Genomic DNA, 57,671 nt, shown 5'->3' on the forward strand with positions numbered 1-57,671 from the left:
TAACTCTTTACTTAGAATCTTTTTTGCTTCTTTGCTTTTAGATTCTAACTTGATATTTAAACTAGATTCTAAAAGTGAATAATTTAATATCGTTAAAACCTTAGAATCTAAAAACACTTGGAGGGTTTGTGTAGAATCTTTAGAATCTAATTTGTCATTGCGAGACTTTTGTAAAAAGTCGTGGCAATCTATGTTGCTAACTTTATTTTCTTTGTTTAGGCCTTTATTGTTAGAATCTCTTCTGGATTGCTTCATTGCATTCGCAATGACAGAATCTTTAGAATCTTGTAAATAATACACTTCACCATATTTACCATAAAAGAAGCATTCTTCATTTTCTTTGCTAGATTCTATACCACCTTTTAGTTCTATGCCTTGGAAGTGCATATTAGTGTAGCCTTGTCTTTCTAGCTCCCTAGCATCAAGCATGACATTATTCTTTCTTTCAATGAATGGTTTAGGCATTTCTTATCTCCTTATTGTGTGCGAGTATATCTCTATAATCTCCATTATTTCCGTTTATCCCCATATATTTGTCTATAAATGATTGTATATATACACCCCTACTTTCTTTAGAAATAGTGCAAACATTGTAATGAGGTATTTTACTAAAGACAATAGTCTGCTGTATATCCATAGCCAAATGATATGACTTAAGCAACAAAATATCATCACTTGCAAAGTCAAAATCACTAAATATAAAGTCGCTTTTAAAATCTGCCTTAAAAAATCTTAACTTACCATTCTCTGTTTTCTTAATACACAGCAATGAAACATCACATTGAAAATCTTTATTATACTGCAATATGTCTTGAAAATAGCATTTTACACACAATCCTACATTTAATCTCATATTTACATCATTTTCTATATGCTCTATATTGCTATCTCTAGGAATAGATGGTATTTTATTTTGTCCTAGACGATTAAGCTTCTCATCATAAATTAGATGGGAATAAAGCATGGAATTATAATATTCACTAAAAGCCCTTAATCCTTTCTCGCTTTCCCAAGTAGAATCTAGTTTGCATAAAGTAGCGTAGTTTTGGTAGAAGAGGTTTAGATCTTGCAAGAGACAAGAGATTTTATTACCTTTAGAGAGAGGGTGTCTGTATATTCCTTTTTGCCTATTGTAAAAATTTGGTTTATTGTCTTTTATATGAGTATGCACTTCGTATGGAGCAAAAGTGGTGGCTTTGTTAAATCTACTCGCCCCTATTTGCTGAAGCTTATTCATTACAAAATCCACACAAGAGTTACCTACAACCTTATAATTTTTAAATTCATTTTTTTATCACCAAAGATTTTTGCATTATTTCTTATGCTATCACTTGATAAAAGGGTTTGGAATAGAATACTTTTACAAATTTTTTGATACTCACTTTTACTTATCTCAATCACTTCGCTTTGATATTCTTGAAATGTTTTTAGCGGTCGCATTGTTGTGAGGGTAAAATCTTTGCTAAATATAAGATATTGTTTGTCAATTGAATTCTGTGGTATTCTGGGAACAAGTAATGATTTATATTGCTCTATTTGAATTTTAGTTAATGTTTTTTTATTTTCTTTAATGATTTCTGTATCATTCCAATGATTATTTTGAAACACCTTGCCTCCTGTCATATATTTATTTTCTTTATAATTATTAACTAAATTTGTTTGATAGGGACCAAAGCCAAAGAATCCCTCGATAAAATCTAAATTGCTATATTTAGATTCTGCAAATTCATCAAAAAATACTTGAAAATCATTAAAATTTTTTATTGAACTCATGTTTACATGTTTTATAATTTCCAACCACTTAAAAAATGGTTCTGTAATATCCGCATAGCATTGTCTAAGAAACGTAAAATTATTATTAAAAGCTTCTCTTAAAGCCTTATCAAAGTTTTTATTTATAGATTCTTTGAGATTTAATGTTGTATCCTGCCACGCTTCAAATTCTTTACTTGAAGTAAGATAGTATTTATATTTTTCACTTAATTCATTCTTAAAATCTTCTAGTGTTTTTTCGTTTATAAAACATTGCATTTGTTCCATATTGATTTTACATTGATTAGCTTGTTCTAGCATATTATGTTTTAGATAATGTTGATATAGATTTTCTTGCGTTTTTATTTGTATATTATTACATTTAACTTTTTCTATCTTTAATCCTAAGAATACATGAGGATTCCCCTCGCTACCCATCATAACCCCCCAATCATTTGCATAGATTCCAAGAGAGTATTTTTTATTATTACTCATTATTTTCTCCAAATAAAATTTTTAACATATACCAATCATACGAGCTAAATCCTTTTTCATCGTCAAAATTTTCACCAATAATCTGTTTTATAGGACTTATATGCGATGCAATATTTTCAATATCACATCCAATATAGTTTTTTTCGGTGTGGGGCATGATAAACCACTCTATATAAAAACTACTCCATGATGTATCATAGTGAAAACCAACAATTTTAATATAAACAACCTTTTTACTTATTAAGTCACTAACGACAAGAACCTGCGGTATAATCCGTTTATTTGGTAAAAACCACATAAAAGTTTGATAATCAACAGATTTAATATCCAAAATAGGTCTTGCATATACCACTTTCCCTATCTTTTCTTTACATAATCTCTCATATTCCTTATACTCACTATCCCATTGCTTTGGTATAAACGCTTTATAGCTTGTAGGATAGTAAATACCATATTTATTAGCTATAACTAAGATTCCAAAAAGCCCTAAGATGTAAATTATTTTCATACTATTTCCCTGATACTAGATTCTATCCTACCCTTTAAGAAAATATTAGAATCTAAATTATAGTTTTTATTTAAAGATTCTATATCATTATTATGGATATGAAATATTAGATTCTACAGAATCTAAGGGAAAAGAAATAAATGATTTATTTGCCATAGAAAAGCAAAAAATGCAATATGCAAAAATATTTTTCGATAGTTTAGAAAAACGCGATATAAACGCGAAATTTGAAGTGCAACTAAGTAAAGATTCTATAATCTCACTTTTGAAAAAACTAGCAAATTAGATTTCTTTTTTGCTTTAAAATAATAAAAATCTACTAAATTATAGAATCTAATTTATAGAATCTAAACGTCCTTTTGTAAGCAAAAATCAATTTAGCCTAAAACTTACCAGATGAAATAAAGGTGTTAGTCCCACGCACAAAACATATCGACTTTGAGGGTTATAACTTTAGATTCTACAAATCATATCGGCATGACTCGAATGTTAGAATCTATTCGTTCTTGTAGCACATTCTCAATCGCAAATAGCGTGCCTGTCGCCGCGGACGCACAGCCATTACACGCACCCATGTAGCGAATATACACATCAGTAAAGCCATCGCTTGTATCCTTAATATCAAGGATTTCCATATCGCCGCCATCCATCATTAGCATCGGGCGAATGTTCTCATCGATTGTCTTATCAATTAGCTTGACTTTTTGCACCGTAGTCATATCTTTAAACGCCAAAATCGCCGCATTATCCGCCTTTTCCTTAAGTGCCGCCGCATCCATTTCAGCACGCACATCCGCCAAAATATCCACCAAGTAATACTCGCGTTTCTCATGCCCACCTGGCCTTACACAGCTTTTGCAAAACGCCCCAGCTTTCGTGTATTGCGTGATTTCTTCCACGCTTTTTAAATCATTTAGCTTGATTACTTCCTTAATCGTGCTTAGGCTCACGCGCGCACACTCACACACGATAATCTCATCCTCAAAATCCTCCGCATTCTTGCCAAGATAAAGCCCAGCCGCCTTTTTAATCACATCGTAAGCCATAACAGAGCAGTGCATTTTCTGCCCAGGCACAGCGGGGGTGTTAGGCTCGTCACGTAGGGCTTTTTCCACATCGATATTTGTGATTTTTACCGCGTCTTGCACCTTTTTATTTAGGCACAGCTCGACCATCATATCACTACTTGCAATCGCCGTCCCACAGCCAAAACTCTTAAACTTCGCATCGATAATCACATCGTTTTCATCCACAAGCCAGTAAAGCCGCACCGCATCGCCACAAGATTCAGCGCCATAGTCTGCCACGATTAGCTTTGCGTTTTTCGCGTCAGCATCCTTTTGTGTCAATACGCCAAGGTGCGTAGGATTGTCCATTCGCTCACTTACTTTTTTTGAGTAGGCGTCCCATAACGCCCCGCCGATTAAGTCATTCTTTGCCATTTTCTCTCCTTTTTGGTTTTGTTTTTAGAATCTTTCTCATTATCATGCTAGATATAAAAGAGTATTTTTTATACTCATTTTCTAACGATGTAATTATAACCATAAAATTATCATTTTGTTAATAGTTTTGGAAAAGTTTTTGTGGAAAATTTTATATTTTATTAAAATATTTATGAAATATTCTATAATCCGTTGTTTTTTAGCCATAAAAGTAAGTCGTTTAGGATTTCTTCTTTGTTTATTTCGTTGAAAATTTCATGCCTTGCGTTAGGGTAGAGTTTTAGCGTGACTTTAAAGCCAGAAGATTCAAAGTTTTGAGCGATGATTTTTACGCCCTTGCCAAAGTTTCCACACGCATCACTCTCGCCACTTAGGATTAAAATCGGCGGTTTTACTCGGTTAGAATCTTGTAAAACCGAGTTAGAATCTAAAGGCGTTTGCACCCACAAAGTGCCGCGAAATAGGGCAATAAAGCTATCCAGCGAAAAGATAAACTGACACGCCTTATCAGCCAAATAAGCATCCACGATAGCCTTATCACGACATATCCACGCACAAGGTCCGCTGCTGTGAATATTATCTTTTGATGGGTTAGCAAAAGGCTTATTAAATCCGCCAAAAGATAGATTATTTATAATTTCTTTTCCTTTAGATTCTAATTTTAAGAACTTTAGCATTTTTGCCAAAGCTATGCCTACTTTCAACAATGGATTATTCGCTGGAGAGCCTGAAAGTATTAGTGCGTCAAGGTTTTCACCATACATTTTAAGATAGCCGCGAGACAGAAGTGAGCCCATGCTATGCCCTAAAAGGACGAATTTTTTGTTTTTGTATTTTTGCTTTAGAATCTGTGTGAGCGAGAACATATCATCAATAGCCTTCATAAAACCATCATTTCCCTGCGTTGCCTTTTTGACGCTTTTGCGGGAGTCGGCGGTGGTGGCTTGGGTCTTTATGTCTAATAAACTCCCATCGCCGCTGCCTTGACAACCCACAAAATCGCCTAAAGATGCTTCCGCAGGATTCACCCTAGCAGGTTTGCTTTTAGAATTTGTGTTTTGAGAATATTGTTTAGTGGTAATTCGAGTATCGTGTGTAAGATTCGCGGGTTGCGTAGATTCGAACGAGGAGATAGAACTAGAACGTTCATCGACGAAGTGAGAATCAAGCTCCCGCGAAGATTGCATACGAGACGACGAATTACTCCCGACCATCTCACCCCAAAAATGTGTAGAATCTACACTCTTCCCATGCCCCCTATGGTCGTTAATCCCCACAATATAGCCACGATTTGCAAGATTGCTACAAAGCCAAGTGTAACGCTCCTTATGCTCGACCATTCCATGTGCGATTTGGATAATCACATTTTTAGATTCTATAGAATCTGTAAAATTTGGCTCATAAATATCATAAAAAATTTTCAGCCCATCGCTACTATCAAAAGTTAGATTTTTCATAACTTTCAAATTTTCAAAGTTCAAATCACTTTTTGCATTTTGACAATCACTTAAGCTAGATTCTAAAGAGCTAGATTCCATGACTTCACTCCTTTATAATACGCAATTTTTTATCTTCTAAAAGCATTACACGCGTGCAGAAATTCGCCAAATGGCTATCATGCGTGGCAAGCACCATCGCCGCATTATTTTCACGCACAAAAGATAGCAAATACTGCATAACGCTACGCGCTGTATCCTTATCAAGATTGCCTGTTGGCTCATCTGCTAGGATAATTTTAGGCTTTTTAGTTAGCACACGAGCGATACTTAAACGCTGTTGCTGACCGCCACTTAGCTCGCCTATTTGCTGCTTTAGCGTCCCATCAATGCCAAAATCTTTTAGCATATCCATATCCATTTTCTGCCCTGAAATTAGCTCTGCAATGCGAATGTTATCCCTTGAAGTAAAGCCGCGAAATAGGTAGTGCGCCTGAAAAATAATGCCTAAAATATTGCGTCTTAAATGCAGTAAATCCCGCTCACTAAGCGTGTAAATATCTTTGAAATTTGCTAGATTTATAAGCCCATTTTTTGGCTTAAGTAGGGTAGATAAATGATTAAGGATGCTACTTTTCCCACTCCCGCTAACGCCCAAGATTGCGAGACTTTCCCCACTTTTAAGGCTAAAAGAAATATTCTCATAAAGCACATTATCAAAGCTGTGGGTTACATTTTGGAGTTCTAGCAGGTTTGTCATTTCTTACCTTTGGGGATTTTTTATAGAATCTTTAAAATTTTAGCATAATTTTGCTATATAATTATGAGTTTTATAAGGGAAAATAATGGATTTAGAAGTGTTGCAAAATTTATATGAATTGTATTTGAAAAAAGAGCTAGGCGATAGCTTTGTGGATAATATGAGAATCCTAAAAAGTTCTAAAAATCATAACTTGCAAAATTTACAAGTTATGGTGCAAGATTCTATAGATTCTATCAATTTAGATTCTAAAACAAATTTAGATTCTAAAACTTCGCAAAATGTGCCTTTTATGCAATCTTTAGAATCTAGTAGCGATGTGGCTTCTCAAGTAAGCCATTGTAAGCTTTGTGATTTGTCAAAAATGGTGCGTGATAATGAGCGATTTTGCGGGTTTTATCCGCTAGATTCTATAGAATCTAAGGCAAATTTTGCGTTTAAAGATTCTATGGAATCTAAGCGAGATTCCACGATTTCCCCCACTCTTGCGATTAAGGGGGGAGTAAATGAAAATTCACAAGATTCTAAAAAAGATTCTAAACTTCCAAAAATTGCATTTATCATAGAATCTATCCAGCTAAACTTAGCTTTTTCAAAACAAAAAGGTATAATAAGTTATAATTTAGATAATCTAGCACAAAACAAAACTAATGAAATGCTAATAAATATTATTGAAAAAGTTTTTAAGCTAGATTCTAAAAATGTGTGGATTTTACCGCGATTTAAGTGCGCTGATGTGGGGGGAAATCAAACTTTTACCTACAAAATCCGCACGCAAAAGCTAGAAAATGAGCGAAATATCTGCACGCAATATCTTAAAAGAGAGCTAGATTCTATGCAGTATGCGGTCTTTTTTGGCGAGCATTTGTGCGAGGATTTTTTCTGCACTTCGTTAAAAAACGCGCAAGGAAAACTGCTAGAATACGCCAAAACAACTTGCGTTTGCGTTAGCGACCTGCTTCAAATGTTAGCAAACCCAAGCCTAAAAAAAGAGGCAATGATAGCATTCACCCTGCTAAAAAACACTATCGATGCTAGAAATTAGTTAGAATCTAGTCTTTGATTCTAACGGTGTTTTCGTCTATTACTTCGGCGTTTATGACGCGTTTGCTTTCATTATTTTCTATCTTTATTATATCGCCTTTCATTCCATTTTCAAGGGCTTTCGCACTAAAAATTGCTTCAATGCCGCCACTTTTAAACACCACTTTCACATTAGAATCTTTTGGCACTAGAATCTTTCGCGTGATTTTATTTTGCGTTATCATACTATTTATGGGAATATACACTTTCGCGCTACTTTGCAGTAGCTCGGCACGTGATGCGGGCGGATTTGTAAAAATGTTAAAATCTTGGATTTTTTCGTTGAAATTTACAGGGCGAAAGTTGCTTTTTGGAGCAATATTGTCAGTTGCATAAAATACTTTTATTTTTGCTTTAATACTATATTTTATATTTTCTTGCATAGTTTTATTATTAATTTTATAACTTAGATTCATATAGCCATTAGCATTTTTTGGACTTGTGATTGACTTTGCTATGATGTCTATTGCGTGTAAATCTAGCGTGTTTCGTGTGATTAGCGAAATAGATTCTATAATTATTTCTGGGTAAGTCGCTTTATATTCTTTAGCGATATAACTCTTTAAAACTTCGACATTATCGGCACTTAAGGCACTTAAACACACAAAAAGTAACACAAAAATTTTTTTCATAAATTTCCTTTAAATATAGAATCTAATTTTATAGAATCTTTATGGAATTTAAACATTTATAGAATCTATTTTTTTAGAATCTAAACGTTTATAGAATCTAATTTTAATATCCTAGACGCCCACCCACCACCCTATAAGGTGAGACCAAACGCCCACTTGCCACCACACAAAGACTAGCAAAAACGTCCGCCACTATGTAACGATAAAGCGTGTCGCAAGATTGAGTAATAATGCAAATATATTTACAAAAATTTTATAACTAAATAAAGTTGATTTTACAAAGATTTTTTAAGATTTTGCTTAACTTTACAAATTTTCACTGAAAGGAGACAAGATGAATAAGTTGTTTATCAAAAACCTTAAGATTACCTTAAGAAAGATTATGCGTAGCAAAAGAGATTCTATAAGTATCGCTATTCAGGTCGCTGCTTTTTTTATTTTGGTGCTTTATTTGAGTGGGCATTTAAGTTTTTTAAAGGCGGCTGCACTAGATTCTAACGGCAAAAATAAGGTCACAATCGCCCATCGCGGCGCAAGTGGCTATGTCCCAGAGCATACTTTAGAATCTAAGGTCTTGGCTTATCAAATGGGCGCTGATTTCCTAGAGCAAGATGTCGCCTTAAGCAAGGATAATCGCCTAATTGTCGTGCATGATTTATATATCGAAAATCTTACAAATGTGGCGGATATTTTCCCAAATAGAAAGCGGCAAGATGGGCATTATTATGTGATTGATTTTACGCTAGATGAGCTAAAAAGCCTAAAATTTAGCGAGCCTTTTGAGATTAAAAATGGTAGGAAAGTGCCTATTTATCCGCAGAGATTCCCCATTTTCACATCCACATTTAGCTTTCATACATTAGAAGAAGAGATTGAGTTTATACAGGGGCTAAATAAGACTCTGGGTCGCAATGTTGGCATTTATGTCGAGACAAAGGCGCCGTGGTTTCATAAGCAAAATGGTAAAGATATAAGCCTAGAGACGCTAAAAGTGCTAAAAAAATATGGCTATGATTCTAAAAATAGCAATGTGTATTTTCAAAGTTTTGATTATCCAGACTTGGTGCGTGTGCGAACTGAGTTGCTGCCAAAGCTTAAAATGGACTTAAAGCTAGTCGCACTTGTGGGCTATAATGACTGGCTTGAGACTTATGAGTTTAAGGGTGGGAAGTGGCTGCCTTACGACTTTAGTTACTTGCAAGATTCTAAGAATTTCGCAGAAATTGCAAAGGTGGCTCAAGGCGTAGGACCGACTTTAGATATGCTTTATAGCATACAAAATGGGCGTGCGGTGGCAAATGATTATTGTAAGAGTGCTTTGAAAAATGGACTAAATTGCCATCCTTATACGCTTCGCGCTGATGCCTTGCCAAAGGGTGTGAAAAGTGTGGATGAAGCCTTAGAGCTTATTTTATACAAGGCTGGTGCGGATGGAATCTTTAGCGATTTCCCTGATTTAGCCGTAAAATTTATAGAATCTAAAAGGAAAAAATAATGCAAATCTACAAAAACAAACAAGAAATATTAAAAATTGACAAAACCTTAGATATAAAAAAACTTTTGAATGTTAGCAGGATTTTAAGGAATATAGAATCTAAAAACGTGGATAATAAAAAAGATTCTATAGAATCTAAGAATTTACAGAATCTAGATTCTAAAGATGTAAAAGAATCTAAAAATGTTTTATTAATTGCAAGTGCGATATTTATTTGTTCGCAAACTTTTGCATTTAGCAAGGATTCTAATAAATTTATAGAATCTAAAGCTAATTTTAAGATTCTAGATTCTAAACAAGATTCTATAAAACTAGCAGATTCTAAAAACACAGAATCTAAAGACGAATTTATACAAGATTCTACACAAGAAGATTTACTCGACCTAGAAGCTCCAAAAAATATAGAATCTAAAGCAAAACAAAAGCCAAAATTCTTTACATTCTATGGCGCGGTAGGTAGTTTTAATCGCTTTGGTTTTAATGACCAAAATATCGATATAGCCGCTAATCAATACCCCACAGATAGCCTTATGTCAATTTATACCGAAGGAAATATAAAGCTAGATTTTTTGCATTTCATAGAATCTTGGCAAATAGATTCACTAAATTTTGTGATAGGTGGCGCGCTTGGCGGCATAGTCTATGATAGCACGAAAAATCAAGCCGCAGCCGCTGGGGGCTTAGGACACTGGTATGTTGGCTATTATAGTGGCTTTTTAGGCAATGAAAGCGATAATATTAGCAATGCGCGAAATTATGTCAATCACAATCTTTACCTTGATTTTAAATGGAAAGGTTTAGGGCTAAAAATCGGGCGATATAAGTCATGGATGGACCAGCAAAGTGCCTATACGCAGGGCTTTAACATCGATTATACATATAAATTTAGCGATTTTTTTACCCTAAAACCTTGGTGGTTTAGCTCATTTGGGCGCGCGTATGCGTATGCGCAGTGGATTTATGACTGGTATAGCGAACGCACAACGGATTTTAATAATGATGGCACAGCGGATGCAAATCTTGGCAAACACGCCTTTGGGAGCGACTTTGTGCTAGGGCAAATTAGCAATCTAAATGGCGTAAAAAGTGGCTTTAATCTTACACTTCGCCCATATCTGTGGTTTTATCCAAGCGATTTTACCGCTATCGGTGGGCGTGTGATTCACGAACAGCATTTTGGTAATAATTTTGGCATGAAACTCCAGCTGCAAGGCTATTTTATAACCATAAATGACAAATATGTCGGCGGTCGCTATGATGGCGATGTGCGTGAGAAAAATGCGACAAATCTAAATTTTGTAGCCGAAGGATTCTATAAATCATGGGGCGCTGCCTTTGGTATCTACAAAAACTTCGGGCATCCAAACTCCCGCTTTGGCGGCTATCCTATCTACATTGACAAATGGACTGCTTCTGTGTATGACATCGGTCGCTCAAAGGCGGATATTACGAGTAAAAACGCACTTAGCGAATACTTTTTTATAGTGAAAAATTTTGATACAAGCTTTGGCAATTCTAGTGCGAAGATTTTGGCGCGATTTACGCAGTCGCCCCGCAGTGATGAAATTAGCATAGGTTTAATTTTAAGCCACACATTTAAAAACGCTCTAACTTTAGGCGTTAAGATTGAATATTTTAGCGATACGACAAAACGCGGCTATTACATAAATCCTAGCTATTCTACTATTTTATTACAAAATAACCGCACAGATGACCGCTCCCACGCCTTTATCACCGCCGACTACGCCTTTTAATCTTTTATGATAGAATCTAGATTCTATATTTTTTATAAGGTTATAAATCATTATGGAATTTAGAAATTTTTATATGCCAATCCAAGAAATCATAAGATAAAACAAAGTGATAAAATATTTAAAAAAAATTTGGCATTATTCAAACATTATACGTAACACTTATAACACAAGATTTGGATTTTTTATTTTTGATGAATCTGAAAATCATTTACATCCAACTTGGAAAGTAAAATTTGCGGAAATATTAATAGAACTTGTAAAAAATAATATTTGTATAGTGTAAGTTTAAAGATGGATTAAAGTTGTTACAAGATTTATGTGTTAGTAATAACATAAAAGTATCGCATTTTTACAATTTAAAGTTAGAAATACAGAATATAGATTCTAAAATTTAGAATAAAAGTTTGTAATTTTATATCTAAAATTGATAGCCGATACGGGCGTTGGCTTTGATTCCAAAGGTGCCGGAGTTGCTAAAAAGCGTTGTGATTCCATATTGCACATACATATTTTTGCGGAATCTATGCGCTCCATTTAGATTAATTTCATAGCTTGTTAGCTCCTTTGGCAAGTCATAAATAATTGTGCTTTGCGCGTTTAGTAGCGTCATTTCCACGCTTTTCACACTATGAAATAAAGGCTGTAAAATTAAAAACTGCACGCTATAAAACGCATTATCTTTACTTAGCACATACTCACCACCAAGCCCTAGCTCTAGGCTAAAATCATTATAGCCATTCATTCTATATATGTTTTTCCCGCTCATCGTGCCGACATTATACGCACCAAAGCCTAGCATTAGCACAGGTTTTACAATTTGGCTAAACTCTTTCACATTCCCTAGATTCAGTGAATATTTATAATAAAGATTCCATAAAGTAGCCACATTTTTAGAATACGCGCTATCGCTTAAATTCCCACTAATATCACGGCTAATTAAAAATAATGATGTGTTAAGATTACTTGCAATTTCGTGTTTATTTAGCGGCACGTGCGTATAAAGTCCAAAATTTACAATATAAGTCATGTCAGCAATATTGCTATAACCACCTTTAGCCGTGCCAAAGCCTAGCATAGCGCCAACTAAAATATTATGCTTTAGAATCTTATCATACCCACCATTAATATTTACAAAGCCTAAATTTGCCACATTTTTCCCACCAAAATATCCACCGCTAATATCGCCCCACGCATTATCAGCATAAGGATTCCCTTTAGAATCTGCAATGGGTCTATATGTGTTTATAGAATCTTTCAAAGGGTTTGGGGTATCAATGTCGCTTTTAGATTCTATATTTTGTTCGTTAAGGGCTAGATGGGCGTTGTCATTGCGAGACTTTTGTAAAAAGTCGTGGCAATCTATTGTTTTTGGATTGCTTCGCTCGCTTTCGTTCACTCGCAATGACAAAGCACAATTTTGACTTAAAATAACATTATTTTTAGAATCTAGATTCTGTGCAAAGCGAATGTAGGCTACGCGATTATTCATTGTTTGATTATTTGCGATTAATATATTTTCACCAAGTGAGCGCGTGTTAGAATCTGCTAGGGTTTGCATATTAGATTCTATACCACTTAGATAATTTTCAAACTTGCTATAATCATCGCTACGCAGGGCTTCATCTAGGATATTATTCATTTTTTCTAGATTTTGGCTTGTTGTGTTGCCATCGATGTAGCCGCGATTTATTACATCTTCTTGCACGATTTGGGCGAGTTTTCTTTCATTAGATTCTATATTTGTTAGTTTAGAATCTACATAGTCAAAATTTCCTTTTGCCATTTGAGAGTAAGGGCTTTCATCCAAAAATGTAAGTGTAATGCCAGAATCTTGCACTTTCCCTACGATAAAATATTGTTTTGTAATATCAGCTTTAGCATTTGCTCCCCATGTGAAATCTATTCTTTTATCGCTTCTATTATCTTGTATAAAGTTTGTTTTTATTAATTCATAAGCTTTATTTGTGTCAATCGTGGCGGTGCTGCCTTTAAATATAGAATCATCTAAGGTTACTTTTAGCTTTGAGTTAGATTCTAAGCTAAAGGTAGAATTGCCCTGTGCGTTAGTAAAATCTATCATTGTAAAATTGCTATTTTTCCCTACATTTGTTAAAGTAAGGCTAGATTCTATATTAGTGCTAACGCCAAATTTTGCCTCGCTGCCTTGAGATGTAAAATCCATCATACCAAAAGACATTCTACTTGTAGAATCTGCTGTAATATTACTAGCTAAAGTCGCATTAGATTCTAATGTGTATCTATCAATGGAAAGCGTGGCGTTGTTAGTTAGGGCGATTTTCATATCTGTATTTATTGCTGGTTGCGTTAGTTTTGTGGTTATAATTGGGGCTTGCACGCCATTAGAATCTACACGCGTTGGGTCGGTTCTATATGTTACAAGTTTTAGTGTGCCATTATTTATAGTCATTTGCTCTACTTTTGCGTTGCCATAATATTGTATATTCATATTTGCATACGCGTGGCTTGTGCCTCCATCTAGCTTTACTTCCTTTGCATAAAGCGTTGCAGTGCCTGCTGTGGAGCTGTGCTGACCGCCGCTTACATTTAGTGTGACGCCATTTGCTAGATTTAATGTGTTATTTTTTATTTCAAGAGAGCTAGTATCGCGGCTACTGCTTACTATTACACCCGGGATTGCTGCTTTTATCCCTTGTGTACCTATGGTTAGCGTTTGTCCTTCTTTTAGATTCAAATCTTGTGAGGCGACTAGCTTTGCTTTATTTTGCAAGATTATATTACTTGGTGTAAAATTAGCATTTCCAAATTCATTTGTATTTAGGGCGATATTTGTTCCGCTATCAAATATTAGATTTTTCACATTTAGATTTGAGCTATTATCAATTACTAATTGTGAATTATCCCAGCTGCTAAGTTTTGATAGTTTTAGATTCACTACATTTGCACTGCTAGAATCTTGCAAAGTGATTTTTCCATTTGCATTTAGGCTTATGTTATATGCGTTTAGATTTGAGTTATTTAACGTTATGCTAGATTCTAAAGTTATTTTAGAATCATTTGCATTTATATTTGACTTTTCACTTGCTATTAAGTTGCCTGTTAGTTTGCCTGTGTTTGAATTTAGCGAAGTAATATTTATAGTAGAGTTTTTAGATTCTATATTTAGATTTTGTGTATTATTTATGCTTAAGTTTAGAGTGCTAGAATCTAGTTTCAAACCTTTATTTGCTTCGTTAAATTTTAATGTATTAGCCGTCCCACCTAGCATAATTGTAGCGTTATTTATAGAATCTAGATTTAAATCGCCTTTGGTAAATGTTATAGCGTTTGCTTTATTTGTGGCTTGCAAGCTTAAAGATTCTAACATTGAATCTTTATTAAATATAAAGGCAGAATCACTAAAGGTTAAAGCGGCTTTATCCACTTTTATCATAATATTTTTTGCATTATCAATATTAATATGATTTAAAGTCGCTACTGCGGAATCTAGCAAATTTAGGGCAAAGTTTTCTACCCTTTTAGATTCTATACTTTCGCCTATTTTAAAGCTAGAATCTATTTGCATTTTAGAATCTTTTCCACTAATTGTAAAGTTTATATTATTTAAACCTTGAGCGTTTAGCTTATTAGATTCTAAGCTTCCAGCGTTTGTAATGTTTATATTGCTAGATTCTATAATTGTATTGTTTGTAGATTCTATATTTCCTATATTTAGAGCATTGCTTAATGTGATTTTAGAATTTGCCCCTGTTATATTTAGAATCTGATTTTGATTAATTAGATTCAAACTATCCGCACTCAAAGTATCGCCATTGCTTATACTAATATTATTTGTAGAAATTTCCGCACTTAAAGGTGCATTTAAAATCATTAAACTAAGTAATACTTTTGAATATTTAGATTCCATATTTTTCTCCTTAATATCTTATCGTTACACTTGCGATATATGTTCTACCGCGCGCTGAGTTATTAAATAGTGTTAAACCACCAGAGCCTATAGCGCCAGAGTTTGAGTTATATGTATATAGTGCGTCCATATAATTAGTATCCATAAGATTTTGTATTTCTAGTCTTAAATCTAAGTTTTTATGTAAAAAGAAATTGATATACATATCATAAATCACAGGGATACGGGGTAAGTATTGCGTGCTAACTTGCAAGTATGCGTTATCAGGGCTTGGTGTGGTAAAAGGCGTGTATGGATTTATACGCTTTGTGCGACCGATATATTTTATCAATGTCCCAACTACAATTTTCTTTTTCCAAAGTCGAATACCCAAATCAAAGTTTCCATAATCTTCAGGTAATTCTGCAAATTGAGATTGCCCTGTGTGTTGTTGCAGATTTGACGTGCCAGAGCCGCCGTAGTTTGCATCGCTTTCACTTACAATCAAATTTGCCCTTTGCAGTGTATAACTTGCCCTAATATAAAAATAGCCCATATCATAATGCAGTTCAGATTCTAAACCATACATTTTTGCAAAGCCATTAAATGATAGATAAAGTAAGTCATTTCGCCCTGTTGGAGAGCCACTTGCATTACTGCCGCCGATTGTGCGACCATAGATATAATCTTGTATATCTGTGTAAAATGCAGTTGATTTAAAGCCAAAGCTATCATCGCTAAAAAATAAGCCTTGTTTAAACGAGCTAAATCCAGCTTGATAAGTTTGTGCTATTTCGGGCTTTAAGCTTGTATTAAAATTTTGTGCTGTGGCTGAATGTGAGCCAAAAAACATTTCTTGCACGTTTGGAATCCTACTAGTTAAAGCATAGCTTACAAATGGTGTAAAAAGTCCATGAAAGTTAAAGCTTAACATTAAGCTTGTATTAAAATTACTCCCACTTCTAGAAAAATATCCTGCTTCTTTTGGGTTACAATATTTATTTGTCCCGCTACAGGGCGCTTCTCTAGTTGTATTTAGATTCCATAAAATATAACTAAGATTTGCATTTAAATTTATAATTTTATAGTTATAGTTAGAATCTAAATATATTGTATGAATGTGTTGTGTGCCTTTTGGTTGAAATCCATACATCATAGAGGTTAGCATAGTCCCATCATCATAACATGTATCAGGGCTAGTATCGCCGCACACGACACTTATATCAAAGTCTCTATTATAATTATTGTAAAAATATTTATAACCTAGCCTTGTGCTAATATTTGTATTAGTTGATAATGGAAAAGAAAAAATGTTATAGGCTTCAATCTGCATTGCGTTATTATAAGCTTTACCATTCATTTTACCAATTGCCCCACCCATTACTTCGGCATTTTCATCATATATTTGCGCACTATTGCTATATGCGCCCATTACATTAAAATCTATTAAGTTTGAATTTGGCTTAAATTTATAATTTGTTTGAATTGTATCTTGGCGGATTTTTCGCCCGGCTAAGTGATTATCATAATGTCTAAAGGACAAGATTGCTTGATGATATTTGAAAAATTTTGTTTCAATTTTTGCTAGGTGATTATTTGGCTGTTGTGTTAGATTCTCTATTACCATTGTTTGTGTATTTGGTCTAGTTTGAAAGCCTCCGCCTGTCCTATAGCCTTGCTCAGTTTTTCGCCCACTATACGCATACATCGCGCCAATCACAAAGTTATCACTGAATCTATACTTAGTAGCCACACCAGCCATATAATTTGGACCTACTTTATTATCCCCATAGCCAAACTTTGCTATTACGCCAAAATACTTAGAATCTCTTAAAATATCATCTACGCCAATCGTTCGTAAGTTAGCGCTACCCATTAAGGCATTACTACGAGAGCCACTAAAGCTACCTCGCTCCACATCAACGCCTACGATTAGATTCTGGTCAATTGCCGCTCCAAATGCTGAAGTCCCCATAAGCTTCCCGCCTGTGTGGTATCGCCCTGAATCTTCGCTGCTTCCAAAAAAGGTCTGCGTTACGCCATCAATCTCGGTATTTACGCGTCCTAAGCCGGTCATATTTCTAATATTTACTGAAATTGTCCCTTGAGATTGGTCTACTTGTGTAAAAGTTCCAGGGATTCCGCGAATAATTTGGTCTAAACTTTGTGTAGAATCTGCCACACCTGTGCGTGTGCTAACCGCACCAGGCTTTGTAAAGGGCTTTTCCTCATCTTTAATCTTAGCTGCGCTCACATTTATTTCATCAAATATTATTTCATCATCGTCATCATCGCTAGTTGTTTTACTTGCATTTGTGGTATTTGCCACGTTACTCGCCGCTAATTTTATAGAATCTTTTTTATTAGTAGGGTGGTGGGTGGGCGATAGGTTAGATTCTGTATTGCTTTCATTCAACGCTATTTTTATAGAATCTTTTTTGTTAATATGGCGGTGGGTGGGCGATAGGTTAGATTCTGTATTTTCACTCAACGCTAATTTTATAGAATCTTGTTTATCAATAGACTTGTGGCTACTTAGCCCCCCTCCCTTGCGGAGGGGGGTTGGGGGGTGGGTAATATCGTTTATAGAATCTTCCTTGCTAGATTCTATATTTCTTTCATTTAACGCTAATTTTATAGAATCTTTTTTTCTAGATTCTATATTTTCATTTAACGCTATTTTTATTTTTTCATTTTGAACGTTTTTTATTCCATTATTTTGAACGTTTTTCATTTCGTCATGTTGAGCCGCAGGCGAAACATCTACTTTTGTTTGTTTAGATTCTATATTCTCATTTAACGCTATTTTTATAGAATCTTGTTTATCAATAGACTTATGGCTACTTAGCCCCCCTCCCTGCTTGATATTGACATTTGGGGGGGTTGGGGGGTGGGTAATGGCAGAGTGGGTAATGGCGTGGTGTGTAATATCGTTTATAGAATCTTCTTTAGATTCTATAGAATCCGCAAATAAAACCGCAAAAAATACAGCACAAAATAATAATATTCTCATTATTTATCCTTTAATAAAACTAAAAATTAGAAAAGTGGAAATTGCAGAATCTAGATTCTATATACTCAAATAAAAGGGTGGTGGGTGGGCGTTAGGATTAAAAATATTTTTTTTAGCCTTACCATCACCAAAAATATTTTAAACCCTACTACCCTTAAGGTGAAAATATTTTTATAGAATCTAGATTCTAAAAAAGCTTTAAAAGGCGGTGGCGTAGAACTCTCCTGCCACGAAAATAGTGAATCTAATATCAAATAACGATAAAAATAATAAAACATAAGCAAATTAGCCAAAAGAGTTAAGCAAAATAATCCTAAAAAGATTCTTAGCATAGAATCTCCCTTGCTAATAAATCTTGTATAGAATCTAGTAGCTAAAGAAAAGAAAAAAGCTTGGTTTTTGTAGTGATATATATATATATATATATATATATATCTTTAAAAGAATTAATAATCATAGAATCTAACTTAATAATATTCAAACTCATATCATAAACCTATATAAAATGATAATAAATACTAAAAATTTACAAGGCAAAATATTAGCACGACAAAACTTAATCTAAACTTAAATAAACGAAATTTTTGTGTAATAAAATCTCAAAACACAAGATTTTTATAGAATCTATTTTTGTTAAAGGGTATATATAAACAAACTTTTACATCATTACTAGACTTTAAAAAAGCCAAAGCAAAACCTTACATCATTGCGAGACAAAGCCAATCCATACCACTTTATGTCATTACGAATGAGCGAAGAAAAATGAAACAATCCATACATAAGAAACAAAAAAGATTCTATAAATTTATAAAATTCTACCAGCGTAAGACCATACTAGCAATGAAAGTGCGACCACGCGCGGAGTTGTTAAAAAGCGTAACTCCTATTCCTGCACCTATTGGATTACTAGCAAAGCTTGAGTTATACGCATATAGTGCGTCTATGTAGTTTGTGTCAAAAAGATTTTGCACTTCTAGTTTTAAGTCTAAATTTCTATGCAAATATAAATTCACATATAAATCTACAATCGTAGGAATGCGTGGTAAATATTCTGTTGTAATATTAAAAAGATTCTGTCCTTGTTGAGCGTTGTTATAATCAAATTGCTTATTTGCTAATGGACTAAGTCGCTTTGTCCTGCCTGTATATTTTATCACTGCACCTACTACTAACTTTCGCTTGAAAAGTCTAAACCCTATATCAAAATTACCATAATCTTCTGGTAATTGCGAAAACTGCCCTTGACCGCCGTGATTTACAAGTGTTGAGTTAGAATCTCCACCGCCGATATTTGCCTCTGCCTCGCTTACGATTAGATTTGCCCGCTGAATCGTGTATGATAATCTAGCATAGAAAAATCCCATATCATAACGCAACTCAGATTCTAATCCATACATATCAGCATCGCCATTATCACTTATAAAATACCACGCAAACGCACCATTTAGCTGGTCTTTTGGGTCGCCTATAGTATGATTATAAATATAATCTTTTATTTTCGTATAAAATGCTGTGGTTTTAAAGCCAAAGGTATCATCGCCTAAAAATAAACCATCTTTATAACTATTGAATCCTGCTTGAAAACTATGAGCTACTTCAGGTCTTAAACCTGTATTAAAGTCTTGAAAGTCGCTTCCCCACGCACTAAAAAACATCTCTTGCACATTTGGAATCCTGCTAGTTAAAGCATAGCTAATAAAAGGCGTAAAAAGATTATGCACGCTCACACTAAACATAGTTGATACATTTACATTATTCCCACTTTTTTGCCAAAAGCCCGCTTCTTTTGGGTCACAATGGATATTTGTAGGACGGCAAGGCGCACTTCTATCTGTGCTAAGATTCCAATGGACGTAATTTACATTTGCATTTAGCGAATAGATTCCATATTTAAAGGCATTGTCTAAATATATTGTGTGTAATTGCTGCACTCCTTCAGGTTGGAATCCATAAGTGAAATAATACATTTGGTCGCCTGTGCTAGAGCAATAGCCATACTTGCAGTTTTCATCAGCCCATGAATAATTTAGATTTTTATCATACGAGTTATAAAAATATTTGTAACCAAAACGCGCTCCATAAGTAAGATTCTTAATTATAGGCACTAAAAGAGTATTATTTATATCAAAAGTTATAGCATTATTATATGCTTTTCCATCCATTTTACCCACAGGTCCCCACATAAATACGGCACTTTCATCATAAATTTGCGCACTATAACCATAGGCTAACAAAGCATTTATATCAATTAAATTTGACTTTGGATTATATCTATATGTCGCTTGATATGCATCTTGAGAAATTACGCGTCCTGCTAAGTGATTATCATATCGCCGATAAGATAGTAAAAGTGAATTTGCAAGATATTTCATTTCTATTTTTGCAAGATGATTATTTGGCTGCTGGGTTAAATGTGTTGGGTTAAAAGGCGCACCTTGTGGAACACCATCATCTGCAACATCGCCACCAGCATTTTCAAATGGATTAGTCCCACCACCGATTTTATAGCCTTGTTGCGTATATCGTCCGCTATAAGCATACATTACACCAATTGTAAAATCACTAAAAGTGTGCCTACCAGCAACTCCAGCCATCCAATTTGGTCCTACTTTATTATCACCATAGCCAAATTTCCCTATAACACCAAAATGTTTAGAATCTCGCATAATATCATCTACGCCAATAGTTCTAAGGTTCGCACTACCGGCTAGTTGGTTACTACGACCACCACTAAAGCTACCTCGCTCTACATCAATACCCACGATTAGATTCTGGTCAATCGCCGCACCAAATGCGGACGTGCCTAATAATTTTCCACCGCTGTGATAACGTCCTTGGTCTTCACTACTACCAAAGAATGTTTGTGTAACGCCATCAATTTCGGTATTTACACGACCTAAACCGGTCATATTTCTTATATTTACAGATATTGTCCCTTGGCTTTGGTCAATTTGTGTAAAAGTGCCGGGGATACTACGAATGACTTGGTCTAGATTTTGCGTAGAATCTAAAACGCCCTCACGTGTGCTAACCGCGCCCGGCGTTACAAAGGGCTTTTCATCATTTTTAATCTTATTAGCCGCTATGTTTATTTCCTCAAATTCGATTTCATCGCTATCACTACTTGCTACACTTTTATTAGATTCTATATTTTGTTTAGAATCTTTAGAATCTTGTTGCGTATTTTGTGTATTTTGCGAATTAGATTCTACTAATTTTATAGAATCTTGTTTGCTAGATTCTATATTGCTTTTAGAATCTGCATTTAAAAAAGTAAAAAAGCCACAAATTATGGCACAAAATAATAATATTCTCATTATTTATCCTTTAGTAAAAGTAAAAATTAAAAAAGTGGAAAATTTGCGGAATCTAGATTCTATACACTCAAATAAAAGGGTGGCGAGCGGGCGTTAAGATTAAAAACATTTTAAGCTAATTTATTTAGCCCAGCCACCCTTAAGGTGAAAAATATTTTTATAGAATCTAGATTCTAAAAGAAGTGATAAAAGGTGGCGGCGTAGAACTCTCCTGCCACGAAAATAGTGAATCTAAAATCAAATAACGATAAAAATAATAAAACATAAGCAAACTAGCTAAAAATGCAGAGCAAAATAATACCAAAAATACCTTTAGCATGGAATCTTCCTTGGCAAAGAATCTTGCATAAAACTTTGCGTATTTGAAGTTATATATATATAAACTTTAAAAAAATTAATAATATTCAAACTCATATCATAAACCTATATAAAATGATAATAAATACTACAAATTTAAAACGCAAAATATTAGCACCTTTAAACTGAATCTAACCTTAAATCAACGAAATTTTTATGTAATAAATCAGTAAAATATCCACAATATTATTTAAACTACAAAGCAAAACTTCACAATTTGTTAATATTCGTAATTTCACAAATTTATTTATAAAAAATAACAAAATAAATAACTTAATTTTTGTGAATTTTGCTAAAATTACAACTACATTTCACATTTTAAAGGAGAAGTTATGGATTACAGGATTGAGCATGACACAATGGGCGAGGTAAAAGTGCCAAATGACAAATACTGGGGCGCGCAAACAGAGCGTAGTTTTGAGAATTTCAAAATCGGTATTGAGAAAATGCCAAAAGTGCTAATTTACGCCTTTGCAAACCTTAAAAAAGCCCTAGCTATCACAAATAATAAGCTAGGCAAACTTGAAGACAAAAAGGCTAAGGCGATTGAGCAGGCGTGCGATGAGATTATCGCTGGTAAGTTTGATGATAATTTCCCTTTGGCGATATGGCAAACAGGCTCTGGCACGCAAAGTAATATGAATATGAATGAAGTGATTGCAAATCGCGCCACTGAGATTATGGGCGGTGATTTTAGGAAAGAAAAGCTGGTGCATCCAAACGATGATGTGAATAAAAGCCAAAGCTCAAATGACACATTCCCAACGGCGATGAGTATCGTATCTGTCGTGCAGGTCGAGAAAAAATTGATACCGGCAATTGATGAATTGATTAAGACTTTTAAGGGTAAGGTCGAGCAGTTTAAGGACATTGTAAAAATCGGTCGCACGCACTTGCAAGACGCTACGCCGCTTACTTTAGGGCAGGAGTTTAGCGGATATTTATCAATGCTTGAGCATAGTAAAGAAGAGATTCTAGCGACTTTACCTACATTGCGAGAACTTGCAATCGGTGGAACAGCCGTAGGCACGGGCTTAAACGCACATCCGCAGCTAAGCGAAAAAGTAAGCGAAGAGCTAACCAAAATCACAGGGACAAAATTTATCTCAAGCCCAAACAAATTCCACGCATTAACAAGCCATGACGCGATAAACTTCACACATGGCGCAATGAAAGGCTTAGCGGCGAATTTAATGAAAATCGCAAATGATGTGCGATGGCTAGCTAGCGGTCCGCGATGTGGCTTAGGCGAGCTTTTGATACCAGAAAATGAGCCAGGAAGCAGCATTATGCCCGGAAAAGTCAATCCTACGCAGTGTGAAGCGATGACAATGGTAGCCGTGCAGGTAATGGGAAATGATGTAACCATCGGCATTGCAGCGTCTCAAGGGAACTTCGAGCTAAATGTGTTTAAGCCTGTGATTATTTATAATTTCTTGCAAAGCCTTGACTTACTAGCGGATGCAATGCATTCATTCAATATCCACTGCGCTGAAGGAATCGAGGCAAATAAAAAAGTGATTGACCATAACTTGCATAATTCGCTGATGTTGGTCACTGCGTTAAACCCACATATCGGCTATGAAAACGCAGCCAAAATCGCTAAAAACGCGCACAAAAAAGGCATTTCATTAAAAGAATCTGGCATTGAGCTAGGACTTTTAACTGAAGAGCAATTCAAAGAATGGATAGTCCCAGAAAAAATGATAGGACCAAAGGCGTAGATTCTATGGCTTAGATTCTAAAGTTCCTTGAAATATTAAAGGTCAAATTATGAGCTTTTTTGATGACATATCAAAAATAAATACTATTGATTCTGCCCTAAGTGAGTTGCAAAGCCTTTGCTCCATTAGTGATAAGGTCGAGCAGGCGATTGATGATGCCAAAAGATTCCATAATGGGCAGCTGCGTAAAAGCGGCATTCCTTATGTTATTCATCCTATTTGTGTGGCGTGCATTGTGGCGTATTATGGTGGCGATGAGGCGATGATTTGCGCTGCGTTGTTGCATGATATTGTCGAGGATACGCTGTGTGAGAGCAACTATATTTATGAGACTTATGGCGAGGCGGTGGGCAATCTTGTGGATGCCCTAACTAAAATTGTAGAAATTAGAAATGAGGAGCTGCCAAGTGCTACAAGCAATGAAAAGCTAATCGCACAAGCCCTATCTTTCCGCAAAATGCTCCTTGCAAGTGTGAAAGATTCTAGAGTTTTAGTGATAAAAATAAGCGATAGAATGCACAATATGCTTACTTTAGACGCGCTCCATACAAAAAAGCAAATAAGAATTAGCGAAGAAACGCTTGTGGTTTATGCACCCATAGCCCACAGACTTGGAATCTCGTCTCTTAAAAATGAATTAGAAGACAAAAGTTTCTACTACATTTTCCCTGATAAATACAACAAGATTCAAACCTATATGAGTGAAAATCGCCAAAGCCTTATTTTACGCCTTAATAATTTCACTGAAAAAGTTACAAATTTACTACTTAATAATGGCTTTTTACGCGATAGTTTTGAAATCCAAAGCCGCGTGAAACGCACTTATTCGATATATCTAAAAATGCAGCGAAAGGGCATTAGCATTGATGAGATTTTGGACTTGCTTGCACTTAGAATCATTGTTAAAAATCCGCTTGATTGCTACCGCGTTTTAGGCATTATTCATATTAATCTAAAGCCCATTCCTTCGCGGCTTAAGGACTATATCGCACTGCCAAAAGAAAATGGCTATCAAACCATACACACAACCGTCTTTGATGAATCTGCGGTGTATGAAGTGCAGATTCGAACCTTTGATATGCACAAAAATGCCGAGCTAGGCGTAGCTGCACACTGGAAATATAAAAGCACAGGCGGCGTAGCACCGAATATGGCGTGGCTGCAAAATATGCAGTATGAAAATAACACCGTGGAGGAGTTTTACGAACTAGCCACAAATGATTTGTATAAAGAGGACATTGTCGTATTTTCGCCTACAGGGGAGACGTTTAACCTGCCGATGGGCTCTGTCGTGCTTGACTTTGCCTACGCGGTGCATAGCAAGGTTGGCGATAGCGCAAAAGAAGCCTTTGTCAATCATCAAAAAGCGTCTTTGTTGCAGAAATTACGCAGTGGCGATATTGTTAGAATCATCACTAGTCCAGATTCTAAGACGCGCTGCACGTGGATAGATTCTGTCAAAACATCTAAGGCAAAAAGCCACATGCGGACAATTTGTAATAATAAGATAAAGATTATCGATAGAAAGGTCGCAATTAATATTTTGATGACGATTTTTAGCAAAGATTCTAGTATGTTTGAGGAATTTATAGAGCGGCACGGGCTAGATGATAAGATAAGTCGCATTACCACTGATTTAGGCTATCTAAAGGATATAAAAAATCAAATTAAGACTGAGTATCATATAGGAGATAGCTTTTTTGCGATGCTGCGTTTTAAAAGTGTGAAGTTGAAATCCTTAGAGTTTGATAATATCGTGCTTTGGACTAATCGTAATATTAATGAAGTAATGTTTGATTACTGCTGTCATCCTAAGTATGGTGATTCTATCGTGGCGATTAAAAACGCACAAAAAGTAATCATTCATCATAAGCTATGCGATAGGGCAAATGAGCTGATTAATCAAGGCGTAGAGCAGGTTTTCTCACAATGGACTACAAACACAAAAGTGAATTATCAAATAATAATCGCACTAGAAGATAGACGTGGAATCATAGCTGAGATTCTAAGCACGCTTGTAAAATATGGCTTTAATGTGCTAAAAATAAACTTTGATGGCTCGCAAAATGTGTATGCCCCATATTTTGAAATCGTAGTAGAAGTAAATGTAAATGACACTCGCAAACTAAAAGAACTCCTGCAAAATAAATATAAAATCATAAAATTTTCAAATCTAAAAGATGCATATCAGGGTTAGAATAATAGAATCTATAATTTCAATCCAACATACACAACATAAATATGCTAAAATTTCACTTTTGCAAGGGTTGGGACGTAAAATGAGTGGCATAAGGGCGTTAAAAATCTATCAAATCAATGAAGGGTATTGCTACAATAGCGATAGTTTGTTCCTGTGGGATTTTGCGCGTGCACAGCTGCATAATGGGCAAAAGGTGCTTGAAATCGGTAGCGGGAGCGGTGTGATAGGGCTGCTTTGCGCGCGTGATTTGGAGATTAGCCTGTTTCAAGTGGAGCTGCAGCGTGAATATGCGCTCCTAAACCTTAAAAACGCCACGCACAACAACATTTTTACGCACATTATTAATGTGAATTGCCTTGAGATGCTCGATGGCAAGACATTCAAGGTCGATGTGTGGGCTATGAGCGGGGATTCTAACCCGCTAAATGGCATTGCGCTTTGGACGATTGAAAAGCTGGGGAATGCCAAAAGTGCGAAGATTTCTAAAGATTCTATAGAATCTAAGGGTGAAGATTCTAAGGATAGCTCGCAAAATGCGGAATCTAAGGACGCTGAAAAAGCCGCAAAAGAGCAGGATTTGCTGCGAAAAATAGATTCTAAGATTTTGAATATTAAGCTGGAATATTTTGATGTTTTGATTTCAAATCCGCCCTTTTATACCGAGGGGACGCTGGAATCTAAAAATACCTTTAAAAAGATTGCTACGCAGGATATTTACTTGCCTTTAGAGCAGTTTATTTTGGTGGCAAAAAAGTGTTTGAAGCCTAGCGGAAAGCTTATTTTTTGCTATTCTGTGGCGTCTATTTCACGCATTTTATCGCTACTTGAGACGCATAATTTTGGCGTGGAAAAAATGCGATTTATCTATCCGCGACTTGATAAAAACGCCATTCGCGTGATGATTGTAGCAAAGCGAAATGCCAAGCCACAAACGCTTATTTTACCGCCTTTAATCACACATTTAAGCGAAAATCAAAGCGATAATTCGCCCGAAGTGCAGAAAATCTACAAGGACGCCAAGACACAAAGCGTAAAAGTGGATTTAGATTCTATGAATTTGGGGTAGGATTTAAATTTAGATTCTATTAAGCATTTAAAAAATAAAAATATTGTAAAAACTTGCTATAATTGTTGTTTTATTTTGAAATAGATTATAAAAGGGAGAAAAAATGAGTGCGTTTAGTATGCTAAAGATGACAATTATTGCAGGTACATTATTTGGCGGTGTGGCGTTAGCCCATCCTAATCATGGGGTAAATAACGGAGATGATTTTAGAATGAATACTGAGGTAAATGTAGCAAGAAAGCCCTTGAATATTTTAGGGAATTGGCGCGTGAGTGTAATTGAAATTGATGGTGCTTTTGTACGTGTGCCAGAGAGTAGTGATAATGTTGAGTTGCAAATTGGTAGCAATCAAATAAGTGGAAATTCTGGTTGTAATAATTTTATGAGTGCCTATACGACAAGTCTTAATCCACAGATTCTACACATAGATGCAGGTGCTAGTACACGCAAAATGTGTCATCCACGTGAAGTTATGGAATTTGAGGACGCATTTTTACGTATTTTTGCAGGTGATTTTGCAGTGGAAAAAAACTTTGAGGGTATTATACTTGTTCGTGACAATGTGAGAATTTATTTAGTTCGATAGTATTTAGATTCTAGATATTGAAATATCACATAGCTTATTTACTTGTTTGTGTATAAGTTACCACAAAGTCTTATTTTTTATTCATCTCATACCACATCACAGCGTAGCATAGCGATTGCGATTTGGGGCATTTTTTATCTTTTAAAAATTCAAATATAAGCGAATTTGGGACAAAAATTGTCTCAATATTTTCATTTTCACTCGCATTTCCACCGCCCTTGCCCTTTCTATCATCATCGCAAATAGCGGCGTAAAATAGGCTAAGTTTCGCACCATTCATCCCCACACTGCTATAAAATTCGCCCACAGATTCCAAGCGATTAGATTCTATAAAATAGCCACACTCCTCCTGCAGCTCCTCCAAAGCAATCTCTGTCACACTTTTGCCCTCCTTATCGCACAGACCAGCGCACAGCTCATACATATAGCCATCCGCGGCGTTTTTCAAATACACGCTCACGCGAAACTGCCGCACGAAAATAAAGCCCTTCATCTTAAAATCATACAGCAAAATCGCCACGCTATCATGCGATTTGGCTATATCCCAAGTCTTAATCGCGCCATTTTCCTCAAATTTCACCTGCCGCAGTTGTATATATTTTGACGCTTCCAAAAGTGGCTCATTGCTTAGAATCTTCGGCGTTTGCGGCGTTTGCAAAGGAAACGCACTGCCACGATAAAAAATCATATTATCCATATTTTTCCTTCCAACATTAGCGAGATTAGCACGACCCCCCAGCACAAAATCGCCTGTAGCACGCAAAGTAGCACAGCCGCGCTCCCGCAGTCCTTTGCAATTTTAGCAAGTTTTGCGTAATCTTGCGTGAATAAGTCGATGCTAGATTCTATGGCGGAATTAACGCACTCCATAATGAGTATCAAAAATAGCGTTATAATGAGAAGAATTTGCGTTTGCAATGTGATATTTAGGGCGAAACTAAGCAGGATTCCAAGTGTGGCGAAAAATAGCTCTAAGCGAAACGCCATCTCTGTTTTTACCATCGATTTCAAGCCATCAAAGGCATATTTTGCGTTAGAAAATAAGTTGTATTTTGGTTTCATTTTGTTGTCTTTACAGAATCTTATTAAAGGATTTTAACAAGTAATTATAAATTTTCATTACTATCCATCTCTTCTAACCTTTTCTTTTTATAAGATTCCCATGTTTTATTGATAATGGCAAGGCGGGCTTCGCGGACAAGATTCAAATAAAAATGCAGATTGTGAATGCTAGCTAGGCGGTGATAAGTGATTTCATTTGCGCGAAAAAGATGGTGTAAAAACGCGCGAGTGTAATCGCGACACACAAAACACTCACACTTAGAATCTAAGGGCGAAAAATCCGCACGAAAACGTGCATTTTTGATATTTAGCCGCCCAAAATGCGTGAAAATACTCGCATTTCTCGCATTCCTTGTCGGCATCACGCAGTCAAACATATCCACGCCCCTATCAATGCACTCTAGCAGATTTTGCGGCGTGCCAACGCCCATCAAATATCGCGGCTTATTTTCAGGCAAAAAATCGCACGCATAATCAAGACAGCCATACATCGCCTCACTAGATTCGCCTACCGCCAAGCCACCGATAGCATAGCCATCAAAGTCCATCGCGACCAAATCTTCGCTACTACGTTTTCGCATTTCATAGTCAATACCGCCTTGCATAATCGCAAAAATCTTGTTTCCCACTTCGTGCCTAGCCTTTTGCTCCCTGTGATACTCGATGCTCTGCCGCGCCCACTCACTCGTGCGTTTGATAGAATCTAGCAGTCTATCCTTGCTAGCTGGCAGCCCGACCAAATCATCCAAAATCATCATAATGTCGCTATTTATCGCGTATTGCATATCTAGCACACTTTGTGGCGTAAAAAAGTGGCGACTGCCATCGATATGCGATTTAAAGGCGATGCCTTGCTCGTTAGGCTTGGCGTTTGCACGCAGGCTAAAGGCTTGAAAGCCGCCGCTGTCAGTCAAATAATTGCCCTTGAAATTTGCAAAATTATGAATGCCGTTAATTTTTCGCAGGATTTCCGCGCCCGGACGCAAGTATAAATGATATGTGTTTGCTAAAATTAAGTTAGTTTTAAGGTGCGTTGTGATGTCGTTAGAATCTAGCCCCTTTAGCACCCCTTGCGTGCCAACGGGCATAAATATGGGCGTTAAGACTTCGCCATGAGCTAGTTTAAACCGCCCCGCCCTAGCTTTATTAACAATGGATTCTAAAGTGAATTTCAAAATTTATCCTTACAGAATCTAATTTGCATCGATATATTCCACATCATCTGGTGGGTTAAAAATAAAAACTTCAGGCTCAATCTTAGCATTTAAAACGACATTGCTAAAAATAATTGAAATATCATTCTCCAAATTATCCTTATACTTTAGTGCATAAGGCTTAGAATCCTTGATAGCAAGATAGTAAGTTATCTCGCCAATTTGTGTTTTATAGCTATTTTCAGCGATTTTTGTCACCTGCCGCAAAATGCTTATAAAATCGACATTTTCGCTCAATGTCCCGATAGTAACCTGCTTAATATTTGGCTCATACACATAGGCGACATCCTTTTGCAGATACACTTCCTTTGGCAGCGGCTTAGTGTATTCCCATTTCACCTTATTGTCCGCAGCATAGACTTTTCCGCTATAAATGGCACTTACAGCACCGCGTTCGCCCTTAATTTCTTGCTTAAAATCCGCACTTAAACTCTTAATATTTCGCCAAGATTCCGTATTTTTAGAATCTTTAGCTGCCCACGCCAAACACATAAAACTTATAAAAATTAGAAATATCCTAACTATTTTCATTATTTTCCTTTAATATTTAGAATGGATTCTAAGCTTTTAGAATCTAAAATCTGCGTGTTATATTTTATGGCGACTAGCTTTTCTTGCGTGTTTTCGTAGTATTCGACTATGCCTTTTATAGAATCTAATTTCGCAATATCAAAAGTGCCTGTCGGCAGGTAAAGCGTGCGAGTTAAATCAGGATTTTTCAACATATACAAAGTGATGAAAAACCACACAATCATCGCCAAAATTAGCGGTGAAAAAAGCAGCCAGTGATGCACCACGATAGCGTCATAAGTGTGAAAAAAGCCGCCCACAAGCGCACCCACAAAGCTCCCAGCAAACCCAGCCGCGTTAAAATCGCCGATTACCGCGCCGCGAAATTTCGCCTTTGCAAGCTTGCTAATTAGGCTTTGCAAAATCGCTTCTTGAATGGCAAACGCGCTAAAGAAAAGCCCAAAAGCCACGCCAAAAACAACGATATTATCCACAAAAATCGCCATCAAAATGTAGCTAACAAAAAACATAAAAATGCTAGAAAGTAGCACCTGCTTTGCCATGTTTTTTTTCTCACCAAAGATTGACGCAGGAGCAAGGGCGAAAATCGCGCAAATTACGGCTGGTAAATAAATGTAGTAAAACTGCGTTTTTTCCAAGTTCGCGCCCAAGATTATTGGGGCAAGGGCGAAGGTTAAAAGCATTAAAAATTTTTCCACAAATGAGCCTAAAGATAGTGTGATAATGCCCATTTTAGTGGACTTCTCCACACTTTCGTTGAGTGAATTTTGCGGATAGACAAATGTGATTTTTGCGGCTTTTTTTATGCCAAAAAGTGCGATTAAAAGCGAGATTACCGCCATAACGCAAGTTAATGCAAATAGCGAGTTTAGCCCAAAATGCGCGCCCAAAAGTGAGCCTAAAATCATTGCCAAAATGAAACTTGCAAAGATTGCCACGCCCATTAAAGCCATTGCTTTTGTGCGCTCAGACTCTTTTGTGGAATCTGCGACAAGGGCGGTAAGAATCGCGCCCACAGCGCCCACTCCCTGCACGCATCGCCCGATTATGAGATAGTAGATATTAGATTCTAACATGCAAATTATCGAGCCTAATAAAAAAATAAAAAGCCCGATAATAAGGACAATCTTACGCCCAAATCTATCGCTAAGCCGACCAAAAATTGGCTGAAAAATCATCTGCATAAGATAGGGCGCGCCAATGGCTAAGCCAACTTTTATAGAATCTGCATTTTCCATTGTCGAAATTAGCAGTGAAATCACGGGCAACACGATAAATAGCCCTGTGAATCTAAAGAGCAAAATTAGTAAAAATGGTAGAATCTTTTTGAACATTTTGGTTGCTTTTATTATAAATTTTGTAACTTTTAAATTTAAAATTTCTTAAGATTTAAAAACAGATTCTAACATATAATTTACAATCTAGATTAAGATTTGCTCTGTTACATCAATTATTTTTGTATCTAATTTTCTCATCAATGTGTTGTACAAGTTTATTATTTTCCAAAGCTTTTATGCTCTTTTCTCTTAGAATCTTTATTAGCTTTTCACATTGCTCTATATCATTAAAAATAAAAAAATATGCCCTGCTATGCGTAAAATCAAGCAGTTTATACTCGCTATTTATATCATCGCACACACGCACACGAACTAGCGAAATAAAAAACAACCCTTGCGATAAACTAAGTCTTTCCATCACAAAAGAAAAACTACCATAAGGATAGAATCTAGTGATAAAAAAGGGCAAAAAGCAATTTGCCGACTTAATTTTCATCCCATTTTCATACAAATATATCGCATTTTTTCGCCGTAAAAACACGCCATTAAACAAAAATAAAATAATAAGAATCCCAAATATATACACAATCACATAATACAAAATATCTAATAATTTCATAGTATAAATTTCATTTATTAGAATATTTATAGAATCTATACTTATAATTTTCATAATATAAACATAAATTAGTAAAAATAATAAAATCGCTTGAAAGCATATTTGAAAAATATTTAGAATCTTAGCCAAAAAGCCCTTTTGTTGCGTGTATTTAAATTCATAAATAATTTTTTGCATTGTTTTTTAAGGTTAAATTTTATTAAATTTTAGGGAATTATATCAAAATAATATTTTATTTCTTTTTATAGTTGCATTATATTTTAAAATATCTAATGATAAAATTAAATCTTTAAAAGGCATTTTATGAAAAAATACATCTTTATCTTAATTTCTTTCACTAGCACACGCACAAGTACATATCAATAATGATTCTATAAACATTGATAAAAATGTGAAATCATGGAGTGAAATTCGCAATGATAACCTGACGCGTCAGCAGTTTGATTATAGCTGCGGGAGTGCGTCTTTATCGACTATTTTGACTTATTATTATAATGTGGAGATAAGTGAGAAAGAGATTTTAGAATCTGTGCTGCAAAGTAAGGGCATCGATACGCAAAAGCAAGAATAACTTGCAAAGGATGAGAATCTTAGAAAGACGCTAGATTTATCATTCCTTGATTTGTCGCATTTTGCGGAGAGTAAGGGCTTTAAGGCGATAGGACTAGGGCTTGATTTAGACACTTTGAAAAAGCTGAAAGCCCCTGTGATTGTGTATATAAATGTGCGTGATATCGAGCATTTTAGCGTGTATACCGATTTTATGGATATAAATCCCAAAACAACTTAATCTAGAAGTAATTAAGGACAAGATTGAATAGAATCTAGATTTTTGTAGATTGTATAATTTATCGTATTTCTCTAAGTTTTTTAACTTCTTCGTAGATTTTTGGCAAGGCTTTTGTGCTAGATTCTAAATATAAGCTATCAAAAAGGCATTCATTAATTGTAATTTCAGAATCTAAGTTATTCAAAATTTTATAACCTTTTCCTAATAAACTATTGATATTTATAACGTTACCACTTGTGCCGATTACGATAATTATATCATTATCCGCTATGCTAGAAAAGATTCCATAAAGGAGCGTATAAAGTGGCGCAGGCTCGAAAAAAAAGACAATATTTGGCTTCAAACGCGCATTTCCACAACTTTTACACGCGTGAAAATCATACGCTTTATAGCCGATACTCTCAATCTCGCCGCACGCCTCACACCGTAGCTGCGGCAAAAATCCATGCAAATGCAACGCATTCTCACACCCAGCGCGCTCAAACAAATCATCGACATTTTGCGTGATATTTATCGCGTCAAATTCATCGCACATTTTCGCCACGAACTCATGCGCAATATTAGGTTTCACATTTGCTAACTCTTTTCGCCGTAAGTTATAAAATTTATGCACTAGCTCGTAGTTGGCATTCCAATTTTCATAATTACACACAACCATCGGGTCATAATTTTCCCACAAGCCACCACTATCCCTAAAAGTGCTAAGTCCGCTCTCCGCACTAATCCCAGCGCCACTAAAAATAATCACACGTCCACTTTTATAATCAATTTTCTTAGAATCTTTAGATTCTATCTTAGGATTTTTTTTATCTTTAATAACTTTATTTATCATATTTTCCTACAACTAAATAATTTAACGTTTTTTCATTCTATCAAATTTTTAGTTATTTTTGATAATTAAATTCTAAGTTTTCCGTAACAATACGTAACATTTTCTTAATAAAATAATAATAATGCGAAAGTTTAAAGTGTTTTTTATGAAAAAAAACATAGAATCTAATATTCTTATTTTATAAAATTTTTATAGAATCTAAGTTAGATTCTAAACAATAGAATCTAGATTCTATAAAGTCGTCATGTTGAGCCTTGAGACGAAACATCTATCTTAAAAATAAGAAAGTAGGATTTTGCTTTCGCTCAATATAACAAAAATTATAGAATCTAGCTAAAAAGATTCTAAAAAATTATAAAATTTAAAATAAGATTCTAAAGATTCTAAACTATAGAATCTAAGAAAAAGATTCTAAGATAAACCATAGAATCTAGATTCTAAAGATTCTAAAAGTTACAGAATCTATAACAAGATTCTAACTTAAATTATAGAATCTATAATAAAAGGAGCAAAAATGCCGCAGTATTTTAACAAGCTTCAAACGCAGTTTGAAAATGTGATTTTCGAGCAAGATGAGAATAAAATGGTGCTAAATCTAGGTCCGCAACATCCATCCGCACACGGGCAACTTCGCCTTATTTTAGAGCTAGATGGCGAGGTTATAACGCGGGCAATTGCTGACATCGGCTACCTACATCGTGGCGTGGAGAAGTTGGCTGAAAATATGATGTATAACGAGTTTATGCCAACGACTGATAGGATGGACTACACGGCGGCTAGCTCTAACAATCACGCCTTTGCCTATGGTGTGGAGACGCTTCTTGGCATTGATGTGCCGCGCCGTGCGAAAGTCATTCGCACCATTATTTTGGAGCTAAATCGCCTTGCGTCTCACCTGCTATTTATGGCGACTCACGCGCTTGATGTGGGGGCTATGAGCGTGTTTTTGTATGCGTTTAAGGGGCGTGAGTATATCCTTGATATGATTGAGGATTACTGCGGGGCGAGGCTTACGCACAATTCTATTCGTATCGGCGGTGTGCCGCTTGACATTCCGCAGGGCTGGTTTGAAAATATAGAATCTTGCCTAAAAGAAGTCATCGAAACGACAAATCTAATCAAAGGGCTGCTAGATAAAAATAGAATCTGGCGACTGCGGCTAGAGGGCGTTGGCAAAATTAGTAAAGAGCTGGCAAAAGAGTATGGCTTAAGCGGCATTATGCTGCGTGGGAGCGGCGTGTGCTACGACATTCGCAAGGAAGAGCCTTATGAGATTTATGATGAGCTTGACTTTAGCGTGCCCTACACTGATAGCGGGGATTGCTATGGGCGGTATATGCTTTATACGCAGGAGGTGTTTGAATCTTGTAGTATTATTCGTCAGGCAATGGCGTTGTATAAAGGCACTGACAGTGCATTGATGGCACATGCGCCGCGTTATATTTCCGCGCCAAAAGAGGATATTATGACGCAAAACTACTCGCTAATGCAGCATTTCGTGCTAGTAACGCAAGGTATGCGACCACCAAAGGGCGAGGTGTATGCCCCAACTGAATCGCCAAAAGGTGAGCTAGGCTTTTTTATAAGCTCTTTAGGCAATCCTTACCCACATCGTGTAAAGGCAAAAGCGCCAAGCTTTTATCACTTGCAAGGGATGTGTGCGGTAATGCCCGGTCACTACTTAGCCGATGCTATCACGATGATAGGGAATAGTAACATCATTTTGGGCGAGATTGATAGGTAGATTTTTACAAGCTATGTTTAAAAGATAAATGATTTCACTTGTTTTTTAATAGATTCTAACGCCATTTGGATTGCCATAGTTGCTAGGATTTGCATTTTGCGGATTTGTAGGTGTGTCAAAGCCCGTTTCATTCGCATTTTGCGGCAGATTATTCTCCACATTTATCCCCTCATTTAAGGCTGGTGGTGGCGTCCCGGGCGGCACTGGGGCTTTAGCTGGGAAGTATTTTATTAGCTTTGTTAGCTCGGCGGCTTTGTCAGGCTGCATTTGGGCTAGGATGCTAGCCATTTGATTTGGCTTTAGGCTAAGCAAAATCATTACCGCGTCATCTTCAGGCATAGCCGCCAAAATGGGCGCTGCCTTGCTATCTTTCATCTTTGCGTAACCCTCGGCTAGCTTGCTATCTTTGGCATTTGTGATTTCCTTTAAAATCTCCTCGTTTTGCGCCAAAATTTTCTTAGCTTGGGCTAACTTTGCGTCACTCTCGCTTTGCTTTTGGGCTTGCTCGCCACGCATATCGCTATACATTTGCTTTAGGGCTTGCTCTTTTAGTTTGATTTGCTCCTCTTTTTCCTTTAGTAGCTTTGTATTTTCCGCACTCAAAATCTGCAAAGTGCTTTGCTGCTGCTGTAATTGCAAAAGCCCTGTAGCAATCTCTTGCTTTCGCGCCTCAAAAATGGCGTCACACTGCTTTGCAAGCTGCTGGGCTGCCTCAGGGTCAAATGCGGCGCGACCCACGACACTTTTTGTCGGCTGCGCGTTAGAATCTGCCGCATAAATCACACTAAAAATGCTACACAAAATCCCACAAAACAATATAACATTTTTCATTTTGGTTTTCCTTGATTGATTTTTATGTCTTTTTATATCGTCAATTTAGGGCTAGATTCTACAATAAAAGTGTGAAGTTTATTTAATGATTACTTAATCTAGTCCGCTAATTTCAATCCCAACAGGGCAGTGGTCGCTCCCTAGAATCTGCGGATAAATACTTGCGCTTTTCAAATTAGATTCTAAGTTTTTACTAAGCAAAAAATAATCAATTCTCCAGCCGACATTTTTCTCGCGCGCCTTGCCAAAGTAGCTCCACCACGTGTATGCGTCCTTTTTATCAGGGTAAAAATATCGGTAGCTATCAATGAAGCCAGATTCTAAAAGTTCAGTCATTTTAGCGCGTTCCTCATCGGTAAATCCAGCGTTTCGGCGGTTTGTCTTTGGATTTTTCAAATCGATTTCATTATGTGCGACATTCAAATCACCACAGATTATCACGCCCTTTTTTTTAGCAAGATTTAGCAAAAATGCGCGAAAATCATCCTCCCACTCCTGCCTGTAAGGAAGCCGCTCTAGCTCACTTTTTGAGTTTGGCGTATAAACATTCACTAAATAGAACTTTTGAAATTCCGCAGTTATAATGCGCCCCTCTTTATCATGATGCGCGATACCCATATCATAGCCCACGTTCACGGGCTTTTCGCGGCTTAAGATTAGCGTGCCTGAATAGCCCTTTTTTTCCGCAGAGTTCCAAAAATCATAATATCCCTCAAAAGTGAAGTTAGCCTGTTCTTTTTGCATTTTGCTCTCTTGAATGCAAAAAATATCAGCATTTACGTCTCTAAAAAAGTCCATAAAACCCTTATTCATACACGCTCGCAAGCCATTTACATTCCAAGATATTAGTTTCATTTAGTTCCTTTTAGAATCTAGATTCTAATCTACACCGCCTTTGGCACGACAATCCTTTGGACTCAGATTTTTTAAAATATGCCTTGAATTATACGAAAAATTTAGGTTTTTTACTTTTATCATTTTTTATCCTATAAATTCTAAAATTACTAAGAAAATACGAGCTAAAATTCTAAAATTTATAGAATCTAGATTCTAAGCCTCTTGCTTTTCTTGGGCTTTTTTCTTTACCTTTGGTTTTTTTAGCGTTCGCAAAGTAGATACCGCGACTTTCAGCTTTAATCTAGTGCCATCTTCTAATTTCACTCGCATATTTCGCAGGTTTGGCTCGCTTCGCTTTTTGCGTTTGTTATTTGCGTGGCTTACATTGTTTCCTACCATTACGCCTTTTAGCGTGATGTCGCATCGTCTTGCCATGATTTCTCCTTATAAATACAAGATTTAGTAAAAACGCTGATTCTATCTAAATTTTCCTTAGAATCTACTTAAAAATATAGAATCTAAACGACTTTATACCCATTTTTTTTCAATTCTTTCTCAAATTTTTTGCGTTTTAAAAGCGGTAATTTATCGATAAATAACACGCCATTTAAGTGGTCCATCTCATGCTGCAATGCCACTGCCTCAAAGCCCTCAAACTCCCTTTCACACGCATTTCCAAGCCTATCAAAATACGAAATTTTCACATTATTAAACCGCTCAATATCCTCGTAGAATCCAGGCACAGACAAGCAGCCCTCACTCCATGTAATCTGCCCACTGCTTTCCAAAATCACAGGATTTATAATCTCTAGCAAGTCCTCTTTATGCTGCTCGCCATCTTCGCGCGGAATGTTGATAAGAAGCGCACGCAGCGGCTTTGCGACCTGTATGGCAGCCAGCCCCACGCCATTTTTGTGCATCATCGTCTCATACATATTATCAAGTAGCTCGTGTAAATGAGAATCAAAATCGCCCACATCCTGCGAAATCGTCCGCAAAACCTTGTGCGGATACCTTATCACTTCTAAAATCATATTTTCTCCAAATCGCTTTTGAAAAAGATTCTACCCAAACTTTGCGATTTTTCGTTTTATAGAATCTTAACTACGATTTCACACCATTTTTTTATAAATGTGCCAGACAAATAAAACGCTATATTTCTCATTTTTACGCAAAAGTAGGAAGATAACTATCTCATAAAAATTATAGAATCTATAACTTTAAAAAGCAAAATTTATGTGCAATTATAGCAAAAAACACGAAATAAAATAATAAGAATGATTTTAAGGAAAGTAACATTAATAATACAAGATTTATTATTGTCATATTATTATTTTGCATTCATTAATTCATTATAATATTTCCATTTTTTTACATAATCTGGATGATTTTCTAGCACATATTGTAGGTCATCTTTTAAATGGGCTTTTAGCTTTTCGCGTAAGTCTTTATTATCTTTTAGATAATTTATAATTTGAGATTCTGTAATAAAACTTGCTCTTTTTTCTTTTTCACTTTTTTCTAATGTGTCTAAATATCCGTTTAGATATTCTTTAACTTTTTTGTATAAAAGTTCGTTTTTTTGTAGTTTTTTAGAATCTTTAGTTAGAAAAATCATATTTTTAAACATTAGCTCACGCTCCCCAAAAATATCTTGCGTAATATTATCATAATCGTTAAAATTTGGCGTTTTTTGATGTGTTGTGATTAGTATTTCTATAGAATCTAAGCTATTTAGTGAATCTAGATTCTGTGTATTTTGGCTATTTTGTGGATTAAAAACATTGTTTATATCGCTTTCATTTACCATTAATTTCGCTGGTAAGACTTCTAAATTATCAATGGCTAGTCCTTCAAAGCTTTCCTTTTGTATAGGCTTTTTAAAGCCAAGATGAATTGAGAGATTTTCCATTGTATTAAAGGCGTTAGTTGAACTAAAATCACTAAAATCAAGGCAGATAATTTCACTTGTAAAATCTTTTAGAATCTTAAGGCGTTTGTGGGTGTTGAAATATACACTAAAACTTACATTTTTTATAGAATCTAGTGTGGGCTTACTTTCTTTTGAATATACAAAAATCGTTTTTGGAATAAGCTTTGTATAATCGCAAGTAAGGTTAAATTTTCGCATAAGTGGAGTAAAATTTTCAAAATCCTTAAAGTGATTTAACGCAGTTTTTAATATAGAAATAGGGTCGCGGACAATAAAAATTATAGGGGATTTTTTATCGACTAGATAGTGTATTTTTGGTTTGTGTTGATGGATATTTAGGATGTTATAAGTATTTGTGTTTTGTAAAATATCGTAATTTTGCACTTCATAATCGCTATAGCAAATTATAAAATTAACTTCACAAAGGCTTAAAAATAGCGTAAATGCCGCAGATGCGGAGCTATCCTTTTGCAACCAAATAAAATTATATGTTGGTGGAAAGGGAAGATTCAAAGCAAAGGTTAAATCTTTTGGAATCTTATGATATGGGATAAACTTGCTATATTGCTTTTGTTTAGAATCTTGTTTAGAATTTATTTTACTAGGCTTTAAATTATTATTAGATTCTATAATTAAATCAAGATTGACAAGCGGTGGATAAGGATTTTTAGCGTATTTTTCTTTAAAATCTTTAGAATCTAAATAAGATTCTATATGTTTTAAATCAAGCATTTTATACACATATTTTATAGAATCTAGGCTCATTTTGGATAAATCTTTGCGGATATTTTCGTGGTTAAAGTAGGTAGTTTTTTCATTAGTTAAGGCGTGTTTATTCTCATTTGTGATAATGCCCTTTGTCTCTAGCAATTTTTCAAGGGCTATTAGTCTATGCTTTACCCCCCCCCCCCATTACATTTAGAGAGCCACAAACAAAATGATATTTTAAAAATCTATTAATTTGATTTAAGATTCTAAGACTTTCTCTTTTTAGTTTGTATGTAAGTGTTTTCTTTGCCATTTTTATTCCTTTGATATTTAAATCTATTGTTATTTTATAAATTTTAGCACATTATCTTAAATTCTTAAATCAGTTTTTTTAGCTCCTCTTGCAGGCTAAGTATAGAATCTTTTTTGACATAAAAGCTATTTTGATTTGCTATGAGAAACGCAGATGAGTGCATTATCACCTCATCAATTTGCAAATTATTTTGCTTCATTGTGCTACCTGTCTCCACAATATCCACAATTCCATCGGCTAGATTTACCAAAGGGGCAAGCTCAATGCTCCCATAAAGCTTAATCACATCGACCGCGATAGCGCGCGCTGAGAAAAAATTCTGCGTTATATTTGTCATTTTCGTAGCGATTTTGATACGCGGTTTTAGGTAATTTATGGGTTTGCCGCACTCGCTACCAACGACAACCTTGCACTTGCCGATATTTAGATTAAGCAGCCGCACGACATCTATATCGCTACGCTCTTCAAGCACATCAAGCCCCACAATGCCCAAATCCGCCGCGCCATAATGCACATAAGTCGGCACATCTTGGTTTCGCACATTTAAAAATGTGATATTTTCTAAGCGTAAAATCAGGCGTCTATCATCAAAATTTATGCTTTGATTGAAAATCTTTGAGAAAAGCACAAGGCTATCTTGCGCGATTCGTCCTTTTGGCAGTGCGATTGTTAGCATGGTTTTCCTTGTGAAGTTTTCACAAAAGTGTAACATAAAAGTTTTTAGGTTTTAGAATCTTTACTCATCGTAAGTTTGCAAAGGACTTGGTGGCGGTCTTTGTAATGGACTATATACATTATTTGTGCGGTGGAATCTAGTGTGTAGTCTTTATATTTTTCTCTATTATCTTTAATGTTATGGAATAAATTATCTTTTATTTTTTTAGTTTGTGAATCTATATCGTAAGCTAATGCACCTATTTTTTCATTAGTATCTTTTAGAAAAATGCGATGTGTTTTGTAATGCTCTTGTCTTATATCTACTTTGTCTCCTGCTACTAAGTTTTTTATAGAATCTATATTAGAATCTGTGATTTTAAACCCACTCCAAATATCGCCAAGTCCCATAATAAAGGCGATTTTGTTTGGGTTTGGGTCGCCAACTTTTGTCTCGTATTTGATATTATTAGAATCTAGCAGGGTTTTAAAATCTTTGATAAATGTTTGCATTTTAGATTCTATGTTAGGAATTTTGCTATGCTTAACATCACTAGATATGTTAGATTCTATAGAATCTTGCAAGTGCAAATATAGATTTGTTTTCGCCCGTGTGATGCCGACATAGATTAATCGGTATTGATAATCTATGATATTTTGACGCTCAAAAAAATTAGATTCTATACCGATAAAAACATTGTCAAATTCTTTGCCCTTTGCCTTATGCAACGTTGTTACCACGACTTGATTTTTATAAAAATTATCTATGCTAATATCTTGCAGATAAGATTCTAAGATTTCTTGTATATTTTCAAAATTCATAGAATCTGCATTTATACGAGCTTCAAAATCACTTAAAATTTCTAGCAATAAATCATAATTTATAGAATCTTTATACTTTTTTGTAATCTCATCTTTGGCTTTTTTATAGTCTTTATGCTCAAAAAAATATTCTTTAAAATCATATATTTCAATCAAATCTTTTAGTTGGAATTTTTCATCATCAAGAATGTAGCGTGCCTTGATATTATTTTCTAAAAGCAGGTTGTAAAATGTTGCCACTTCTTCGTTTGTATAAAAAAGGACGGCTATTGTGGCACACTTAGATTCTATAGAATCTTGGGAAATTTTGGAATCTTTTGTTTCTTTGGAATCTGTAGAATCTTTTGAATCTTTGACCCACCCCCTAACCCCCTCCGCAAGGGAGGGGGAATTAGTGGAGTTAGATTCTATATCTTGTATTTGTTTTAAAATATTTGTCATAAAACTGCCGCTTTTGTAAAAATAGGCTTTGATTTCGCCATTTTCTTTAATGTTAGATTCTAATGGTTTGGAATCTTTTAGCCCACCTTGTAAGAATCTCGCCCTAAAAGCATTAGCTAAATCTACAATGTTTTTACAACTACGATAGTTTGTAACCAAGTGACAAATTTTATAAGAATCTTTAGAATCTAAATTAGATTCTATAATTTCATTTTTTAGCTTTTTTATATAATGTAAAATATCATCTTTGCAATCCTTATCAAAATTATTTATTAGCTGGTCATCATCGCCCACGCATAGAATCTTTTTATTTTCTGGCATTTTATTTATGATAGATTCTATAAAATTAAAGATATTAGAATCTATATCTTGGCATTCATCTAGCACTAGCACTTCTATTTCATTTGGCAGGTTTTTTTCATTATTATTTAGTAAATCTGTGGCATTTTCTATCACTTTATTTATATCTTCAACGCTCTCTTCTGTGATTTGCTTTGCGTAAGAATGAAATGTAAAAATATTTAGCTTAAAATAATCTTTAATACCCACTTCTTTCATTAAAGCGTGGATTCTATCCTTAAACTCTTTTACCGCCACTTTGCTGTGAGCTAACATTAAAAAGTTTTGTGTTTTATACTTTCCACTTGAAAGCATCGCGGTGATTTTATGCACTAGCACACGCGTTTTCCCACTGCCTGGTCCTGCTAGTATCATTATTTTATTTTCGTTAGATTTTATAATTTTTTTTTGGTCAAAATCTAGCTCTTTATTTATCGTATCTATTGCTAGCTGGCTAAAGGAGCTATGTATATCTTTAAGATTATATTCTTTAGCAAAAGTTTTTAAAGGTTTATCAAAATAATCTTTTACAAAATCTTGTGCGTTTTTAGAATCTTTTGCTAATTTATCCAAATATACTTCAAGGATTTTTAGTGATGCACTCTTGTTTTCAAAATATTTGCCTATACTTTTGTCATAGTCTTTTTTTGAATAGCTTTTGTTAGAATCTAGCATATTAAATGAATAATTTTGACAATATAAAACTCTGCCCTTTTTGATTCTAAAAGATTCACTAAAGCAATTATGCAAGAATTGTAAGCAATAATCTAAAGCCTTTTCTTTATCACTTTCATTCTTTGTATCCCAGGTGATAGTTTTTTTAATATGTGCTAAAAGTTCAGCCTTAGCAAATTCCACGATATTATTATCTTTAAAATCTAGTGTAAATACAAAATTAATAATTTCTTTAAGTATGTTTCGCCTTAATTTTATTAGTGCATTAAACTTATCTGTATCATACATTGTGTAATTAAATTTGCTAGATTCTTTTAATTTTATATCTACCACATTTTTTTCTTGAGAATTTATAAATGAATAAATATTTCTTAGAATCATTTTAATATATTTAGTTTTGTCTTTAAGTGTTATTTTAATATTTGAAATATCTAAGTGTGTAGATTTTATAAGGCTATCAAATATTGCTAAAATCTTACGCTCTTGTAAAAAATATTTTTCTAAAGATTGTCTAATATCAAGTGTATAAATTTCCATATCTTTATCATCATCTACAAAGCCCAGCTCTTTTATAATATTCATTGTTTCATGCACTCTATTATCTGGTATATTTGGTATATCTAGCCTCTCAAATACTTCATAGATTTCAATAGGCTCAACTTTACTTTTTTGGCAAATATTATTCATAATACGTGTAATATCTTCTCTCATATTTACTATTTTTATTTCATCTTTATATTTTAAAGTAAAGTTAGATAAATCTTTCTTTTTATTTTTCTCATATTCATTTAGTTTATTTTGTATATAAGATTCAGTCTTGTTAGAATCATTTATTTTTACTTCATATCTTAGTGATGTGCCTTTTAGATATGTTTTATTTATATCGCGCTCTAAAATATTTGCTTTTTCTAGCTCTAGTAGGCTTGTTTTCATATTTAGCTTTCTTGTTTCATAGTCCTTTTTTTCATCATTGTTGAAACATTGCATTATTGTATATGGCGTTATAAAAAAATTATCAAAACTGCCTTGCCTTTTATACTCACTTTTTATATATTTTTCTACATTTTTTACATCGTTATTACTTAGAATCTTTAGCTTGCTTAAGGCATTTTGTATTTCAGTTTTATCATACAACACAATGCAGTTTGCCTGTATATCTTCTCTCCTAGCACCACGTCCGCTCTCTTGCAAATAAGATTCTAAACTATCGCTTAAGCCAAAATGTATCACATTTTTTATATTATCTTTATCAATGCCCATACCAAAGGCAGTCGTGGCAATCACAATATCTATTTTATCATCAATAAAATCTTGCAAAATATCATCTTTTTTGCGTTGATTAGATTCTATAGCTTTATCTCTATCAGCGTAAAATGGCTCTATTTTTGGTTTTGGGAGATTTTCATCTATTTTTTCTTTTGGCATATTATGCAACATTTCACCTAAATCTTCCATTAAGGCTTCTTGCAACTCTGTGCATAATGCGGCATTTTGCGGACTATAAATAATAGTTGGACTTTTATGCGTATTATCTTTGCAAATTTTTGTATTATCATTACATTCAATGCAATTTTTTCTATTTTCACAAATTTCTATATATATTTTTTCTAACTCTTTTAATAATTTCTTATATTTTTTAGAATCTTGCAAACTAGATTCTATAAGTTTAATGTTTTTAGATTCTGTCTTTACGCTTACATCTATTATTTTATAATGCAAGTTTTTACGACCTTGCGTTGATACAAAATCTTTAAAGGTTAAATTTAGCGTTTTTTCAAATACTTCTTTTATCTCATTTCGTGCTTCTAATTTTGCAGTCGCACTAAAAAGTGAAACAGGGATTTTATAATCGCTTTTGCCTTTAGAATCTTCAAAAGTTTTAGAATCTTCAAACCCAAAATCTTGCAATTTTTTAATAAACTTTGGTATAAAAAAATAATCATGGCGGAAATCATGCCCCCACACGCTAAGGCAATGCGCTTCATCGATTATAAATCTATCTATAATCCTAGCACTTAACGCCTTAAAAATCGTATTTGAGCGAAGAGATTCAGGAGCTAGATAAAGCACATTTATATCGCCGCTATATATTTCATTTAGCACGATTTCTCGCTCAATAGCACTAAGGTCGCTATTATAACAGGAAATCTTAAAACTATTAATCTTGCTAAAAATGTCAATATGATTTTTCATTAATGCTAAAAGTGGCGAAATAACAACACTTAAACCATTATATTGCTGTGCGCGAAGCAAGGCTGGTAGCATAAAAGTGAATGTTTTACCGCCGCCTGTAGGAAGAATTGCAAGTATTGAATCTTGCCCATAATTTTGCAAAACAGATTCTATAATTTCAAGTTGCGAAAATTTTTTAGTTGAAATATTAGAATCTTTTTTCTTTTTAAGCGATTTTTTATAATCAATAATGCTATTACTTTTACACTCAAAATCTCTAAATCCTTTAAAAGAACCTTTTTTGAAAAAATTTTCACTTTCTATAAAATTTATCAAATTTTCCTTACTTATTTCTTTAAAAGTTAGATTTTTTGTAATCATTTTTATATATGGATATTTTTTTATAATTACGTGCGAAATTGTTTTTGGCTTAAATTCTTTTGAATCTTTTTTAGAAATGATAGAATCTAAGTCAAGCAAAAGCGATAAAACAAAGGCTAATTCTATTCTTTTATCCTTTATTAATGTCTCAAAATATTTCTCATCACATTCGATTCTATTTAATGTGTCATAGCTTTTTACCCGCTCTTTTAGGCTTTTTGCGTTATCAAAATATTCTTTAGATTCTATTTTATTGTAGTTAAAATAGCCTTTAAAATACACGCTCTCTTGCGTTAAATATATAAAAATTTCTTTTAATTTAGAATCTAAATTGCTAAATTCTCTATTTAGCGTTCTAAATAAAATGCAGGTTTGCATACTATCTTTTAGCGGATTATTGCGTGCATCTTTTCGCGAATATTTAGAAACCTCTTGCTTATATTCTATATCATAAATTTTATTTAAATAAGGCTTTTCAAGTTTATGCTTATCTTTATTTGCGTGCATTAGCATTGATAAATACATAGAATCTATAAAGTGAATTTTAGTATTTTCATAATCAAAAATACTCAATCTAGATTCTATATTCGTATTGCTTGAAAGCTTTTTAGCGATATAATACATATCAAAATTTATAATATTATGCCCACAAATATACTTAATATTATAACTTTTTAATAATTTCAAACATTCTTTAAAAATCTCTATAACTTCATATTCATTACTGCATTTTACTCGCATTTCAATATTTTCTTGCACTTTATCAAGGCTAAAATCATTGAAATTTATTAATTGATATTTTTCCTTTTTAGATTCTATTTTACTTGTCTTTTTGCTTGTCATATCAGGCGAATGCGAAAAATCTATATCTTTTGTCATATCAAGCGTTTGAGAAATATCTACATTGCTAGATTCTATAGAATCTTTATTTGTAATATTAGAATCTTCACTTGCCATACTAGGAGTATGCGTAATATCTGTAAGATTAGATTCTATAGAATCTTCTTTTATTGTGTTTGAATGTTTTATTATGTTTGAATGTTTTATTATGTTTAAATGCGAAACATCCACATCGCTAGATTCCATAGAATCTTCTTTTGTTTCAAACTTTCTTGAAGCATAAATTTTTATCCCATTCATAAAATCTTTTTTAGAATCTGCTTTAGAATCTTTTTTAAAATCTATTTTAGAATCTGCTTTAGAATCTATTTTGGAATCTACCTTAGAATCTGCTTTAGAATCTGTTTCAAATTCATCAAACACATTTTTTTCAGGCACAAAAATCCCAAAAGAAAAAAACTCCCTGCTTTCTTTGGTAATTTCAATATCCAAAAATACTATATTGCTAGTTGTCATAAATTCCCTTTAATATATTTTACCCATAAAAAATACATCGTATTTATCGTATAAATTTCCATAAATTTTAATCGTGTAATTTTGCGGATTTTGCAGCGAGTTAAAAACTCTAAAAAAAAACTTATTTTAAAACTAGCAATCAGCACGTTTGCGGGACATCAAGCACCATATTTTGGCATTATCTAGCTCGTCTTGAGCCTTTGTTATAAGGCTATTTATTTTTAACATCTTTACTAAAAGCATTTACACACAAACTAACACCACAAAAGATTATAAATAAAATAAGTTTTTTATCTTAATGAATAATTACAATGGATTTTGGTGTCAAGGGGGGGACTTGAACCCCCGACCTCCGGCTTATGAGACCAGCGCTCTAAACCAGCTGAGCTACCCTGACACAAAAGCAATATAAAAAGCCGTAATTTTATCGAATACCAAAGCAAAAGTCAATAAAATAGAACTACAGAATCTAAAATTCATTACAATATTTACAATATTTACATCTTAAACTTTAGTATTTGTACAAAAACTTTTGCAATCTTACCCTTGCAATTGCATTGCCTGTTCGATTGAATCATACGCGTTTTTGTAGCGTTGGATAAAGTTAGAATCAGCGCTAAACACACGCATACCATTTAGTTTATTCGCGTTAATGATGTAGCCGCTCTCACTTGATTCAGGGCTTGAAAGATTAGCAGAACGCGAGATTTTTTCCATCGCCTCAGCCTTCGCACTCTTAATCCTATCAATGTCAGCTAGCGGATAAAGTTTTTGCACCGCCAGCATTTTCTCAGTCTCAGTCATCCCAGCGGTTGCGCGAAGCCACGCCTGATACTCTTGGTCGCTCATTAGCTCCAAAATCGCCAAACCATAAGTCTGTCGCTTCTGCTCAAATTTATCAAAATCAAGCAATTCCTGCGGATTTTCCACCCGCTCAACGCGTGGCGACTGCGCCGCTACCATATTTTGCAGGCTTACTTCACGCTTGATGTAGTGCGTGTTTTGATTGTTTAAGCCTAAGTTTGCCAAGCCGTTATTGTTCGTATTTATCATGTTCCGTCCTTTGAAATAATATTGCTTTTGGGTAAGCAAATAAGATTCCAAAATGGGCGGTTTTACGTGAAAAATATTAGGGTGGTCGGTGGGCGATAGGATTTTATAATTTATATTAGAATCTTTAAGTTTGCGTTTAGATTCTATAGAATCTTTGAGTTCAAAAATTCCATCAATTTGACAAAAATTAGCAATTTTATAATGTAAAAAAGCTATAATGTTGCGAATTTTTACAATAGTTTTAACACAAATTTTTATGCAAAAAGGAGCGAAAAATGGGCGATTATGATGATATAAATGACGAGCTAGATAGCGATGGATACGATGATGATGAGTTTGGCGATGATGATAGTTATGATGAGGACAGCGACTTTCGCTACTTAAATCAATATGATGATGATGATTATGAAAGCCCTGATGCGGATTATGAGGATGAGTAGAATCTAGATTCTATAAATGGAGTTAAATGAGTAATTTAGATTCTAAAGATTGCAGTATTTTTGATTTTCGTAGCAACCTTATGGCGATTTCAAAAGGATAATTTTAAGCAAAAATTAGATGATAGTTGTGCCTTTAAAATAAACAGATTTTATTCACTAAAAATAAATATAAAACAAAATTTAGTTTTTGTTTTTTTGTAAAAGTGGGTGCGGTAAGTGGCGGATAAAATCTTTTCTAGTGAAAAATATGGCAATATAGACTTTGTCAATTCGCAAACGTCAAAAAGTGGCAAAACACGCAAAATGATTTATGGAATCTATGGGAAAGATAGTGCGTATTTACAAGATTTTAAGGATGAATTATTAAGGCGAAAAATTTTATTTTCCTTAGTATATCTTTCAATGGAAACTGTGTAGATTCTACACACAAAGAATATATTTTACTTTCGCTATTAAAGATTAGATTTTATATTTTAATAGAATCTTTTTACTATTTTCTTAATTTTTTAAAGATAAAATTACAGAATATTGAATGTAAATTTAGTTGAAAATTTATCTAATAATATCTCAAGGAACTAAATGCCTTATTTATTTTTTTTACTCATCTTTTTTTGTCTAGAATCTTTAAAAGCGGATTATTTAGATTCTATAAAATCTTTAGAATCTAGCGACCAAACTACGCAAACTACGCAAAATACAGAATCTAATGCCTACAAACTCACCATAAAAGAAGCTTATGATGATGCAATGGAAAAAAATGATGGGCTAAAGGCGAGTAAATTAGGCGTGGATGCGATGGCAAAGATAAATTTGGGTGCGAAACTTAGCTATCTCCCGCAGATTGATATTAACGCGATTTATGTGCATTTGGGCGAGAAAATTCAGCTTGATATGACTTCGCATTTAACCGCAGATGAAAAGCAACAGCTAAACTCCGCACAAAGAACAGCCTGCAGTATCGACACGCAGCAATCACAGCAAATGTGTGCCATTCTTACCACGCTAAACACCCCCATAACGCTTATGGAGCGAAACGCCGTTGTTGGCGTGCTTAACATCCTTTATCCGCTTTACACCGGCGGCACGCGATATTATGGTAATAAACTCGCACAAATCGCTTTGAAAGATTCTAAAGAAGCCTTGAAATTAAAGGAATTAGCGACATTTGAAGAGATTGTGGATTTGTATTATTCGCTACTGCTTAGCAAAGAGAGCGTGGATACGCTAAAGGCTAATCGCGATGGCGCGCAAAAGCATTATGAAAATAGCCAGAAACTCCACAAATTAGGGCAGATTGCAGAGCTTGAGCTGATAAACTCAAAAATGGCACTAGATAGGGCGGAAAATAAGCTCCTTGCCGCGCAAAATGTGTATGAAATCGCACAACTTGCCTTTAACTCCGCGCTGCATTTAAGTAGTGAATATTCCCACACGCAGCCCATTTCACACCTTGAGATTAGCAAGGATATGGCACTGAAGCCTGAAGCCTACTATGTGGAGAGCACGCTCTCGCAGTATCCCACGCTAAAAATTGCTAAAAATAAGGTGGATAGTGCGAAGTTTCAACATCGGCTAGATTTTGGTAGTTTTATGCCTAAAATTGCGGCGTTTGGGACATTTATGGTAAGTGATAATCAGTCAAAAATGGAGCAAATGATGCCAAACTGGTATCTGGGCGTTACTGCAAGGTGGAATCTAGTTAGCCCGCAGGCGCGTTTCCCAAAGTATCAGGCTAGTAAAATCCTGCATTTACAGGCAAGCGCGTTAGAATCTCAGGCGGTGCGTGATATTGAATTGCTTGTGAAAAAGACTTACAAACAGCTAAATTTTTATGTTAGCGAAGTGGCGAGTTTAGATTCTAGCATTGCGTTGGCTAGGGAAAATTTGAAGCTGCAAGAGAAGGCTTACGCGCAAGGAATGGCGACAAATACGCAGGTAGTCGATGCTAGAAATGCTTTAATGGACGCCATTTTAGAGCAAAAGGCTAGTGTGTATAAGGTCATTACAACTTATGCACGTTTATTAGCCCTAAGCGGCGACACGTCCACATTCTTCCGGGTTTATAAATGAAACGTGAAAATAAAGCAACAAGGTAGATTCTAAAAATTTAGACATTTGCGTTAAAATTAGGGTTTTAGTTGAAAAAAAGAGAAAATATGAAAAAGATTATTTTGGTGTTGGTTGTTTTTGTTGGGCTTGTTTGTGGGCTTTTTTTTATTTTTGGGGGGAAAAATAATGATGTAAAAACGCAAGATTCTAAAGCAGATTCTAATTTGGAATCTGCAAATTTACAGAATCTAGATTCTAAAAAAGATTCTAATTTACAAGGAAGCACAGATTCTAAAAGCAATTCGCAAAATATAGAATCTAATTTACAAGAAAATTCAAAAGATTCTAAAAATAATATGGAATCTAAAATGCAAGATTCTAAGAAAGATTCTAACAATTCAAAAATTATAGAATCTAAAACTAAAGATTCTAAAGAGTTACAGAATATAAAAGATTTTAAAGAAAAAATTATAGAATCTAATAATGCGAAAAATTTAAATTCTAAAGTAGATTCTAAAATAGATTCTAAAACTACGCAAGATTCTAAGAAAGATTCTGAAAATTCGCAAAATATAGAATCTAACACCGCAAAAAGCAAAGATTCTAACAATTTACAGAATCTAGATTCTAAAAAAGATACAAAAATTACAGAATCTAAAACCAAAGATTCTAATCAATTACAAAAAAACCAAGATTCTAAAGAAAAAACTATAGAATCTAAAATCCAAAAGCCCCAAGTTGTAACAACCACAAAAATAAAACGAGGCGAGTTAGAAAAGCAAAGCACATTTGTAGGCACACTAAACTACAAAGAGTCCGCTAAAATCGCTTCTCAGCAATCAGGGCTAGTCTCAAAAGTGTATTTTAACGTAGGCGATAGGGTCAAAAAAGGGCAGAAATTAGTGAGTTTGAATGCGGACATTTTAACTAAAGATTTGGAGGTGAAACTCGCCAAATTGCAGGAGGCAAAGTATCAGGCGCAAAAGATTCAAAATGAGTTAGCGCGGTATAAAAACCTGCTAGACTCGCAATCTATCGCACTCCAGCAGTATGAAAACCTTGAGTTTGATTTGAAGGCAAAGGAGAGCAACATCTTGTCGCTTCAAGCCGACTATGATTTAAGCCGCGAGGAGATTAAGAAAATGAGCATTTACTCGCCCTTTAATGGCGTAATCATCGACAAAACCATAAGTGTGGGCGAGTGGCTAAAGGTCGGCGATAGTGTCGCACTCATCGTCAATACCGCGCAAATCGAGGTTATTGTGTATGTGCCTAGCAACATTTCGGCGTTTCTGCGGGTCGGGCAGAGTGTGCCGCTCACCATTAATGGCAAGAATTACACAGGGCAAATTAGCGCGCTGATACCCAAAGCGGAGGTGCGTAGCAAGACTTTTCCTGTGTATATTAAGGTTGGGAATGAGGCGGGATTTTTCGATGGGATGGCGGTGGATGTGCATTTGAATACGGCTGGTAAGGCGAGTGGCTTTATCGTGCCGCGTGATAGCATTGTGAATGTGCGTGGGAAAAATGTCGTCTTTGTCGTGCGGGCTGGCACGGCGGTGGCGGTAAATGTGAATGTTTTAAGCCTGCAAGATAAAGAGGCAGTCGTTTTAGGAGCATTTTTAGAGAATGATAATGTGGTGAAAAACGGGCAAGATAGGCTAAGTGATGGCGCTAGTGTGGTAGAATCTAGCGCGGTAAAATCAAGTAATAATGCGAGTAAAAAGGACATAAAAAATAAAGGTTTATGAGTAGTTTAAAAATTTCTAAAAAAATTACAGAATCTAAAATAATCTAAAGGCAAAAAAATGGACATTTACTGCACGATTTCATATATGCTTTTTTGCGTGGCTATCACACTTAGCGTGTTTTCTTTCCTTAAGGCTACGCATATTTTTAATGCAAGTATCGCTATAAAAGGCATAACTTGCAGCGCGATTGCCATCCTTAGCCTTATTCATTTTTTTAATCACAAGTCTTTAGCAAACCTGCTTTACACCATTTTTGATTTGCCTAGCTTTATGCTAACGCTTGTTTGCATTATTGCGATTATTCGCAATTTTAGTGATAAATTTGAAGTGTTTATTGGCATTAAAGGAATGGTGTTTTTGTTCGTGGCGTGGGCGTTATTTGCGCTCAATACTGTCGGGCTTTTTGACTGGTATTTTGGCTCTATTAGTTATAAGATTCTAATTATTTGCATTTTTATTGCCATTGCGTATTGCGTGGATAGAATCTGTGGGCTTTTTATGCTTGTGTGCTTTGTTTTTTGGATGATTTTTGCGCGGTATATTGATATTTATCATGCGATGTTTGACCCGCTTATATGCTGTTTTTGCTTTTTTATTCAGGGTATTCCTAGCTTTAGTGAGAAATTTCACACCACACTTTTAAAGCCAAGGGTGAAAAAAAATGCATGAATACTCCGTAGTAGCCGCACTTTTAGAGACTTGTATGGAATACTTAGAATCTAATAATGCAACCGCTGTAACCAGCATAAAAATAAGCATAGGGCAAAGGGCAAATATTGATAAAACCTTGCTAGAATCTGCCTTTGATGTGCTGAAAGCGGACTTCCCGCAAATTAGCAATGCCAAAATTGATATAATTACAAAAAAATTAATGCTAACTTGCAAGGATTGCGGAGGCGAGTTTCATAATCTAAGCAATCCAACCTGCCCCTTTTGCAATGGGAAAAACACGCAAATAACGCAAGGACGCGACATTTTATTAGAAAGTTTAGAGCTAGAAATTAAGGAGAAAAAATGAGAGAGGATGAGCGCGAGACCTTAGCTGATATTGTGCAAAATATCGATGAGCAAGAGATTTTTATGGAATTTATCGCTAAGGCTGAGACGATAAAGGAGTCCTGGCAGATTGCTAAGATTTTCGAGGATAAAAAGCGTGAGTTTATGGCTAGTATCGGCGAGTATGACGCGATTATCCGTGATAAAGAGCAAGAACTTAAAGCCATAACTAATGAGATAAATGATGCAAATATCTTGCTAAAGGATGCAAATAACGAGCTAGAAAAAATGCGTAATGAGCTAGATTCTATGAAGCAAAAGGCGCAATTTTACAAAACAAAAATTATGCAAGCACAGCAAAGTGCGGTAAATGAGGATATGAAAGAAAGCTTCCTTTCGGGGTCATTTGAAGATTCAGCAGATTCGTCTAATATTTTGGATTTTAGCGGGATTTTACAGGAGTTTCAGCCTTTATCTAGCGTGAGTGTGCATATTAAAAATGGGGCTACTGCGATGGCAAGAGCGGCGCAAATCATATATGAGGAAGCCTTGTATGAGGTCTATAAAATGGCGGCAAAGCGGCTTTATAAGCTCAAAGATAGAATTAGTGAGCTAGAGTTGGCTAATCAAAAGCTAAGTATTGAGCTAAGAGATTTAAGCGAAGAGGATAATTTTAAGGAGAATTTACGTGGGCTAGATTCTATGGAATCTTTTGATGAAAATTATGGGGTGGAAAAGCCGCGATTGAAGGTGGTGGATTCTATGTCGCGGGGGGATTCTCGTTTGGATTCTATGTCGCGTTTAGATTCTATGGATTCTAGGGGTCGTTTAGATTCTAGGGATTCTAAGGACGAAGCGTTTGAAAAAATAAATTTTGATAAAGAACGTGAGGCAAGTTTAAATGATAGAATGAATCGCCTTGATAAAAAGAAAGAAAAAGTAGAGGAAATGTTTCAACAAATTAATGACTTTTTACAAGAAGAATCACGCAGCGAAGCCAACATCGATGACATCCGCTCCGCCATCCAAGACACAATCAAAAACATTAACAAAGGCTAGTATTTTATAATCTAGATTCTATAATCCTAAAATATTTTTTTGTCCATTTAAAGATAAGTCATTTTAAGGTGCGAGAAAATATTTTAATGGAATTAGAATCTAAAAGTTATGCCATCTTTTATAAGATATGTAAAGATGTGGGTAGATTCTATAACTTCGCGAGGATTTAGGAGCGTTCGCGGAATTTTTTGTGGTTTTCGCGCTTTTCGTAAATCTCCCTGCAATTAATGCAAAATCTCGCGTGTGGCTTGGCATTTAGCCGCTCGATGCCTATATCGCCCTCGCACATTTCACAGATTCCATACTCGCCACTCTCAAACTTTCGCAAAGAAGATTCTATCTCTTTCATCTCATTTAAATGCTGTGATACCATAGAATCTTGCACGCGGATTTGCATTTGCGTTGAGATGATGTCCGCATTATCCTGCAGTTTCAGCGTCCCCATTTCTTTCATCCCTTTTTGAATCTTGTAGCTAGCCTCTTGCAAATACTCCAAACGCCGCTCTAGCCGCACTTTTAGCTCTAATAAATCCTCATCGCTCATTATCTCTTCTATCATTTTGCTTTCCTTTTATTTGTGATATGGATGCTTATTTATAATGCTTATCGCACGATAAATCTGCTCTAATAAAACAATTTTTGCTAAGGAATGGCTAAGAGTCAAATCGCTTAAAGATACGCAATTATGTGCCTTTAAAAGATTAGACTCAAACCCAAAAGCCCCAGCAATAAAGAACTTTGCCCCTCCATTTTGCAAACAATGTTCAAGATTTTTAGCAAAATTTATTGAGTCATATTTCTTACCTCCTGCATCAAGTAATATAGATTTAGAATCTAAGTGCTTAGAAAAAGCCTGTGTGTAGCTAACTCTAGCAACATTAGAATCTGCCTTTTGTGCTTTGGCGACATTTTTTGTCCAAATATCTTGCACTTCCACGCTAACATTAAATCCCTTTATAGAATCTAAATAATGTTTGCTAGATTCTAAAAACATAGAATCCGCACCCTTACTAATGGTAAATATGTGTATTTTCATACGGCAATAATAGCCCAACTAAGTCGCTCAAACTTTGTTTCAAATCTTTTCTAGCGACAATCATATCAATTAGCCCATGCTCTAGCAAAAACTCGGCTGTTTGGAATCCTTGCGGTAAATCAGCCCCGATGGTTTGCTTTATAACTCTCGCTCCTGCAAAGCCTATAATTGCGCCTGGCTCGGCAATTATAATATCTCCTAAAAAGGCGAAACTCGCTGAAACGCCGCCAAAAGTAGGGTCAGTTAGCACCGAAATAAATGGCAAATTGTTTTCACTTAGCTTTTTTAAAGCAGCAGATGTTTTTGCCATTTGCATTAGTGAAAAAGTTGATTCTTGCATTCTAGCCCCGCCACTTGTGGAAATTATGATTAAGCCTTGCTTTTTTGCTATGGCGCGATTTATTGCTCGCACAATTTTTTCACCTTCAACACTTGCAAGGCTACCGCCCATAAAAGCAAAGTCAAAGATTACAAGCTGGACTTCTTTACTATTGATTAAGGCTTCACCTGCGATAACGGCGGACTTTCGCCCTGTCTTTTCAAAGCCCTCTTCAATGCGTTTCACATAGCTTTTTTTATCCACAAAGTTAAGCGGGTCATTTGGCTCTAAGTTCGTATCATACTCGCGAAATGTATCTTTATCACAGATTAGATTCAGTCGCTCGTTTGCGCTAATTCTAAAGTGATACCCGCACTTGCTACACACATGGCTATTTTCCAAAATCTCTTTATTATAAATCAAAGCCCCACAACTAGGGCATTTAGTCCAGTGCTGGGCGGTGTTGTCCTTTTTAGAATCTTTACTTACTCGGCTATCTTCTCTTTTAAAATTCTTTAAGAAATCTGCAAAGCCCATAAATTTCCTTTTTGTCCTTTTATAAAAATTAGATTCTATATTTTATCATTTTTTAGGGCGTTGGTAGGAATAATTTTACTTTTTATATGAAATATTTGGTTATGATAGAACTAGATTCTATATTTAATAATATTTATTGCAATTTTTACCCATGGTAGTTTGGGGCTTCCTTTGTGATGACTACGTCATGGACGTGGCTTTCTTTTAGTCCGGCGGCGGTGATTTCTACGATTTTTGCGTTATTCCACAAAGATTCTATATCTTTTGCCCCAAGATAGCCCATGCAGGAGCGAAGTCCGCCGACAAGTTGGTGTAATACATCTGCGATTTTCCCTCGATATGGCACGCGACCTTCGATTCCTTCTGGCACTAGCTTTTCTTGGGCTGTCCCTTCTTGGAAATATCTATCGCTGCTGCCCTTTTGCATTGCCCCGATGCTACCCATGCCTCGATAGCTCTTATATTGTCGCCCTTGAAAGATTACTAAGTCGCCAGGGCTCTCCTCAGTCCCAGCCAAAAGTGAGCCTATCATCACGCTACTCGCACCCACCGCTAAGGCTTTTGCCACATCGCCGCTATATTTGATACCACCATCGGCAATTATGGGCACACCAAATTCACGCGCCACACTAGCGCAAGAATCAATAGCCGAGACCTGCGGCATACCCACCCCAGCGACTATTCGCGTAGTGCATATACTGCCAGGTCCTATGCCAACTTTTACCGCATCAGCGCCCGCTAGTATCAAGTCGTTTGTAGCTTCGGCGGTAACGACATTTCCTACGATTACATCGATATTTACTTTGGTTTTGATTTCTTTCAAAGTGTTTATCACATTTTTTGAGTGTCCGTGCGCGGAGTCTAGCACGATTACATCCGCTCCGGCTTTTTCTAGCGCGATTGCCCTATCGATTTGCCCTACGCCTACCGCGCCGCCCACGCGAAGTCGCCCCATAGAATCTTTATTTGCATTTGGATATTCGATACATTTTTGGATGTCTTTAATTGTTATTAAACCTTTTAGAATCTCGTTTTTATCGACAATGGGAAGCTTTTCAATGCGATGTTTGTGCATAATATTTTTAGCAGATTCTAAAGATATGCCCACATTTGCAGTAACAAGCGGGGCTTTTGTCATTAAATCGCCCACTTTCTTAGTAAAATCAGTCTCAAATCGCGTATCACGATTCGTCAAAATCCCTATCAATTTCTTATTAGAATCTACCACTGGCACGCCGCTAATGCTATAGTTTTTCATAATATCCTCAGCATCTTGCAAGGTCGCATCAGCAGCGATAAACACAGGGTCATTTATGATACCACTCTCACTTTTTTTGACCTTTTTTATCTGTTTGACTTGAGAATCTATATCCATATTTTTGTGGATAATGCCTATGCCACCAAGGCGCGCCATA

The 57,671-nt window shown here is 35.2% G+C and carries 48 protein-coding genes, 1 tRNA gene and 1 pseudogene (1 of these 50 running past the window's edge); 16 read left to right on the forward strand and 34 right to left on the reverse strand.

Annotation, left to right across the window (positions count from 1 at the left end; translation table 11 throughout):
* The 7 genes from LS64_RS12730 to LS64_RS03170 all read right to left on the reverse strand — a co-directional run.
* The coding region (locus LS64_RS12730; RefSeq protein ID WP_138127238.1) for a hypothetical protein at positions 1–465 on the reverse strand (465 nt) is incomplete at its 3' end.
* Complete coding sequence (locus LS64_RS03145) at positions 458–1,237, reverse strand: hypothetical protein (protein WP_118949157.1); 780 nt, start codon at positions 1,235–1,237, stop codon at positions 458–460. The genes LS64_RS03145 and LS64_RS12730, both read right to left, overlap by 8 nt.
* A 23-nt stretch (positions 1,238–1,260) precedes the next feature.
* The gene (locus tag LS64_RS03150; protein ID WP_034573560.1) at positions 1,261–2,247 is read right to left on the reverse strand and encodes a hypothetical protein; all 987 of its coding nucleotides are present in this window, start codon (positions 2,245–2,247) and stop codon (positions 1,261–1,263) included.
* The gene (locus LS64_RS03155; RefSeq protein WP_052062683.1) at positions 2,240–2,755 is read right to left on the reverse strand and encodes a hypothetical protein; all 516 of its coding nucleotides are present in this window, start codon (positions 2,753–2,755) and stop codon (positions 2,240–2,242) included. The genes LS64_RS03150 and LS64_RS03155 overlap by 8 nt, the downstream gene beginning before the upstream one ends.
* 467 nt (positions 2,756–3,222) lie before the next feature.
* Positions 3,223–4,197 (reverse strand): iron-sulfur cluster assembly scaffold protein NifU, encoded by a 975-nt coding sequence (locus LS64_RS03160; protein ID WP_034573557.1) that lies wholly within the window; start codon positions 4,195–4,197, stop codon positions 3,223–3,225.
* Positions 4,198–4,379: 182 nt separating this feature from the next.
* Complete coding sequence (locus LS64_RS03165) at positions 4,380–5,735, reverse strand: alpha/beta fold hydrolase (protein ID WP_052062682.1); 1,356 nt, start codon at positions 5,733–5,735, stop codon at positions 4,380–4,382.
* Between the two features lie 4 nt (positions 5,736–5,739).
* The gene (locus LS64_RS03170) at positions 5,740–6,384 is read right to left on the reverse strand and encodes an ABC transporter ATP-binding protein (RefSeq protein ID WP_193554419.1); all 645 of its coding nucleotides are present in this window, start codon (positions 6,382–6,384) and stop codon (positions 5,740–5,742) included.
* Between the two features lie 94 nt (positions 6,385–6,478).
* On the opposite strand from LS64_RS03170, the gene LS64_RS03175 reads away from it, so the two are divergent.
* The gene (locus tag LS64_RS03175; protein ID WP_034573550.1) at positions 6,479–7,438 is read left to right on the forward strand and encodes a hypothetical protein; all 960 of its coding nucleotides are present in this window, start codon (positions 6,479–6,481) and stop codon (positions 7,436–7,438) included.
* Positions 7,439–7,445: 7 nt separating this feature from the next.
* On the opposite strand, the gene flgA is transcribed toward LS64_RS03175, so the two are convergent.
* The gene (flgA, locus tag LS64_RS03180) at positions 7,446–8,108 is read right to left on the reverse strand and encodes a flagellar basal body P-ring formation chaperone FlgA (RefSeq protein WP_034573547.1); all 663 of its coding nucleotides are present in this window, start codon (positions 8,106–8,108) and stop codon (positions 7,446–7,448) included.
* 334 nt (positions 8,109–8,442) lie between these two features.
* On the opposite strand from flgA, the gene glpQ reads away from it, so the two are divergent.
* Positions 8,443–9,603, forward strand: a complete 1,161-nt coding sequence (gene glpQ / locus LS64_RS03185) for a glycerophosphodiester phosphodiesterase (RefSeq protein WP_237416232.1) — start codon at positions 8,443–8,445, stop codon at positions 9,601–9,603.
* A complete protein-coding gene (locus tag LS64_RS03190) occupies positions 9,603–11,357 on the forward strand; it encodes an outer membrane family protein (RefSeq protein ID WP_052062681.1) in 1,755 nt (584 codons plus the stop codon). The genes glpQ and LS64_RS03190 overlap by 1 nt, the downstream gene beginning before the upstream one ends.
* Positions 11,358–11,775: 418 nt before the next feature.
* Here LS64_RS03190 and LS64_RS03195 read toward each other — a convergent pair whose 3' ends face one another.
* The 5 genes from LS64_RS03195 to LS64_RS12325 all read right to left on the reverse strand — a co-directional run bounded on the left by LS64_RS03195 (position 11,776) and on the right by LS64_RS12325 (position 21,871).
* On the reverse strand, positions 11,776–15,243 hold the full coding sequence (locus LS64_RS03195; protein WP_034573544.1) for an autotransporter outer membrane beta-barrel domain-containing protein: 3,468 nt from the start codon (positions 15,241–15,243) through the stop codon (positions 11,776–11,778).
* A 10-nt stretch (positions 15,244–15,253) separates the two neighbouring features.
* Positions 15,254–18,235 (reverse strand): TonB-dependent receptor domain-containing protein, encoded by a 2,982-nt coding sequence (locus tag LS64_RS03200; RefSeq protein WP_052062680.1) that lies wholly within the window; start codon positions 18,233–18,235, stop codon positions 15,254–15,256.
* Between the two features lie 65 nt (positions 18,236–18,300).
* A complete protein-coding gene (locus LS64_RS03205) occupies positions 18,301–18,567 on the reverse strand; it encodes a hypothetical protein (protein WP_118949160.1) in 267 nt (88 codons plus the stop codon).
* Positions 18,568–19,050: 483 nt separating this feature from the next.
* Positions 19,051–21,552: a TonB-dependent receptor domain-containing protein gene (locus LS64_RS03210; RefSeq protein WP_052062309.1), complete on the reverse strand. Its 2,502-nt coding sequence runs from the start codon at positions 21,550–21,552 to the stop codon at positions 19,051–19,053.
* Positions 21,553–21,718: 166 nt separating this feature from the next.
* Positions 21,719–21,871: a hypothetical protein gene (locus tag LS64_RS12325; protein ID WP_160659296.1), complete on the reverse strand. Its 153-nt coding sequence runs from the start codon at positions 21,869–21,871 to the stop codon at positions 21,719–21,721.
* A gap of 370 nt (positions 21,872–22,241) precedes the next feature.
* Here LS64_RS12325 and fumC point away from each other — a divergent pair, with 370 nt between their 5' ends.
* The 4 genes from fumC to LS64_RS03230 all read left to right on the forward strand — a co-directional run bounded on the left by fumC (position 22,242) and on the right by LS64_RS03230 (position 27,485).
* The gene (gene fumC, locus LS64_RS03215) at positions 22,242–23,633 is read left to right on the forward strand and encodes a class II fumarate hydratase (RefSeq protein WP_034573961.1); all 1,392 of its coding nucleotides are present in this window, start codon (positions 22,242–22,244) and stop codon (positions 23,631–23,633) included.
* 49 nt (positions 23,634–23,682) lie between these two features.
* Entirely contained in the window at positions 23,683–25,830 is a 2,148-nt protein-coding gene (locus tag LS64_RS03220; RefSeq protein WP_034573964.1) for a RelA/SpoT family protein, read from the forward strand.
* An 82-nt stretch (positions 25,831–25,912) separates the two neighbouring features.
* Entirely contained in the window at positions 25,913–26,899 is a 987-nt protein-coding gene (locus tag LS64_RS03225) for a tRNA1(Val) (adenine(37)-N6)-methyltransferase (RefSeq protein WP_052062738.1), read from the forward strand.
* A gap of 103 nt (positions 26,900–27,002) precedes the next feature.
* On the forward strand, positions 27,003–27,485 hold the full coding sequence (locus LS64_RS03230; protein WP_052062739.1) for an META domain-containing protein: 483 nt from the start codon (positions 27,003–27,005) through the stop codon (positions 27,483–27,485).
* Positions 27,486–27,555: 70 nt separating this feature from the next.
* On the opposite strand, the gene LS64_RS03235 is transcribed toward LS64_RS03230, so the two are convergent.
* The 6 genes from LS64_RS03235 to LS64_RS03260 form a co-directional block, all read right to left on the reverse strand.
* Positions 27,556–28,182, reverse strand: coding sequence for an NUDIX hydrolase (locus tag LS64_RS03235; protein ID WP_237416233.1), 627 nt, complete (start codon positions 28,180–28,182; stop codon positions 27,556–27,558).
* A complete protein-coding gene (locus LS64_RS03240) occupies positions 28,170–28,547 on the reverse strand; it encodes a diacylglycerol kinase (protein ID WP_034573966.1) in 378 nt (125 codons plus the stop codon). The genes LS64_RS03235 and LS64_RS03240 overlap by 13 nt, the downstream gene beginning before the upstream one ends.
* A 44-nt stretch (positions 28,548–28,591) precedes the next feature.
* Entirely contained in the window at positions 28,592–29,722 is a 1,131-nt protein-coding gene (gene tgt, locus LS64_RS03245; protein ID WP_034573968.1) for a tRNA guanosine(34) transglycosylase Tgt, read from the reverse strand.
* Between the two features lie 18 nt (positions 29,723–29,740).
* Positions 29,741–30,292, reverse strand: a complete 552-nt coding sequence (gene lolA / locus LS64_RS03250) for a LolA-like outer membrane lipoprotein chaperone (RefSeq protein ID WP_052062740.1) — start codon at positions 30,290–30,292, stop codon at positions 29,741–29,743.
* Positions 30,292–31,626, reverse strand: a complete 1,335-nt coding sequence (locus tag LS64_RS03255) for an MFS transporter (protein WP_034573970.1) — start codon at positions 31,624–31,626, stop codon at positions 30,292–30,294. Before LS64_RS03255 ends, lolA begins: the two co-directional genes overlap by 1 nt.
* 112 nt (positions 31,627–31,738) lie before the next feature.
* Positions 31,739–32,365 carry a hypothetical protein gene (locus LS64_RS03260; protein WP_034573972.1) on the reverse strand — a complete coding sequence of 209 codons (627 nt, stop codon included), beginning with the start codon at positions 32,363–32,365 and terminating at the stop codon, positions 31,739–31,741.
* A gap of 214 nt (positions 32,366–32,579) precedes the next feature.
* Between LS64_RS03260 and LS64_RS13075 the strand changes: the two are divergent.
* Positions 32,580–32,978, forward strand: a pseudogene (locus tag LS64_RS13075) (C39 family peptidase).
* 58 nt (positions 32,979–33,036) lie between these two features.
* Here LS64_RS13075 and LS64_RS03275 read toward each other — a convergent pair.
* Positions 33,037–33,810: an SIR2 family NAD-dependent protein deacylase gene (locus LS64_RS03275; protein WP_052062742.1), complete on the reverse strand. Its 774-nt coding sequence runs from the start codon at positions 33,808–33,810 to the stop codon at positions 33,037–33,039.
* Between the two features lie 514 nt (positions 33,811–34,324).
* Here LS64_RS03275 and nuoD point away from each other — a divergent pair.
* On the forward strand, positions 34,325–35,554 hold the full coding sequence (gene nuoD, locus LS64_RS03280; protein WP_034573974.1) for an NADH dehydrogenase (quinone) subunit D: 1,230 nt from the start codon (positions 34,325–34,327) through the stop codon (positions 35,552–35,554).
* Between the two features lie 45 nt (positions 35,555–35,599).
* Here nuoD and LS64_RS03285 read toward each other — a convergent pair whose 3' ends face one another.
* From LS64_RS03285 to LS64_RS03325, 10 genes are all read right to left on the reverse strand, one after another.
* Positions 35,600–36,385, reverse strand: a complete 786-nt coding sequence (locus LS64_RS03285) for a MotE family protein (protein ID WP_081948407.1) — start codon at positions 36,383–36,385, stop codon at positions 35,600–35,602.
* A 93-nt stretch (positions 36,386–36,478) separates the two neighbouring features.
* The gene (locus LS64_RS03290) at positions 36,479–37,240 is read right to left on the reverse strand and encodes an exodeoxyribonuclease III (RefSeq protein ID WP_034573976.1); all 762 of its coding nucleotides are present in this window, start codon (positions 37,238–37,240) and stop codon (positions 36,479–36,481) included.
* Positions 37,241–37,435: 195 nt separating this feature from the next.
* Positions 37,436–37,657 carry a 50S ribosomal protein L28 gene (gene rpmB, locus LS64_RS03295; RefSeq protein ID WP_034573915.1) on the reverse strand — a complete coding sequence of 74 codons (222 nt, stop codon included), beginning with the start codon at positions 37,655–37,657 and terminating at the stop codon, positions 37,436–37,438.
* An 83-nt stretch (positions 37,658–37,740) separates the two neighbouring features.
* The gene (gene def / locus LS64_RS03300) at positions 37,741–38,256 is read right to left on the reverse strand and encodes a peptide deformylase (protein WP_034573918.1); all 516 of its coding nucleotides are present in this window, start codon (positions 38,254–38,256) and stop codon (positions 37,741–37,743) included.
* Positions 38,257–38,552: 296 nt separating this feature from the next.
* Complete coding sequence (locus tag LS64_RS03305; RefSeq protein WP_034573920.1) at positions 38,553–40,025, reverse strand: DUF2972 domain-containing protein; 1,473 nt, start codon at positions 40,023–40,025, stop codon at positions 38,553–38,555.
* Between the two features lie 19 nt (positions 40,026–40,044).
* Positions 40,045–40,176 (reverse strand): hypothetical protein, encoded by a 132-nt coding sequence (locus LS64_RS13550; protein ID WP_272916620.1) that lies wholly within the window; start codon positions 40,174–40,176, stop codon positions 40,045–40,047.
* Between the two features lie 64 nt (positions 40,177–40,240).
* Positions 40,241–40,852, reverse strand: coding sequence for an ATP phosphoribosyltransferase (gene hisG, locus LS64_RS03310; RefSeq protein WP_034573759.1), 612 nt, complete (start codon positions 40,850–40,852; stop codon positions 40,241–40,243).
* Positions 40,853–40,896: 44 nt separating this feature from the next.
* Positions 40,897–47,016: a DEAD/DEAH box helicase gene (locus tag LS64_RS03315; RefSeq protein WP_034573757.1), complete on the reverse strand. Its 6,120-nt coding sequence runs from the start codon at positions 47,014–47,016 to the stop codon at positions 40,897–40,899.
* Positions 47,017–47,335: 319 nt separating this feature from the next.
* A tRNA-Met gene (locus LS64_RS03320) sits at positions 47,336–47,413 on the reverse strand.
* Positions 47,414–47,556: 143 nt separating this feature from the next.
* Entirely contained in the window at positions 47,557–48,069 is a 513-nt protein-coding gene (locus LS64_RS03325) for an HP1233 family protein (protein WP_034573755.1), read from the reverse strand.
* 275 nt (positions 48,070–48,344) lie between these two features.
* Here LS64_RS03325 and LS64_RS12735 point away from each other — a divergent pair, with 275 nt between their 5' ends.
* The 7 genes from LS64_RS12735 (at position 48,345) to mua (ending at position 54,364) form a co-directional block, all read left to right on the forward strand.
* Complete coding sequence (locus LS64_RS12735; protein WP_193554418.1) at positions 48,345–48,509, forward strand: hypothetical protein; 165 nt, start codon at positions 48,345–48,347, stop codon at positions 48,507–48,509.
* Positions 48,510–48,725: 216 nt separating this feature from the next.
* The gene (locus tag LS64_RS03330) at positions 48,726–48,926 is read left to right on the forward strand and encodes a hypothetical protein (RefSeq protein WP_034573752.1); all 201 of its coding nucleotides are present in this window, start codon (positions 48,726–48,728) and stop codon (positions 48,924–48,926) included.
* 162 nt (positions 48,927–49,088) lie between these two features.
* Complete coding sequence (locus LS64_RS03335; protein WP_034573749.1) at positions 49,089–50,579, forward strand: TolC family protein; 1,491 nt, start codon at positions 49,089–49,091, stop codon at positions 50,577–50,579.
* Between the two features lie 86 nt (positions 50,580–50,665).
* On the forward strand, positions 50,666–52,309 hold the full coding sequence (locus LS64_RS03340; RefSeq protein WP_118949166.1) for an efflux RND transporter periplasmic adaptor subunit: 1,644 nt from the start codon (positions 50,666–50,668) through the stop codon (positions 52,307–52,309).
* A gap of 57 nt (positions 52,310–52,366) precedes the next feature.
* The gene (locus tag LS64_RS03345; protein WP_034572154.1) at positions 52,367–52,978 is read left to right on the forward strand and encodes a hypothetical protein; all 612 of its coding nucleotides are present in this window, start codon (positions 52,367–52,369) and stop codon (positions 52,976–52,978) included.
* Positions 52,971–53,327 (forward strand): hydrogenase/urease maturation nickel metallochaperone HypA, encoded by a 357-nt coding sequence (locus tag LS64_RS03350; protein ID WP_034572152.1) that lies wholly within the window; start codon positions 52,971–52,973, stop codon positions 53,325–53,327. Before LS64_RS03345 ends, LS64_RS03350 begins: the two co-directional genes overlap by 8 nt.
* The gene (mua, locus tag LS64_RS03355; RefSeq protein ID WP_052062509.1) at positions 53,324–54,364 is read left to right on the forward strand and encodes a nickel-binding protein Mua; all 1,041 of its coding nucleotides are present in this window, start codon (positions 53,324–53,326) and stop codon (positions 54,362–54,364) included. The genes LS64_RS03350 and mua overlap by 4 nt, the downstream gene beginning before the upstream one ends.
* Positions 54,365–54,530: 166 nt before the next feature.
* Here the strand turns inward: mua and LS64_RS03360 are convergent, their stop codons facing one another.
* From LS64_RS03360 to guaB, 4 genes are all read right to left on the reverse strand, one after another.
* Complete coding sequence (locus LS64_RS03360) at positions 54,531–54,923, reverse strand: TraR/DksA C4-type zinc finger protein (RefSeq protein WP_237416234.1); 393 nt, start codon at positions 54,921–54,923, stop codon at positions 54,531–54,533.
* Between the two features lie 12 nt (positions 54,924–54,935).
* On the reverse strand, positions 54,936–55,400 hold the full coding sequence (locus LS64_RS03365; protein ID WP_034572151.1) for a 23S rRNA (pseudouridine(1915)-N(3))-methyltransferase RlmH: 465 nt from the start codon (positions 55,398–55,400) through the stop codon (positions 54,936–54,938).
* Entirely contained in the window at positions 55,375–56,256 is an 882-nt protein-coding gene (accD, locus tag LS64_RS03370; protein WP_034572149.1) for an acetyl-CoA carboxylase, carboxyltransferase subunit beta, read from the reverse strand. Before accD ends, LS64_RS03365 begins: the two co-directional genes overlap by 26 nt.
* Before the next feature lie 145 nt (positions 56,257–56,401).
* A protein-coding gene (gene guaB, locus LS64_RS03375) for an IMP dehydrogenase (RefSeq protein ID WP_034572146.1) crosses the window boundary here: on the reverse strand, positions 56,402–57,671 show its 3' portion. Its footprint extends 176 nt past the window's final position; the window shows 1,270 of its 1,446 coding nt (coding positions 177–1,446); its start codon lies off the right edge, out of view; its stop codon occupies positions 56,402–56,404.

The organism is Helicobacter saguini (assembly GCF_000762875.2).
Taxonomy (GTDB): domain Bacteria; phylum Campylobacterota; class Campylobacteria; order Campylobacterales; family Helicobacteraceae; genus Helicobacter_A; species Helicobacter_A saguini.

What these genes read in the sequence shown, in the direction of transcription:
- LS64_RS13550 (WP_272916620.1), bottom strand. Translation starts at nt 40,176, where the DNA reads ATGGCAAAGAAAACACTTACATACAAACTAAAAAGAGAAAGTCTTAGA.
- nuoD (WP_034573974.1), top strand. Translation starts at nt 34,325, where the DNA reads ATGCCGCAGTATTTTAACAAGCTTCAAACGCAGTTTGAAAATGTGATT.
- LS64_RS03175 (WP_034573550.1), top strand. Translation starts at nt 6,479, where the DNA reads ATGGATTTAGAAGTGTTGCAAAATTTATATGAATTGTATTTGAAAAAA.
- LS64_RS03220 (WP_034573964.1), top strand. Translation starts at nt 23,683, where the DNA reads ATGAGCTTTTTTGATGACATATCAAAAATAAATACTATTGATTCTGCC.
- LS64_RS03360 (WP_237416234.1), bottom strand. Translation starts at nt 54,923, where the DNA reads ATGATAGAAGAGATAATGAGCGATGAGGATTTATTAGAGCTAAAAGTG.
- LS64_RS03155 (WP_052062683.1), bottom strand. Translation starts at nt 2,755, where the DNA reads ATGAAAATAATTTACATCTTAGGGCTTTTTGGAATCTTAGTTATAGCT.
- LS64_RS03345 (WP_034572154.1), top strand. Translation starts at nt 52,367, where the DNA reads ATGGACATTTACTGCACGATTTCATATATGCTTTTTTGCGTGGCTATC.
- LS64_RS03290 (WP_034573976.1), bottom strand. Translation starts at nt 37,240, where the DNA reads ATGAAACTAATATCTTGGAATGTAAATGGCTTGCGAGCGTGTATGAAT.
- LS64_RS03340 (WP_118949166.1), top strand. Translation starts at nt 50,666, where the DNA reads ATGAAAAAGATTATTTTGGTGTTGGTTGTTTTTGTTGGGCTTGTTTGT.
- rpmB (WP_034573915.1), bottom strand. Translation starts at nt 37,657, where the DNA reads ATGGCAAGACGATGCGACATCACGCTAAAAGGCGTAATGGTAGGAAAC.
- LS64_RS03235 (WP_237416233.1), bottom strand. Translation starts at nt 28,182, where the DNA reads ATGGATAATATGATTTTTTATCGTGGCAGTGCGTTTCCTTTGCAAACG.
- LS64_RS03225 (WP_052062738.1), top strand. Translation starts at nt 25,913, where the DNA reads ATGAGTGGCATAAGGGCGTTAAAAATCTATCAAATCAATGAAGGGTAT.
- LS64_RS03275 (WP_052062742.1), bottom strand. Translation starts at nt 33,810, where the DNA reads ATGATAAATAAAGTTATTAAAGATAAAAAAAATCCTAAGATAGAATCT.
- fumC (WP_034573961.1), top strand. Translation starts at nt 22,242, where the DNA reads ATGGATTACAGGATTGAGCATGACACAATGGGCGAGGTAAAAGTGCCA.
- LS64_RS03255 (WP_034573970.1), bottom strand. Translation starts at nt 31,626, where the DNA reads ATGTTCAAAAAGATTCTACCATTTTTACTAATTTTGCTCTTTAGATTC.
- LS64_RS03230 (WP_052062739.1), top strand. Translation starts at nt 27,003, where the DNA reads ATGAGTGCGTTTAGTATGCTAAAGATGACAATTATTGCAGGTACATTA.
- LS64_RS03165 (WP_052062682.1), bottom strand. Translation starts at nt 5,735, where the DNA reads ATGGAATCTAGCTCTTTAGAATCTAGCTTAAGTGATTGTCAAAATGCA.
- LS64_RS03190 (WP_052062681.1), top strand. Translation starts at nt 9,603, where the DNA reads ATGCAAATCTACAAAAACAAACAAGAAATATTAAAAATTGACAAAACC.
- LS64_RS12325 (WP_160659296.1), bottom strand. Translation starts at nt 21,871, where the DNA reads ATGCTAAAGGTATTTTTGGTATTATTTTGCTCTGCATTTTTAGCTAGT.
- accD (WP_034572149.1), bottom strand. Translation starts at nt 56,256, where the DNA reads ATGGGCTTTGCAGATTTCTTAAAGAATTTTAAAAGAGAAGATAGCCGA.
- LS64_RS03350 (WP_034572152.1), top strand. Translation starts at nt 52,971, where the DNA reads ATGCATGAATACTCCGTAGTAGCCGCACTTTTAGAGACTTGTATGGAA.
- LS64_RS03145 (WP_118949157.1), bottom strand. Translation starts at nt 1,237, where the DNA reads ATGAATAAGCTTCAGCAAATAGGGGCGAGTAGATTTAACAAAGCCACC.
- hisG (WP_034573759.1), bottom strand. Translation starts at nt 40,852, where the DNA reads ATGCTAACAATCGCACTGCCAAAAGGACGAATCGCGCAAGATAGCCTT.
- flgA (WP_034573547.1), bottom strand. Translation starts at nt 8,108, where the DNA reads ATGAAAAAAATTTTTGTGTTACTTTTTGTGTGTTTAAGTGCCTTAAGT.
- LS64_RS03325 (WP_034573755.1), bottom strand. Translation starts at nt 48,069, where the DNA reads ATGATAAATACGAACAATAACGGCTTGGCAAACTTAGGCTTAAACAAT.
- mua (WP_052062509.1), top strand. Translation starts at nt 53,324, where the DNA reads ATGAGAGAGGATGAGCGCGAGACCTTAGCTGATATTGTGCAAAATATC.
- lolA (WP_052062740.1), bottom strand. Translation starts at nt 30,292, where the DNA reads ATGAAAATAGTTAGGATATTTCTAATTTTTATAAGTTTTATGTGTTTG.
- LS64_RS03150 (WP_034573560.1), bottom strand. Translation starts at nt 2,247, where the DNA reads ATGAGTAATAATAAAAAATACTCTCTTGGAATCTATGCAAATGATTGG.
- LS64_RS03260 (WP_034573972.1), bottom strand. Translation starts at nt 32,365, where the DNA reads ATGCAAAAAATTATTTATGAATTTAAATACACGCAACAAAAGGGCTTT.
- LS64_RS03205 (WP_118949160.1), bottom strand. Translation starts at nt 18,567, where the DNA reads ATGCTAAGAATCTTTTTAGGATTATTTTGCTTAACTCTTTTGGCTAAT.
- def (WP_034573918.1), bottom strand. Translation starts at nt 38,256, where the DNA reads ATGATTTTAGAAGTGATAAGGTATCCGCACAAGGTTTTGCGGACGATT.
- LS64_RS03200 (WP_052062680.1), bottom strand. Translation starts at nt 18,235, where the DNA reads ATGAGAATATTATTATTTTGTGCTGTATTTTTTGCGGTTTTATTTGCG.
- glpQ (WP_237416232.1), top strand. Translation starts at nt 8,443, where the DNA reads ATGAATAAGTTGTTTATCAAAAACCTTAAGATTACCTTAAGAAAGATT.
- LS64_RS03335 (WP_034573749.1), top strand. Translation starts at nt 49,089, where the DNA reads ATGCCTTATTTATTTTTTTTACTCATCTTTTTTTGTCTAGAATCTTTA.
- LS64_RS03365 (WP_034572151.1), bottom strand. Translation starts at nt 55,400, where the DNA reads ATGAAAATACACATATTTACCATTAGTAAGGGTGCGGATTCTATGTTT.
- LS64_RS03315 (WP_034573757.1), bottom strand. Translation starts at nt 47,016, where the DNA reads ATGACAACTAGCAATATAGTATTTTTGGATATTGAAATTACCAAAGAA.
- LS64_RS03160 (WP_034573557.1), bottom strand. Translation starts at nt 4,197, where the DNA reads ATGGCAAAGAATGACTTAATCGGCGGGGCGTTATGGGACGCCTACTCA.
- LS64_RS03240 (WP_034573966.1), bottom strand. Translation starts at nt 28,547, where the DNA reads ATGAAACCAAAATACAACTTATTTTCTAACGCAAAATATGCCTTTGAT.
- LS64_RS12735 (WP_193554418.1), top strand. Translation starts at nt 48,345, where the DNA reads ATGGGCGATTATGATGATATAAATGACGAGCTAGATAGCGATGGATAC.
- LS64_RS03195 (WP_034573544.1), bottom strand. Translation starts at nt 15,243, where the DNA reads ATGGAATCTAAATATTCAAAAGTATTACTTAGTTTAATGATTTTAAAT.
- LS64_RS03285 (WP_081948407.1), bottom strand. Translation starts at nt 36,385, where the DNA reads ATGAAAAATGTTATATTGTTTTGTGGGATTTTGTGTAGCATTTTTAGT.
- LS64_RS03210 (WP_052062309.1), bottom strand. Translation starts at nt 21,552, where the DNA reads ATGAGAATATTATTATTTTGTGCCATAATTTGTGGCTTTTTTACTTTT.